48 protein-coding genes and 6 pseudogenes (2 of these 54 running past the window's edge) are annotated in these 57,671 nt (G+C 60.7%); 27 read left to right on the forward strand and 27 right to left on the reverse strand.

What is annotated here, in order from left to right; genetic code table 11:
* The 7 genes and pseudogenes from ACFSQT_RS04315 to ACFSQT_RS04345 form a co-directional block, all read left to right on the forward strand.
* Positions 1–195 carry the end of a NodA family N-acyltransferase gene (locus ACFSQT_RS04315; RefSeq protein WP_095084247.1) on the forward strand. It extends 396 nt beyond the left edge of the window, so 195 of the gene's 591 nt are visible here — the last part of the coding sequence; the start codon falls outside the window, past its left edge; it ends in the stop codon at positions 193–195.
* Positions 192–849: pseudogene (nodB, locus tag ACFSQT_RS04320) on the forward strand (chitooligosaccharide deacetylase NodB). Before ACFSQT_RS04315 ends, nodB begins: the two are co-directional and overlap by 4 nt.
* A gap of 13 nt (positions 850–862) precedes the next feature.
* On the forward strand, positions 863–2,218 hold the full coding sequence (nodC, locus tag ACFSQT_RS04325; protein WP_095082096.1) for a chitooligosaccharide synthase NodC: 1,356 nt from the start codon (positions 863–865) through the stop codon (positions 2,216–2,218).
* A 92-nt stretch (positions 2,219–2,310) separates the two neighbouring features.
* Complete coding sequence (nodI, locus tag ACFSQT_RS04330) at positions 2,311–3,225, forward strand: nodulation factor ABC transporter ATP-binding protein NodI (protein WP_095082098.1); 915 nt, start codon at positions 2,311–2,313, stop codon at positions 3,223–3,225.
* 3 nt (positions 3,226–3,228) lie between these two features.
* Positions 3,229–4,017 (forward strand): ABC transporter permease, encoded by a 789-nt coding sequence (locus tag ACFSQT_RS04335; protein WP_095084248.1) that lies wholly within the window; start codon positions 3,229–3,231, stop codon positions 4,015–4,017.
* Positions 4,018–4,303: 286 nt separating this feature from the next.
* Positions 4,304–5,050, forward strand: a complete 747-nt coding sequence (locus tag ACFSQT_RS04340) for a sulfotransferase domain-containing protein (protein ID WP_095082100.1) — start codon at positions 4,304–4,306, stop codon at positions 5,048–5,050.
* A 236-nt stretch (positions 5,051–5,286) separates the two neighbouring features.
* Complete coding sequence (locus ACFSQT_RS04345; protein WP_378921994.1) at positions 5,287–5,418, forward strand: hypothetical protein; 132 nt, start codon at positions 5,287–5,289, stop codon at positions 5,416–5,418.
* A gap of 70 nt (positions 5,419–5,488) precedes the next feature.
* On the opposite strand, the gene hemN (ACFSQT_RS04350) is transcribed toward ACFSQT_RS04345, so the two are convergent.
* The 4 genes and pseudogenes from hemN (ACFSQT_RS04350) to ACFSQT_RS04365 form a co-directional block, all read right to left on the reverse strand.
* The gene (gene hemN, locus ACFSQT_RS04350; protein WP_095082102.1) at positions 5,489–6,823 is read right to left on the reverse strand and encodes an oxygen-independent coproporphyrinogen III oxidase; all 1,335 of its coding nucleotides are present in this window, start codon (positions 6,821–6,823) and stop codon (positions 5,489–5,491) included.
* Between the two features lie 179 nt (positions 6,824–7,002).
* A pseudogene (locus ACFSQT_RS04355) lies at positions 7,003–7,336 on the reverse strand (LLM class flavin-dependent oxidoreductase); the annotation flags it as partial.
* Positions 7,337–7,352: 16 nt separating this feature from the next.
* Positions 7,353–7,759: pseudogene (locus ACFSQT_RS04360) on the reverse strand (histidinol-phosphate aminotransferase); the annotation flags it as partial.
* A 907-nt stretch (positions 7,760–8,666) separates the two neighbouring features.
* Positions 8,667–9,427 (reverse strand): IS5 family transposase gene (locus ACFSQT_RS04365; RefSeq protein WP_378925984.1). Its coding sequence is split into 2 segments (ribosomal slippage): positions 8,667–9,088 and positions 9,088–9,427, totalling 762 coding nucleotides; the frame shifts between segments, so codons are not numbered across the junction.
* A gap of 224 nt (positions 9,428–9,651) precedes the next feature.
* Here ACFSQT_RS04365 and ACFSQT_RS04370 point away from each other — a divergent pair.
* The 3 genes and pseudogenes from ACFSQT_RS04370 to ACFSQT_RS04380 all read left to right on the forward strand — a co-directional run.
* Positions 9,652–11,079, forward strand: coding sequence for a dicarboxylate/amino acid:cation symporter (locus ACFSQT_RS04370; RefSeq protein WP_095082104.1), 1,428 nt, complete (start codon positions 9,652–9,654; stop codon positions 11,077–11,079).
* A gap of 246 nt (positions 11,080–11,325) precedes the next feature.
* Positions 11,326–12,357, forward strand: coding sequence for a LacI family DNA-binding transcriptional regulator (locus ACFSQT_RS04375; RefSeq protein ID WP_095084249.1), 1,032 nt, complete (start codon positions 11,326–11,328; stop codon positions 12,355–12,357).
* Positions 12,358–12,843: 486 nt separating this feature from the next.
* Positions 12,844–13,378, forward strand: a pseudogene (locus ACFSQT_RS04380) (carbonic anhydrase family protein); the annotation flags it as partial.
* Between the two features lie 251 nt (positions 13,379–13,629).
* On the opposite strand, the gene ccoS reads toward ACFSQT_RS04380, so the two are convergent.
* The 10 genes from ccoS to ACFSQT_RS04430 all read right to left on the reverse strand — a co-directional run bounded on the left by ccoS (position 13,630) and on the right by ACFSQT_RS04430 (position 23,129).
* Positions 13,630–13,785, reverse strand: coding sequence for a cbb3-type cytochrome oxidase assembly protein CcoS (gene ccoS / locus ACFSQT_RS04385; RefSeq protein ID WP_095082106.1), 156 nt, complete (start codon positions 13,783–13,785; stop codon positions 13,630–13,632).
* Entirely contained in the window at positions 13,782–16,073 is a 2,292-nt protein-coding gene (locus ACFSQT_RS04390; protein ID WP_379017118.1) for a cation-translocating P-type ATPase, read from the reverse strand. Before ACFSQT_RS04390 ends, ccoS begins: the two co-directional genes overlap by 4 nt.
* Positions 16,070–16,567: a FixH family protein gene (locus ACFSQT_RS04395; protein ID WP_095082110.1), complete on the reverse strand. Its 498-nt coding sequence runs from the start codon at positions 16,565–16,567 to the stop codon at positions 16,070–16,072. The genes ACFSQT_RS04390 and ACFSQT_RS04395 overlap by 4 nt, the downstream gene beginning before the upstream one ends.
* Positions 16,564–18,129: a cytochrome c oxidase accessory protein CcoG gene (gene ccoG / locus ACFSQT_RS04400; RefSeq protein ID WP_095082112.1), complete on the reverse strand. Its 1,566-nt coding sequence runs from the start codon at positions 18,127–18,129 to the stop codon at positions 16,564–16,566. Before ccoG ends, ACFSQT_RS04395 begins: the two co-directional genes overlap by 4 nt.
* 205 nt (positions 18,130–18,334) lie before the next feature.
* Positions 18,335–19,198 carry a cytochrome-c oxidase, cbb3-type subunit III gene (gene ccoP, locus ACFSQT_RS04405; RefSeq protein ID WP_379017120.1) on the reverse strand — a complete coding sequence of 288 codons (864 nt, stop codon included), beginning with the start codon at positions 19,196–19,198 and terminating at the stop codon, positions 18,335–18,337.
* Positions 19,199–19,200: 2 nt separating this feature from the next.
* Positions 19,201–19,350: a cbb3-type cytochrome c oxidase subunit 3 gene (locus ACFSQT_RS04410; RefSeq protein WP_095082116.1), complete on the reverse strand. Its 150-nt coding sequence runs from the start codon at positions 19,348–19,350 to the stop codon at positions 19,201–19,203.
* Between the two features lie 11 nt (positions 19,351–19,361).
* The gene (ccoO, locus tag ACFSQT_RS04415; RefSeq protein WP_095082120.1) at positions 19,362–20,093 is read right to left on the reverse strand and encodes a cytochrome-c oxidase, cbb3-type subunit II; all 732 of its coding nucleotides are present in this window, start codon (positions 20,091–20,093) and stop codon (positions 19,362–19,364) included.
* A 10-nt stretch (positions 20,094–20,103) separates the two neighbouring features.
* A complete protein-coding gene (gene ccoN / locus ACFSQT_RS04420) occupies positions 20,104–21,714 on the reverse strand; it encodes a cytochrome-c oxidase, cbb3-type subunit I (protein WP_095082122.1) in 1,611 nt (536 codons plus the stop codon).
* 312 nt (positions 21,715–22,026) lie between these two features.
* Positions 22,027–22,269 (reverse strand): hypothetical protein, encoded by a 243-nt coding sequence (locus ACFSQT_RS04425; RefSeq protein ID WP_167392002.1) that lies wholly within the window; start codon positions 22,267–22,269, stop codon positions 22,027–22,029.
* 131 nt (positions 22,270–22,400) lie between these two features.
* Positions 22,401–23,129: a Crp/Fnr family transcriptional regulator gene (locus ACFSQT_RS04430; protein ID WP_095082125.1), complete on the reverse strand. Its 729-nt coding sequence runs from the start codon at positions 23,127–23,129 to the stop codon at positions 22,401–22,403.
* A 156-nt stretch (positions 23,130–23,285) separates the two neighbouring features.
* Here ACFSQT_RS04430 and hemN (ACFSQT_RS04435) point away from each other — a divergent pair, with 156 nt between their 5' ends.
* Entirely contained in the window at positions 23,286–24,635 is a 1,350-nt protein-coding gene (gene hemN, locus ACFSQT_RS04435; protein ID WP_095084250.1) for an oxygen-independent coproporphyrinogen III oxidase, read from the forward strand.
* Positions 24,636–24,932: 297 nt separating this feature from the next.
* Here the strand turns inward: hemN (ACFSQT_RS04435) and ACFSQT_RS04440 are convergent.
* Positions 24,933–26,241: pseudogene (locus tag ACFSQT_RS04440) on the reverse strand (IS5 family transposase); the annotation flags it as partial.
* A 365-nt stretch (positions 26,242–26,606) separates the two neighbouring features.
* Here ACFSQT_RS04440 and ACFSQT_RS04445 point away from each other — a divergent pair.
* From ACFSQT_RS04445 to ACFSQT_RS04460, 4 genes and pseudogenes are all read left to right on the forward strand, one after another.
* Positions 26,607–26,981 (forward strand): calcium-binding protein, encoded by a 375-nt coding sequence (locus ACFSQT_RS04445; protein ID WP_245331022.1) that lies wholly within the window; start codon positions 26,607–26,609, stop codon positions 26,979–26,981.
* A 269-nt stretch (positions 26,982–27,250) separates the two neighbouring features.
* Positions 27,251–28,282, forward strand: a complete 1,032-nt coding sequence (locus ACFSQT_RS04450) for an IS110 family RNA-guided transposase (protein WP_379017121.1) — start codon at positions 27,251–27,253, stop codon at positions 28,280–28,282.
* Positions 28,283–28,593: 311 nt separating this feature from the next.
* A pseudogene (locus tag ACFSQT_RS04455) lies at positions 28,594–28,774 on the forward strand (transposase); the annotation flags it as partial.
* A gap of 177 nt (positions 28,775–28,951) precedes the next feature.
* Complete coding sequence (locus ACFSQT_RS04460) at positions 28,952–30,409, forward strand: NAD-dependent succinate-semialdehyde dehydrogenase (RefSeq protein ID WP_378922012.1); 1,458 nt, start codon at positions 28,952–28,954, stop codon at positions 30,407–30,409.
* A gap of 776 nt (positions 30,410–31,185) precedes the next feature.
* On the opposite strand, the gene ACFSQT_RS39770 is transcribed toward ACFSQT_RS04460, so the two are convergent.
* From ACFSQT_RS39770 to ACFSQT_RS04475, 4 genes are all read right to left on the reverse strand, one after another.
* A complete protein-coding gene (locus ACFSQT_RS39770) occupies positions 31,186–31,413 on the reverse strand; it encodes a hypothetical protein (RefSeq protein WP_342586862.1) in 228 nt (75 codons plus the stop codon).
* Entirely contained in the window at positions 31,331–31,666 is a 336-nt protein-coding gene (locus tag ACFSQT_RS39775; RefSeq protein WP_342586850.1) for a toll/interleukin-1 receptor domain-containing protein, read from the reverse strand. Before ACFSQT_RS39775 ends, ACFSQT_RS39770 begins: the two co-directional genes overlap by 83 nt.
* Positions 31,667–32,076: 410 nt before the next feature.
* Complete coding sequence (locus ACFSQT_RS04470) at positions 32,077–33,429, reverse strand: HipA domain-containing protein (RefSeq protein WP_095082132.1); 1,353 nt, start codon at positions 33,427–33,429, stop codon at positions 32,077–32,079.
* Positions 33,430–33,433: 4 nt separating this feature from the next.
* On the reverse strand, positions 33,434–34,216 hold the full coding sequence (locus ACFSQT_RS04475) for a helix-turn-helix transcriptional regulator (protein WP_206073678.1): 783 nt from the start codon (positions 34,214–34,216) through the stop codon (positions 33,434–33,436).
* Positions 34,217–34,935: 719 nt separating this feature from the next.
* Between ACFSQT_RS04475 and ACFSQT_RS04480 the strand changes: the two genes are divergently transcribed.
* From ACFSQT_RS04480 to ACFSQT_RS04490, 3 genes are all read left to right on the forward strand, one after another.
* Complete coding sequence (locus ACFSQT_RS04480) at positions 34,936–35,259, forward strand: hypothetical protein (protein ID WP_143748679.1); 324 nt, start codon at positions 34,936–34,938, stop codon at positions 35,257–35,259.
* 827 nt (positions 35,260–36,086) lie between these two features.
* The gene (locus tag ACFSQT_RS04485; protein ID WP_379017122.1) at positions 36,087–37,319 is read left to right on the forward strand and encodes an IS701 family transposase; all 1,233 of its coding nucleotides are present in this window, start codon (positions 36,087–36,089) and stop codon (positions 37,317–37,319) included.
* Positions 37,320–37,536: 217 nt separating this feature from the next.
* Positions 37,537–37,935, forward strand: coding sequence for a hypothetical protein (locus ACFSQT_RS04490; protein ID WP_143748680.1), 399 nt, complete (start codon positions 37,537–37,539; stop codon positions 37,933–37,935).
* Positions 37,936–38,472: 537 nt separating this feature from the next.
* Here ACFSQT_RS04490 and ACFSQT_RS04495 read toward each other — a convergent pair.
* Complete coding sequence (locus tag ACFSQT_RS04495; protein ID WP_379017124.1) at positions 38,473–39,162, reverse strand: GNAT family N-acetyltransferase; 690 nt, start codon at positions 39,160–39,162, stop codon at positions 38,473–38,475.
* A 55-nt stretch (positions 39,163–39,217) separates the two neighbouring features.
* On the reverse strand, positions 39,218–39,475 hold the full coding sequence (locus ACFSQT_RS04500; RefSeq protein WP_379017125.1) for a PilZ domain-containing protein: 258 nt from the start codon (positions 39,473–39,475) through the stop codon (positions 39,218–39,220).
* Positions 39,476–39,730: 255 nt separating this feature from the next.
* Between ACFSQT_RS04500 and ACFSQT_RS04505 the strand changes: the two genes are divergently transcribed.
* A complete protein-coding gene (locus tag ACFSQT_RS04505) occupies positions 39,731–40,171 on the forward strand; it encodes a hypothetical protein (protein ID WP_379017126.1) in 441 nt (146 codons plus the stop codon).
* Between the two features lie 440 nt (positions 40,172–40,611).
* Complete coding sequence (locus ACFSQT_RS04510) at positions 40,612–40,959, forward strand: hypothetical protein (RefSeq protein ID WP_379017127.1); 348 nt, start codon at positions 40,612–40,614, stop codon at positions 40,957–40,959.
* Positions 40,960–41,181: 222 nt separating this feature from the next.
* On the opposite strand, the gene ACFSQT_RS04515 is transcribed toward ACFSQT_RS04510, so the two are convergent.
* The 4 genes from ACFSQT_RS04515 to ACFSQT_RS04530 form a co-directional block, all read right to left on the reverse strand.
* Positions 41,182–42,127 (reverse strand): IS630 family transposase gene (locus tag ACFSQT_RS04515; protein ID WP_379017129.1). Its coding sequence is split into 2 segments (ribosomal slippage): positions 41,182–41,787 and positions 41,789–42,127, totalling 945 coding nucleotides; the frame shifts between segments, so codons are not numbered across the junction.
* 83 nt (positions 42,128–42,210) lie between these two features.
* On the reverse strand, positions 42,211–43,950 hold the full coding sequence (gene ggt, locus ACFSQT_RS04520) for a gamma-glutamyltransferase (RefSeq protein ID WP_379017130.1): 1,740 nt from the start codon (positions 43,948–43,950) through the stop codon (positions 42,211–42,213).
* A 92-nt stretch (positions 43,951–44,042) separates the two neighbouring features.
* Positions 44,043–45,335 (reverse strand): L-rhamnose catabolism isomerase, encoded by a 1,293-nt coding sequence (rhaI, locus tag ACFSQT_RS04525; RefSeq protein ID WP_379017131.1) that lies wholly within the window; start codon positions 45,333–45,335, stop codon positions 44,043–44,045.
* Between the two features lie 167 nt (positions 45,336–45,502).
* Positions 45,503–47,605: a bifunctional rhamnulose-1-phosphate aldolase/short-chain dehydrogenase gene (locus ACFSQT_RS04530; RefSeq protein WP_379017133.1), complete on the reverse strand. Its 2,103-nt coding sequence runs from the start codon at positions 47,603–47,605 to the stop codon at positions 45,503–45,505.
* A gap of 186 nt (positions 47,606–47,791) precedes the next feature.
* Between ACFSQT_RS04530 and ACFSQT_RS04535 the strand changes: the two genes are divergently transcribed.
* The 7 genes from ACFSQT_RS04535 (at position 47,792) to ACFSQT_RS04565 (ending at position 54,976) form a co-directional block, all read left to right on the forward strand.
* On the forward strand, positions 47,792–48,595 hold the full coding sequence (locus ACFSQT_RS04535; RefSeq protein ID WP_379017134.1) for a DeoR/GlpR family DNA-binding transcription regulator: 804 nt from the start codon (positions 47,792–47,794) through the stop codon (positions 48,593–48,595).
* 55 nt (positions 48,596–48,650) lie between these two features.
* The gene (gene rhaS / locus ACFSQT_RS04540; RefSeq protein WP_027055502.1) at positions 48,651–49,646 is read left to right on the forward strand and encodes a rhamnose ABC transporter substrate-binding protein; all 996 of its coding nucleotides are present in this window, start codon (positions 48,651–48,653) and stop codon (positions 49,644–49,646) included.
* Positions 49,647–49,760: 114 nt separating this feature from the next.
* Entirely contained in the window at positions 49,761–51,317 is a 1,557-nt protein-coding gene (locus ACFSQT_RS04545; RefSeq protein WP_379017135.1) for a sugar ABC transporter ATP-binding protein, read from the forward strand.
* Complete coding sequence (locus ACFSQT_RS04550; RefSeq protein WP_379017137.1) at positions 51,314–52,294, forward strand: ABC transporter permease; 981 nt, start codon at positions 51,314–51,316, stop codon at positions 52,292–52,294. The genes ACFSQT_RS04545 and ACFSQT_RS04550 overlap by 4 nt, the downstream gene beginning before the upstream one ends.
* Positions 52,291–53,286, forward strand: coding sequence for an ABC transporter permease (locus tag ACFSQT_RS04555; protein WP_379017139.1), 996 nt, complete (start codon positions 52,291–52,293; stop codon positions 53,284–53,286). The genes ACFSQT_RS04550 and ACFSQT_RS04555 overlap by 4 nt, the downstream gene beginning before the upstream one ends.
* Complete coding sequence (gene rhaM, locus ACFSQT_RS04560; protein WP_379017140.1) at positions 53,286–53,603, forward strand: L-rhamnose mutarotase; 318 nt, start codon at positions 53,286–53,288, stop codon at positions 53,601–53,603. Before ACFSQT_RS04555 ends, rhaM begins: the two co-directional genes overlap by 1 nt.
* Complete coding sequence (locus tag ACFSQT_RS04565; RefSeq protein WP_379017142.1) at positions 53,600–54,976, forward strand: FGGY-family carbohydrate kinase; 1,377 nt, start codon at positions 53,600–53,602, stop codon at positions 54,974–54,976. The genes rhaM and ACFSQT_RS04565 overlap by 4 nt, the downstream gene beginning before the upstream one ends.
* Here the strand turns inward: ACFSQT_RS04565 and ACFSQT_RS04570 are convergent, their stop codons facing one another.
* Positions 54,977–56,803: an alanine racemase gene (locus ACFSQT_RS04570; RefSeq protein WP_379017144.1), complete on the reverse strand. Its 1,827-nt coding sequence runs from the start codon at positions 56,801–56,803 to the stop codon at positions 54,977–54,979.
* Between the two features lie 2 nt (positions 56,804–56,805).
* Positions 56,806–57,671: the 3' portion of a D-amino acid dehydrogenase gene (locus ACFSQT_RS04575; RefSeq protein ID WP_379017145.1), read on the reverse strand. It continues 385 nt past the right edge of the window; 866 of the gene's 1,251 nt are visible here — the last part of the coding sequence; its start codon lies beyond the right edge, outside the window — the gene reads right to left on this strand; it ends in the stop codon at positions 56,806–56,808.

The raw sequence follows: 57,671 nt of genomic DNA on the forward strand, positions 1-57,671 counted from the left end.
ATTGTAAGATTCTTCAGAGACGACTTGGCGACCATTGTGTCGGGCGTTCGCGTACGGTCGACCCAAGCAGAGGTATATCCCGACCTCCCGCCGACGCGCCTTGAGGACGTGCTCGTTGTGGTCTTACCGGTTACGCGGCCGATGAGCGATTGGCCGACGGGTGCAATAATTGACAGGAACGGGCCAGAGCTATGAACCCCAACTATCTGTCCGAAGTGCCGTTTGAGTTCGCCGACCGCGTTAGCGATCGCAGCGTTTATTTGACGTTTGATGACGGTGCTAACCTACTTTTCACACCGCAGATCCTCGACGTGCTGGCGCAACATCGGGTGCCGGCGACTTTCTTCGTCATCGGTGCCTACGCCGCAGAGCAGCCGGAACTGATCCAACGAATGATCGCAGAGGGGCATGAGGTAGGCAATCACACGATGACCCATACGGATCTGTCCCGATGCGGATTCGAGGAAGTACAACGTGAGATATTTGACGCGAACCTGGCCATCATGATGGCGTGCCCGCAGGCCTCGGTGCGCTACTTTCGCGCGCCATACGGGGCCTGGAGCCAAGAGGTGATCACTGCCTCGGAGATCGCTGGGCTGACCCCCCCTTCATTGGTCGGTTGACCCACGAGACTGGTCTCGCCCCGGCGTCGATGCAATCGTCGATGCAGTGCTCACCTCAGTCCGTCCTGGCGCAATAGTGCTCTTGCACGACGGGTGCCCTCCCGACGAGCTGACTCTTGGCGCTTACGCCTATCTGCGTGACCAGACCACAACGGCGCTGTCCCGTTTGATTCCGGCGTTACACGACCGCGGATATGAAATTCGCTCCCTTCCACAACATCACTGATCAATGAGATCCTATGGACCTGCTAGCTCCAGTCAGTACCTTCGTCGTGTCTTTTTATGCGCTGTTCTCGGCCGCATATGAAGGCTTGCAGGCGGTTTATGCCCTGCGGACAAACGGTTCGTCAGCATCGGACGAACTGGTCGGCCCCGACCCTTGGCCGAGCGTAGATGTCATCGTACCCTGCTACAACGAGGACCCGCGCACGCTCTCGGCATGCCTAGCTTCCATCGCAAGCCAACAATACGCCGGAAAACTGCAAGTTTATGTGGTTGATGATGGTTCTACAAATTGCGACGCCGTCGTACCTGTACACGATACCTATGCGCGCGACCCGAGATTCAACTTCATTCTTCTTCCCAAAAATGTCGGAAAGCGCAAGGCCCAGATTGCGGCGATACGCCGCTCATCAGGAGACTTGGTGCTCAACATCGACTCGGACACGACAATCGCATCCGACGTCATCACCAAGCTTGCACGAAAGATGCGAAATCCAGTGATCGGGGCGGCCATGGGGCAGTTGACGGCCAGCAACCGGATGGACACTTGGTTGACCCGATTGATCGATATGGAGTATTGGCTGGCTTGCAACACGGAACGCGCCGCACAGGCTCGCTTCGGTGCGGTTATGTGTTGCTGCGGCCCATGTGCTATGTACCGCCGCTCCGCGCTCGTTTCCCTGTTGGATCAGTACGAGACGCAACTGTTTCGAGGGAAGCCGAGCGACTTCGGTGAGGATCGTCATCTAACGATCCTCATGTTGAAAGCAGGCTTTCAAACCGAATACGTTTCGGACGCCATCGCCGCAACAGTCGTTCCGGACAGGCTGGTGCCGTATTTGCGCCAACAACTCCGCTGGGCGCGGAGCACTTTTCGAGACACGCTGCTAGGGCTGCCCCTCCTGCCCAGCCTCAATGGCTACCTCACGTTAGACGTGGTCGGACAGAATCTAGGTCCGCTATTGCTCGCCGTTTCAGTACTAACAGGGATCGCGCAGCTCTCACTCACGGGCCAAATGCCGTGGTGGACGGTCCTGGTGATCGCATCGATGACATTGATTCGCTGCAGCGTGGCAGCGTTACGTGCACGTGAATTGCGATTTTTCGGCTTTGCTCTTCACACATTCATCCAAATCTTTCTGATAATTCCGGTGAAAATCTACGCGCTGTGTACGTTGAGCAATAGTGATTGGTTGTCACGCAAAATTGGCACTGTGCAAAACAGGAGAAACAGGCAATTCATCGTGCAAATCACGATTGCTGTATCAAAGACTACAGCACGTCTCGCAATTACTGGGTCAACTGACAGGGAAGATCCTTCGCAATGCTCTGCGGGGCTGGCGACGTGTGGCGGCATTTGCCGCGACGAGTAAGACTAGAAGCTCTGACCCCAGACGAGCCGAGCTTCTCATCGAGCATGCGGAGCTCACAGGCCGAATAGCTTTTCGAAGGCTGACGTAAGCGCATGTCTAAATTTGCAATGGAACTCACCGGGGTAAAGAAGTCGTACGGCGACAAAATCGTTGTCGACGGGCTGTCGTTCACCGTTGCACCGGGAGAGTGCTTCGGCCTTCTGGGACCGAATGGCGCGGGCAAAAGCACGATCGCGCGTATGGTCCTCGGCATGATATCGCCAGACGCGGGCAAGATCACGGTTCTTGGTGAACCTGTGCCGTCACGCGCTCGCTGGGCCCGCATGCGCGTCGGCGTGGTCCCTCAATTCGACAACCTTGATCTCGAGTTTACAGCGCGCGAGAACCTGCTGGTCTTCGGACGCTATTTTGGCAAGAGCGCTCGCGAGCTTGAAGCGGTGATCCCATCGCTCCTCGAGTTTGCCCGCCTTGAGAGCAAGGCGAATGCACGTGTGGCCGAGCTATCCGGCGGTATGAAGCGGCGCCTAACGCTGGCACGTGCGTTGATCAACGACCCGCAGCTGCTCGTATTGGATGAGCCGACCACCGGCTTGGACCCGCACGCGCGCCACCTGATCTGGGAGCGCCTGCGTATCCTGCTGGCGCGCGGCAAGACGATTATTTTAACGACCCACTTCATGGAGGAGGCTGAGCGGCTTTGCGATCGGTTGTGCGTACTCGAGCATGGACGCAATATCGCCGAGGGCAGCCCTCACGCCCTGATCGATAAGCATATCGGGTGCCATGTGATCGAGATCTTCGGTGGCAATCCGCGGGAGTTGAGTTCGCTGATCAGGCCTTACGTTCAGCACATCGAGATGAGCGGCGAAACACTCTATTGCTATGCGCCCGATCCGGAACAGGTGCGGGTGCAGCTACGCGAGCGCGCTGGTCTGCGGCTTCTGCAGCGTCCCCCTAATCTGGAGGACGTTTTCTTGCGGCTGACCGGGCGCGAGATGGAGAAGTGAATGATGGACGAAGGTTTTGCGGCGGCTCTACCCGCCAACGCGTGGAATTGGCTTGCCGTGTGGCGCCGCAATTATCTGGCATGGAAGAAGGTGGCATTTGCGTCAATTCTCGGCAACCTAGCCGATCCGATGATCTACTTTTTCGGACTAGGCTCTGGCCTCGGAATAATGGTCGGTCGCGTTGAAGGTACCTCGTACAGTGCTTTCCTGGCAGCCGGGATGATCGCGGCAAGCGCGATGACCGCTTCGACCTTCGAAACAATTTACGCGGCTTTCGCTCGCATGCGCGACCGGCGCATTTGGGAAGCGATCTTGTACACCCAGCTCACCCTCGGCGACATCATTCTCGGTGAGTTGGCGTGGGCAGCCACCAGGGCCTTCCTGGCCGGTACGGCAATTACAATTATTGCCGCCATGCTGGGCTATGCGGCTTGGCCGTCCGTGCTCTATACGCTGCCGGTCATCGCCCTCACTGGCCTAACCTTTGCGAGTTTGGCGATGGTCGTCACCGCCCTTGCGCCGAGCTACGACTATTTCGTGTTTTACCAGACGCTCGTGATCACGCCCATGCTGTTCCTGTCCGGCGCTGTCTTCCCAATCAACCAACTGCCTGGCGCCTTTCAGCAGGTAACACGCTTCTTGCCGCTGGCACATTCGATCGACCTCATTCGTCCGGCAATGCTCGGTCGCCCGGTTGTTGATGTCGGCGTGCATATCGGCGCTCTTTGCATTTACGCAGTAGTAGCATTCTTCTTGTCGTCTGCATTGCTTCGCCGACGTCTGCTGCGTTGATACTGCTTGCGACTTAAAGAAGGAGACACGGGTGCAGCATCGCTACAGCCTGGAGGTAAGCGTGCTCGGATTGGAAGAAGTGGCGCGAGCGGATATCGAAGGCCGAGGCGCCGGCGCAACTGACGCACAACACCACCAGCGAAGATGTCACCTGTTATAGAAGGTCCGGATGGAATCGGAGCAGGTGCTGAGCGCTACGGAGCAAAGCCACCCCCCAGTTTGAAGAGCCGGCGGTGCCAGGATTCTTTGCTGGATCCTTCGCAAATGTTAATCGGAAACGCACTCAATGACCCATCTCCGCACTTCTCCTGAGCCATTTGCAATCCTGGCGATGCCAAGGAGTGGCACGCACTACCTGGAAGAATTGCTAAACGAGCATCCGAATGTGTTAAGCAACGGTGAGTTGCTCAATACATATGATACGAATTGGCCCGATAAGGATCGCCTGCTACGCAGCGATCGCGAACTCCTGGAGCAGGCCTTCTTGCACTACCCGACGAGAAGCGACAAGAAGGTGACGCATGTTGGCTGCAAGATCAACGAACCTCAGTTTTACGAGCGTCCGGGCTTTTTTGGACAACTGGCCCGTTGGGAGGGCCTCAAGGTCATCCTTTTAATTCGCAGAAACACATTGGAATCGCTGAGATCGCTAGTGCAGGCAAGACAAACTCGCCAGTGGCTTAAGTTCAGTTCGGACAAGAATACCGCTCCACCGTCACCCGTGACATTGTCACTCGCCGCCTGTGAGGCCTACTTCAAAGCTGCCGATGATTTCCACGCTCGGGTCGTGAGCGCCTTCGGGTTAACTAACATGCTCGGAATCGAGTATGAGTGGCTTCTTCGCGATCCCGGCGCTTGCGTGGCAACTGTCTTGGATTTCCTTGGCGTTCCAGCGCTTCAGCTCCCTGGTAGCGGCGTCCTTGAGCGCCAAGAAACGCGCCCGTTGCACGAAACGGTATGGAATTTTGATGAGTTGCGGGCACACTTCGCACATGGTCCTTATGCGAAATTCTTTGAGCTCGGTGCCGCCTGACTGGCTCCTCGCAGCCACTGGCGCGCTTACTCCCAGCGTCACATTGCATGCTTGTTGACGTAGCATTCCTTTTGCGGGAAGAGGCGCTCCGCTCTATTGTGTCAGCGCTTCAAGGCATTTGTCGGCCCGGTCCCAGTCTGCTTGTAGTCACCTCGAGGTCCATGTCAGCGCGGTCGAAACAGTTGACCAAGACGACGCCGGCATCGATGTGACGGGTAAAGGCGTGGGCGTTCCCGATGTCGCGCATCCAGATGGATGCCGAGCGCGACGGTTTTGTCGCGAAGCAAGGCTTTCGTCCTGATCTTGACGCCGAATTCGGTCACTCCACCAGGACCGGCGTCGCCATGTTGCCCAAGGCTTTGTTGTGATTTACCGGAGCATTGCCGTTTAGCGGCGAGCGGTCATCCCTTTGGCCTCCCTCACGCTGCCTGGCTGGGCTTACGGGGCAACCCGGTCGAGAAAGACATCGAATGCGGCAGCAACAGCGCGAATCACAAAGCGATGCTCCTGCCGCACGCGGATGAAACCCTTTTCGATGTCCACTATCCCGTCCTCGGCCAGCATCGCCAAGCGTTCAGCTGAATCGAGAAAGCGGCTCGGATCAGATCTATGGGCGGCGCAGATTGCCGGCACATCGGCCTCGAGATCGCTCATCAGCCGCTCGATGATTGCGGCTCGCACGCGGTCTTCGTCGGTGAGGCGGTAGCCCTTTGACGTCGCCAGATGCCCAGCTGCGATGTGCCTGGTGTAGGAATCCCGTGTAACCTCGTTCTGGACGTACCCCTCGCCGACACGGCCGATAGCCGACGCGCCGAACCCGATCAGGGTTTTGCAGGTGTCGGCCGAATAGCCCAGCGAGTTACGCCGCAGGCGACCGGTTTTTTGTGCCAGCGCGAGTTCGTCGTCCGGCAAGGCGAAATGATCGAGCCCGATCTCTCGGTAGCCTGCGGCAACCAGCGTCTCGGCTACGGCCGCAGCATGTTCGGCGCGAGCAGCGCTGTCCGGCAGCGCTGCCTCGTCGATCAGGCGCTGATTCTTTATAAGGGACGGAATGTGCGCGTAGCCGAACACCGCAAGCCGGCTGGGGCGCATGGCGATCGCCGCCGTCGCGGTTTCGATGCAGGACCGCACCGTCTGATGCGGGAGGCCCAAGATGAGGTCGAAATTGATGCGGCTTACTCCATGTCGACGCAGCATTTCGACGGCAGCGGCCGTTTGCGCCTCACTCTGGACCCGGTTGATCTCTTTTTGAACAATGGGGTCGAAGGTCTGCACGCCGAGGCTCGCCCGGTTCACGCCGGCTGCTCCTAAGGCTTCGGCCATCTCGGCCGTGAACGTTCGTGGGTCGATCTCGACGGCGACCATAGCCGTTTTCCTCAACGCGAAACCGCGGCCCAGGAGTTCCATCATGGCCAAGAACTCCGCTGGCCCAATGAGGGTCGGCGTTCCACCGCCGAAATGCACGTCGCTCACGGGCAGCGGTTGCGGCACTTGCTCCAAGACCAACCGGATCTCGTCACGCAGCACCGCGAGATACTTGATGATCGGGGCATCCTGCCGGGTGATGGTGGTAGGGAAGCCGCAATACCAGCACAACGATCGGCAGAACGGAATGTGGAGATAGAGTGACACCGATTCCTCGGCCGGCAGGTCCCTCAGCCATTCCTTGTATGACTCGGCACCGACCGCCTCGGAGAACTCCGGCACAGTCGGATAGATGGTGTACCAAGGCAGGCGGGCCTTGTGATATTTTGTCAGGATCGAGGTCCGCAACGGTTTACCGTCCTATGCCGATAACTGTCATTCTTACCGCTGCGGCTCTCCTGTGTCTTTGCGCTAAGTCAAATCCGTTCCGCTTTCGCCGCGAAACCGGCGTTTCGGCAACCTGCAAGCTCGCGCAACCCAGGTAGAAGCTAATACCGGGAGCGACCAATCGGACAGCGAATTCATGGTCAGCCAACTCGTGTCGTAATTTCGGATTGAATCGTCATTGCGGTGTATAGGGAAGCATCTAGCGGCAGATTCCCAAATGCCCGTTGACAAAGAAGCTAGTTGGAACCTGCCTCTTCCAACTGATCAAGCAGAGTCTTTCGCATAGACGGCCGATCCTACTACGCACAATTCACTCCCGATTGCTGCATCGAAGGTCAGCGGCAAGTTTGGCGGAGTCGCGATGGCATTAAGGTCGTGAACGAATCTAAAACTCCTGAGCCATCATTCGTAAGCAGGTGCGGCGAGCGAATACGCATCTGCTTCAGAACGCCCAATGACGACCATTCGGAGTAACAAGAAATGGCGCTTTAGCTTCGCTCGATCCAATTTCGAGAAATTGAGCACCTTGCATCATGTCAAGTTTGCAGTTGAACGAAAAAACTGGCGACATCCTCGCCACCCTATCGCCCGGGGGCAAGGAAAGCTCTATAAATGAGCCCGAGGAGTTCAGACGATCCGTTACCTGCGATCACCTGATCCTTGGAGACGCCGTAGGCATTGGAGGCCGCCTCCCTCAAGCTGATGTTGCCGTCTTCTGGATACAGTTATTGGCGTTCGATGGCTGCAACCGCACTTTCCATTATGCGTGCCGGCAATGGAAATGGGTTCTCATTTGTGTTTTAGTTTGACGCAACCTAAATCCGGTGCTGGTCCGTTGGACGGCAGAGCTTCTAATTGTCTCGTCACTTGCAAAAGGGACGGAAGAACACTTTGCAGTTTTGCATCGCCTTAACACCTTGGTCAGGGCCCGACCGCCGTGAGGTCGGTCGGGCTGTCCTCGATCGGATGGACTGTACGTCGCGGCCGATCGGGCCCTGGTCACGGTCAAGCGCGAGAAACGGCCTGACGTATCACGTCGCAGACATTGCCGTTCCAATTCCATCTGCCGGGAAATTTCTGATGGAATGCTATCATAGACGGCTGGTTTCCTTTCACAAATGAAAGAGAGTTCGATTGACTCTCCTCCCTCATTCCGGTCTCCTAAATCAACGGGTGGTTGTTGGGCGGCAGAAGCCAGACAGCCAAGAACGACGGCCGCGCGTCATGGAAGGAAGGTCTGCCCAGCGCCTCCGCGGTCCCCGGCACGCGCTGACGGCCGAGCGCATACGCCTATTGAAGTAATGGCGGAACAGGTTATCGCTGCCGACGAGACTGGTGGGCTCACTGGCGTTGCTTGCGGCAACCGCCATTCCCCTCGTCATTGATGACGGAGAAGATACAGCAGGCGGTTTCGCGTGCGACGGCACGAAGTCGTCGAGCGCGGCGTCCTTGGGAGCGCGACGACTGCGAAGCCTCTTTTGAACCGCACCATCGCGGGTCGGGAACCAGCGGTCTCTGCTTCTCGACGTCCTATTTCAAAGTGTCGATTGCAGCGCGAGCGCGGCAAGGACACGGTCGCGTAAGGAATACGCCCTTTGCTGGTGCCAACGATGCGGCTCGTCGCAAAGACGACAAAAGCGAGGGGCGAGCAAAACCGCAAGCCCAAGAGGTCGACCGACGGCCGATCTGCCAGGGAACAAAAAGACCTGCTTGAAGGCGCGCCCTTATCAATCTTATGCATTCTTCAGACCGACCGTTGGCGAATCTTCGTGCGAGATTCCGCTAGGACGTAGTGACGATTTAACTATCTGAGCCAAATGGCGATCGCTGCGAGTTTGACGAAACCCATGAAGTTTGCGAGCAGCTTGTCGTAACGGGTTGCGACGCGCCTGAACTGCTTGAGCTTGTTGAAGAAGCGCTCGATGCGGTTGCGCTCCTTGTAGAGATCGCGGTCGTATGGCCGCTGGGCCTTGCGGTTGCGCTTGGGCGGGATGACGACCTCTGCGCCCTGTTCAGTGATCCTGTCAACGAGGTGATCGGCGTCGTATCCCTTGTCGGCGATGGCGGCATCGGCGTCGATACCGTCGATCAGGTCGTGGGCCAAGGCGATGTCGTTGCGCTGGCCGGGGGTGCCGATCAGGCGGATGGGAAGGCCGAGCGCCTCGGTGGCGGCGTGGATCTTGGTACTCAGGCCGCCGCGAGACCGACCCAGGCCCTGGGCATCCGCCCCCCTTTGACCTTGCGTGCCCCGGCGGCATGCTGGTGCGCTCGCACGATCGTGCTGTCGATCATCAGCCATTCGAGGTCGGCTTCGCGGGCGAGCATTTCCAGCATATCGTCCAGCACACCCATCCCGATCCAACGATAATAGCGCCGCTTCACCGAGCGGTAATCGCCAAGCCGCTCCGGCAGGTCGCGCCAACGGCCACCCGAACGCGCCATCCACAACAGCGCGTCGAGGAACTTCCGATTATCTGTACGCGGGCCGCGCTTGCCTTTCGTGCCGCCGGGCACAAAACCCTTGATCCGGTCCCACTGGTCGTCCCCAAGCGCATCGCAATCCATCGCCGATCTCCAAAAATCAGCGTTGAATCTGATTTGCCAATCCTTGGGAATCCCAAACCCTTAAATCGTCACTACGTCCTAGGGGTGAAGGCAGACAGTGCGATTATCCGCACAAGGCCGCTTGCGCGGCGTGACAAAAGCTCGGGAGAGGACGTTGTGACACAGGTCTTCCATTTGGCACGGCACTTGCGGCGAGATGGCAGCAGCGTTCGACCGGCGCCGCGATGGGAGAAGCCTGTGAAGGGCATGAACAGCCCGCCCCAATCCGGTCAGGGAGAGAAACAGTGTCAGCCCCACAAGTCCCCAGCGCGAGTCCCGCGCCCCGCAAACCCTTCTATGCCAGGCTTTACGCGCAGGTGCTTGCTGCCATCATCCTCGGCGTCGCAATTGGCCATTTCTATCCGGAACTCGGCGAGAGCCTGAAGCCGCTCGGCGATGCCTTCATCAAGCTCGTCAAGATGATCATCGCCCCTGTCATCTTCCTGACAATTGCGACCGGCATCGCCGGCATGAACGATCTCCAGCAGGTCGGCCGCGTTGTCGGCAAGGCGATGGTCTATTTCCTCACCTTTTCGACGCTCGCATTGATCGTCGGCCTTATCGTCGCCAATGTCGTTCAGCCTGGCGCCGGCCTCAACATCGATCCGGCCTCGCTCGATGTCCAGGCCGTGAATACCTATACCGCAAAAGCCCACGAGCAGTCCGTGACCGACTTCCTGATGAATATCATCCCGTCAACGATCGTCGGTGCCTTCACGGACGGCGACATCCTGCAGGTCCTGTTCTTCTCGGTTCTGTTCGGCATTGCTCTGGCGATGGCCGGAGAGACGGCCACGCCGGTCACTTGCTTTTTCCAGGCGCTGATCGCGCCCGTCTTCAAGCTGGTCGGCATTCTGATGAAGGCTGCGCCGATCGGCGCTTTCGGCGCCATGGCCTTCACGGTCGGCAAATATGGCGTCGGTTCGGTCGTGAACCTGGCGATGCTGGTCGGGACGTTCTATTTCACCGCCTTCCTCTTCGTGTTCGGGGTTCTCGGCGCGGTCTGCCGTTACAACGGCTTTTCGATCTTTTCTCTCATCCGCTACATCAAGGAAGAGCTGCTGCTTGTCCTGGGAACATCCTCCTCGGAGGCCGCGCTGCCCTCGCTCATTGAAAAGATGGAAAAGGCTGGCGCCAAGCGCTCCGTGGTTGGTCTGGTCATCCCGGCCGGATATTCCTTCAATCTGGACGGCACCAACATCTACATGACGCTTGCGGCCCTTTTCATCGCGCAGGCGACGAATACGGATCTCTCGATCGGCGATCAGGTCCTCCTGCTGCTCGTCGCGATGCTCTCCTCGAAGGGTGCTGCAGGTGTCACCGGCGCGGGCTTCATCACGCTAGCCGCTACGCTCTCCGTAGTACCGAGTGTTCCCGTTGCCGGCATGGCTCTGATCCTTGGCGTCGACCGCTTCATGTCCGAATGCCGGGCGCTCACGAATTTCGTCGGTAACGCAGTGGCATCGCTCGTCGTGGCCCGCTGGGAAGGCGAATTGGACCAAGTGCAGTTGCAAGCCGCCTTCCGCGGTCACCAGATTGTCGAGACATTAAACCGGCCAACCGATCAAACGCCCATCGACCTGTTAGGTCGTCGCACTCGTCACAAGAAATAAACATCGAACCGCAGGCTCCAAACGGCGCTTCGCGAGCTCATGGAATCAGAGCGCTAATGCGGTGAGCGCAAAATTATGAGTGCCACAAGCAAACGAATCGTATGTTGATAGGCGCCCGGCTACGCTTGCAGTCCTGTTTGTCGATCACGGAGCATGCGCACGCCTTCATTTTTGCCGCCCGTGATCGTGGCCGAGGCGCGCTGGTCGATAGAGAGCCAACGGCATAAAACAAATCAGAATTGGAACATGGCCAAGCGTCCCACAATTGCCGATCTTGCCCGCGAAGCCGGGGTCAGCGTCGCAACAGTCGATCGGGTGCTGAACGCCCGCCATCCCGTGCGAGAGGAAACCGCGCGGCGGGTCCACGAGGCCGCCCGCGCCATCGGCTATCATGCTGCCGGTCTCATCAAGCAACGCCTGCAGCGGGACTTGCCGCACTATCGGCTGGGCTTCATCTTGAGAAAACCCGCCCAGAAATTCTACCAAGACCTCGCGCGCGAGCTCGAAGCCTCGGTCAGCACGGCCCAGTCCTTCCATGGTATTCCGCTCATCGAATTCGCGCCGTCACATGTGCCGGGCGACCTGGTCGCGCTCCTCAAGGATTTGGGCGCACGCTGCCACGCCATCGCCATGGTGGCGCCGGACCACCCGAAGATTACGGCTGCGGTCGAGGAGCTCAAGGCAAAAGGCATTCCGGTTTTCTCACTGCTTTCCGATTTCGCCACCGGCGTGCGCCAGGGCTATATCGGCCTCAACAACCGTAAGGTGGGGCGGACGGCCGCTTGGATGTTTTCCCGGGTCGCAAAACGGCCCGGTAAGGTGGCGGTGTTTGTCGGCAGCCATCGTTTCCAGGGGCACGAGCTCCGCGATGTTGGCTTTCGCTCCTATTTCCGTGAGAACGCGCCGACATTCGAGGTGCTCGATACGTTCATGAACCTCGAGAAACGGCAGATCACCTACGAAGCAACGCTGGATCTCATGCAGAGGGAACCTGAACTCGCCGGCTTCTATCTGGCCGGCGGGGGCATGGAGGGCGCCATCTCCGCGCTTCGTGAAGAGGGCCAAGGTCAGGATCTCGTGGCGATCGTGAATGAAATCACGCCGGAGTCACGGGCGGCGCTCGCAGATAACATCATCACGATGGCGGTCGCCACGCCACTTAGCCGGCTTTGCCAGGAGCTGATGACATTGGTAGTCCGGGCCATCGAGACCGGCACCGCGGAGACACCGGGGCAGACATTTCTGCCGTTCGACATCTATCTGCGGGAAAATATATGACCTGATGGAATTCTATCATCTGAGCTTCCTTTCACAAATGAAAGAAAGGTCGATTGACTATCCTCATTGCGGTCTCGTGAACCAACGGGCGGTTGGGGCGCGGCACAAGCCCAGACAGCCGACAACGGCGGCCGCGCGTTATGGAAAGGAAGGCCGAGCCATGCGCCAGGCATCGCCCTGCCCTGCACCCGATCACATGGCGGCGCATTTTTCACACAGCAGATTCTCGAAATCTCGCGGATGTGGTCTGGACAAAGTGTGCCGCTGCGTAAAGTCCGTTGCAAGTTCGATATCACGCCGGATCGCGTGATCGCCGAGGTGAACGCCTTAATGGATCATTGTAAAAAGGTCCGGGACAAACTTATCGTCGCCAGCGCTCACGACAATCACGATAGCCCAGTTCTGGGTCGCTGATGCATGTGTCAAACTCGCAACCTCGCAGCCTCAATTAGAAAAACACCAGTTCGCACCAAGGAGCGAAAGCATATGGACCGTCGTAGTCTGATCAAAGGGTTCGGCGCATGCCCGATTTGCGCTCAGGCCGCGGATGCGGCGAGCACCCATTGGGGATATGCTGGCCCGGTCGGACCCGAGTACTGGGCCGATCTGGATATGAAAAATTTCGTCTGCTCGGCGGGCACGCAGCAATCACCGATCGATATCAACAGCGCGGTCAAGGCGGATATTCCGCACATCTCTATTGGTTGGCACAAGGGCGGCGGCAAGATGGTGAGGCGCGACAAATGCCGGCTTTGCCGGCCTTGCCGAAGCTTTTCCCATGCGGCTAGGCGAGGAGATGGCGGTCGACGAGGTCGATCCCAACGGGCTTCTGCCGGCCTCGCTTGGCTACTGGACCTATGAGGGATCATTGACGACGACGCCCTGCACCGAAAACGTCGAGTGGATGGTGGCGATGGAACCGGTCCAGGTCGGCGCTGCAGATATCAAGCGATTTACCTCACTCTACCCGTCGAATGCGCGGCCGATCCATTCACCCAATCGGCGCTTTATCCTGGGCCTCTACCCCATGACTCTTGGTATAAGGTGGCCCGCGACGGTTCCGAACCGTCCGGCGGCAAGCCCGCAGCGTCCGCGGCGACGCTGGTCGGCAGAAGCTACGGCACGGTTTGAAGTAGCCGGGTGCGGACGTGTTGGCGAGCGCGCGAGAGGCTGGTCTGGCGGCCTCACTGTTGGACTGGCGGCCCAAGATGATCAAGCGCGATGCGTCACGACATCCGAGCGGGCGATGATGCCGATAGCTGTTGCCATCAATCAGCGTTCCGGCTTGTCGTCCCGTTCGATGAGAATCCGCTCGGCAGCTCCATCAAGATCCTCGTATTGGCCACTCCTCAGAGCCCAAAGAAAGCCAGAGAGCCCAAGCGCTCCGAGGAACAGAGCCACGGGTATGAGGTAGACGAGCGTCGTCATGACATTCGTGCCCATTCGCCGATGCGGGAGCGTCTGTTGTGCGGAGCAATTCTGGCCGGAGCGTTCGACGCAAATCCTTGCAAGCGCAACGCATTTCCGACGACCAGGAGCGACGAGGCGGACATCGCGACCGCCGCGATCAGCGGCGTGACATGTCCCAGAATGGCGATCGGCACCGCGACGGTGTTGTAGACGATCGCTATGGCGATGTTCTGGCGGATCAGCTGACCTGCCTTCCTGGAAATATCCAGCGCGAGGGGTACTGCCAGAAGGCTATCGCGCAAGAAGACAAAATCCGCCGCGTTGCGGCCAATGTCGGCGGCGGTCGCCGGAGCAATCGAGACATGCGCCGCGCCCAGCGCAGGCGTATCGTTAAGCCCGTCGCCGACCATCAGAACCTTATGTCCGCCTTTCGCCAGCGTCTCGATCCGTTCGACCTTGCCGGAGGGAAGCATCGCGGGAACGAAACGATCGACACCCAATGTTTCGGCCACCTCGCCGCAGGCCCTTGCCGTATCGCCCGACAGCATTTCCACCGACAGGCCGGTATCTTTCAGTTGCTTAACGGCTGCGCTGGCATCGGGGCGCAGCGCATCCTCGAAAGCAAAGGATGCGGTGATGATCCCATTCTTCGAGAGGACTGTCGCACCGAACCCGCCTAATTTGCCTTCGCCGCCGGTTCGGGCTTTCCATCCAGCCCATCCGCGCCGGCCAAGACGCCAAGTGTTTCCGGCGGCGCTGGCTTCGATCCCGAAGCCCGGATATTCGCTGACGGATTCGAGCTTGGGCTGGCCGGAAAACCCCGCAAAGCCGGCCATCGCCCTTGAAAACGGATGGCGGGAATGCGCGGCCATGTCGGCTGCGATCGCCAGCATCGTTGGATCGATGGACGATGCATTGACGAGCCGCGGCTGGCCGAGCGTGAGTGTCCCCGTCTTGTCGAATACCGCTGCGTCGATCGTCGCCAGGCGCTCCATGGCCGAACCATCCTTGACCATCACGCCGTTCTCGAACAGACGCCGCGCCGCAACGACCTCCACGATCGGCACTGCGAGCCCGAGAGCGCATGGGCAAGTGATGATGAGAACGGCGATGGCAATCGTGATCGCCCGGTGCCAGTCGCCAGTGGCCAGCATCCAGCCGATGAAGGTCACAAGGGCCGTCAGATGGACGACCGGCGCGTACAGCGCCGAGACGCGATCGGCGATGCGGCGGTACCGTGCGCGGCCACCCTCGGCGGCTTCCATCAGCCGAACCATCTCCGCCAGGAAGGAATCCTTCGCAGCAGCGGTCGCCTCGATCGTAAGTGGACCAGTAAGATTAAGGGTTCCCGCCTGAACCACACCGCCCGGTGCCACTGTGTTTGGCGTGCTCTCGCCGGAGACCAGCGAGCAGTCGAGATCCGATGTCCCGTAGATGATGGTGCCATCAACCGGAATCCTTTCGCCGGCCGCGATCAGCATTTTCATGCCGGGTTCGATCTCGCCGACCGGCAGGTAGTCGCGCGTGCCGTCGTCGCCCAGCACCATAGCCCCGCGCGCGGCCAGCCGCGACAGGCCTTTGACGGCGGTCCGGGCCCGCTCGCGCATCACGTGGTCCAGGGTGCGGCCGATCAGGAGGAAGAACAGCAGTGAGACAGAAGCGTCGAAATAGGCATGGTCGCCATGGTTGATCGTCTCGTAGAGGCTCATGGCATAGGCGAGCGACACACCGACGGCGATCGGCACGTCCATGTTCATCCGGCCATGGCGAAGCGCGTTCCAGGCCGAGCGGAAGTAGATGCCGCCGGCAAAAGCCAAAGCAGGGATGGCAATCAGCGCCGAGACCCAATGGAACAGGTCGCGCGTGGCACCTTCGGCGCCGGACCAGACCGACACTGAAAGCAGCATGATGTTGCCCGCGGCAAATCCAGCGACCGCGACGGCGCGGATCAGTTCAGAGAGCGTCTTGTCCTTCTCTTCGACCTCTGGATCGAACAAATGCGCCTGGTAGCCAAGCCGGCCAAGGGTGGCTACGAATGGCGGGACCTCTTCTCCATGCCAGCGGATCGAAACCCGTTTCGTCGACAGGTTGACGCGAGCAGCATCGACATTGTCGAGCTTGCCGATCGCCGTCTCGATCGACTGTATGCAGGCGCCGCAATGTACCATTGGCACCGACAGGTCGATCTGGCGGAGCTCTCCGCCGAGGGAGCGGCTTGCCAATTTTATTTCCTGGCTCGAGGGCAGGACGGATGTCACACCGTCCAGGTCCAATGCCATTTCGGCATCCGGTGCGCAGCAGTTCATTGAATCGCCCCTTTGGAAATGATAATGCGGCGAACGTCGCGATAGGGTTCGGCGAGGCCGGCATCGGCATCGATTTGAACGATCCAGACGCCGTCCTTTGGCGTGTGTCGTGTGCTGAATTCCTGGTCCCGGCCTGACGCCAGGGTGATGGCCTTGTCCTCGGCCTCGTAGGCAGGATGGCGAAACAGAACCTTGACGCCATTCATTAGAACAGACTTGCCGGCAGCGTCGCTCAACGAGTAGCGCACATTGCCCGATGCGATCGTCAGCTTGCCGGTCCAGCCCAACGCCGCTTGCGCGCGCCCTTCCTTGGCCTTCTCGTTGAACTGCTGGCTGGCCACATAGGTGTTTTCCACGACCAGGCCTGTCCAGCTCGTGCTGGCGAGCGTTGCCATGGTGAGGTTGACGCCGATGACCACGCCGAAGAAGCCGAGGATGGTGAGCAGCATGTGCCTGCCGGTGAACTCGCGGGATTTCTGCGATTGGGCACTCATCTGGCAGTCTCCGGTGCATTGAACGTGGCGGTGTATTCGGCGGACTCGAGGCCTGCCTTGTCCTCTATCCGGAATTTGAAGCTCCGCGCGGTGCCCTCGACCTGGCCCGCCGGCTGGCGCACGAAGACCTTGAGCACCTTCAACCGATCGGGCTCGACAAGCGTCTCGAATGACCGTGCCGGAGGAAGCTCGATGCCGACCGCGCTCATCTCGGCGCCCGGCAAGCCTTGCAAGGTGACGACGATCGCCCTCGGTTCGGGGATCATGTTCAGCAGCTTGACGGTGTAGCCGTTGCGGATAGAGCCGTCGGAGAGCGAGACGAATTGCGGGTTGCGATCATGCAAGACATTCAACTCGAGCCTCTCGCGTGTGAGCAGCGAAATGAGCAGCGCCAGTCCGACCGCCGACCATGCGCCGAGGTAGATGAAGGTGCGCAGACGGAAGATGTTGCGAAGTTGGAAGTGTGCCAGGCCGTCGGAAAATGCGCCTGTGACAGTCCGGACGAGTGCCGGGTTCACCGGGACGGTGCCGCCGGCAGTCGCAAGCGCCATGTTGGCATTGTAGTCCGAAAGCCTCGCATAGGAGATCAGCCCGCGTTCCCTGCCAAGCTTGTCCATGATGCCGTCGCAGGCGTCGATGCAAAGCGCACAGGTTATGCATTCGAGCTGCTGGCCGTCGCGAATGTCGACGCCCATCGGGCAAACGGCGACGCAGGCATTGCAGTCGACGCAATCGCCGACCGGCTGCCCGGCGGCAATAGCCTTCTTGGCATGACGCGAGCGCGGTTCGCCGCGCCAGTCATTGTAGGTGACGGTTAGCGAATTCTCATCCAGCATCGCCGCCTGAATGCGCGGCCACGGGCACATATAGGTGCAGACCTGCTCGCGCATCAGTCCGCCGAACGTGTAGGTGGTCGCCATTAGTACGGCGATGGTCACATAGGCCACAGGAGCGGCGGTGCCTTCTACGACGTCCAAAGCCAGCGTCGGGGCATCGGCGAAATAGAAAATCCAGGCGCCACCCGTTGCAACCGCGATGACCAGCCAGATAGCGTGCTTGGAGACCCGCAACACCAGCTTGCGCATTGTCCATGGCCCTGCATCGAGCTTCATGCGGGCGTTGCGATCGCCTTCGATCGCTCGCTCCACCACCAGGAACAGGTCGACCCAAACGGTCTGCGGGCAGGTATAGCCGCACCAGGCCCGGCCAACCGTCGATGTGATCAGGAAGAGACCGATTCCGGCCATCATCAGAAGGCCGGCGACATAATAGAATTCCTGCGGCCATATCTCGACGAAGAAGAAGTAGAATCGCCGATGGGCGAGATCGAGCAGCACGGCCTGATCCGGGGCGTATGACCCGCGGTCCCATCGAAGCCAGGGTGTCAGGTAGTAGATGCCCAGCGTAATCGCCATCACCAGCCACTTGAAGCGGCGAAAGTTGCCGGAGGCGCGTTTCGGGAAGATCTTCTTGCGCGCGGCATAGAGCGGCTGCCGCGTCTTGGCGGAATTGACCGCCTCGGCTGCGTGGGGCGCTACCTGCGTTTTCTTTAGCACGGGCATCTCCTCGCGCGCCGCCGATGGTATTGGCGTGCAACCGCACTCGTCTGCTTTGGGTAACGTCCAAGATGCTGAGCTAAGCATGTTTTGCCGCATCGACACGGAGCGCCCCATTAATCAGAACAATCGCCGCACGCCCGAATGTGTCGAGGCCCGGCGCGCCGGGCCTCGTCGCTTGGCGGGGAGGGCCGAGAATAGGCTTCCGATCCTATTCTCCGCCGCCAAGCGAATGGACATAGACTGTGAGTTCCTTGACTGCGGTCTGGCCGAGGCGCCCGGCCCATGCCGGCATGATGCCATGCTTCGGCTCGCGGACCTGGGCGGCGATGGCGGTCTCGCCGGATCTGTAGAGCCAAATCGCATCGGTCAGATTGGGCGCGCCGAGCTCCCTGTTGCCTTGTGCCTTGTCGCCATGACAGGCCACGCAGTTCTCGGCGAAGACCTTGGCGCCGGGCTCGACCAGGCTCGCGTCTTTGACAGCCCCCGATAGGCTGGCGACATAGGCGCTGACCTGAGTGATCTGCTCGGGCGTTATGATGTCGCCAAAAGCGGGCATTTCCGAAACGCGTGTATCCAGGTCGGACGCAAAGCGAATGCCATGCATAATCGATTGCTGAATCTGCTCCGCCTTGCCGCCCCACAGCCAGTCGTCGTCGTTGAGGTTGGGAAAGCCCGCGGAACCTTGCCCGCCGGAGCCGTGGCACTGCACACAATTGACCTTGAAGGCGGCGCCACCGGCTGCGACGGCGAATTCGCGCAGTGCATCGTCGGCAACAATTTCGGATACGCTTTTCTGCTCGATGGCTGCGACGTAAGTGCCTTTGGCTGCTTCGGCAGCCGCAAGTTCGTTCTTGACGTCGTTTCGGCTGGAAAAGCCCAGAACGCCCTTGGTGGCGGAGCTGAGCATCGGCCAGGCGGGGTAGGCAATCGTATAGGCGGCTGCCCAGGCGATGGTGACGTAGAAGGTGATCACCCACCAGCGCGGAAGTGGGTTGTTAAGTTCCTTGATCCCGTCCCACTCATGGCCGGTCGTCGCGATCCCTGAGATTTCGTCGACTTGCTCGTTGCTCATCATCAATCCTCCTCGAGAGGAATCCGGGCGGCTTCATCGGCCAGCCCGCGGCTGCCGGGTCGGAGCGCAAATGCAATGCAGCCAATGAAGAACAGAGCCATGGCGAGCAGGCCCCAACTGTCGGCAAACTCCCGCATCAAATTGTAATCCATCGACATTCTCCTCAGCGGTAGCCGGCGGCTTCGTCGTAGTTTTTGAAATCAACAAGCGTGCCGAGCATCTGCAGGTAAGCGACAAGGGCATCCATTTCGGTGACCTGTTGGGGGTTGCCGTCGAAGTCGCCAAGCTTGGCCTTGGGGTAGCGGCCTTCCAGACCGGACGTGTCGGCATTGGGATCAGCCTGTGCCATCAGATCGGCATTTGCCTGGGCGATCATCTCGTCTGTGTAGGGGACGCCGACTCGCCTGTTCGCGATCAGATGCGTCGAGAAATCCTTCACCTCGATCGGTGTGCCCTTCAGGAAGGCATAGCTCGGCATGATCGATTCCGGTACCACCGAGCGTGGCGCGTTGAGATGCTGGACGTGCCATTCGTTGGAGTAGCGGTCGCCAACGCGCGCGAGGTCCGGGCCGGTTCGCTTCGATCCCCACTGGAACGGATGATCGTACATCGACTCGGCCGCCAAGCTGTAGTGGCCGTAGCGCTCGACTTCGTCGCGGAACGGCCTGATCATCTGGCTGTGACAGAGGTAGCAGCCCTCGCGCACATAGATGTTGCGTCCGGCGAGCTCGAGCGGCGAGTAAGGCCGCATGCCTTCGACCTTCTCGATCGTGTTGTCGAGATAGAAGAGCGGTGCGATCTCAACGATGCCGCCGACCGTCACGACCAGCAAGGACCCGACGAGAAGGAGCGTGGCGTTCTTCTCGATGACTGCGTGTTTGTCCATCAAGCCCATTTCTGGCTCCTTATTCGCCGGGCTGGAGGGCGGGCACGGAACCCGGCAATGGCTGTTCTTTGCGCTGGTAACCGCGAATGGTCATGGCGACATTCCATGCCATGATCAGGGCACCGGACAGATACATCGCACCGCCGATGGCTCGCATGACATAGTAGGGATGCATGGCGGCGACGGTTTCGGCGAAAGAGTAGACCAGGAAGCCCTGCTCGTCGTATTCGCGCCACATCAGGCCCTGCATGATGCCGGACACCCACATCACCGCCGCGTAGACCACGATCCCGAGCGTCGCCAGCCAGAAATGCCAGGTAACGAGCCGCAGCGAATACAGTCGATCGCGGTTCCACAGCTTCGGCACCATGTAATAGATCGCACCGAACGAGATCATGCCCACCCAACCGAGCGCTCCGGAATGGACATGGCCGATCGTCCAGTCGGTATAGTGTGATAGCGAGTTGACGGTCTTGATCGACATCATCGGGCCTTCGAAGGTCGACATGCCGTAGAAGGCGACGGCCATCAGCATCATGCGGATGATCGGATCGGTGCGGAGCTTGTCCCAGGCGCCGGAGAGCGTCATCACGCCGTTGATCATGCCGCCCCACGACGGCATCCACAGCATGATCGAAAACGCCATGCCGAGCGTCTGCGCCCAGTCGGGCAAGGCGGTGTAGTGCAGGTGATGCGGGCCGGCCCAGATATAGAGAAAGATGATCGCCCAGAAATGGATAACCGACAGCCGGTACGAATAGACCGGACGGTTCGCCTGCTTCGGCACGAAGTAATACATCATGCCAAGAAAGCCGGCCGTGAGGAAGAAGCCGACGGCGTTGTGGCCGTACCACCATTGCGTCAGCGCGTCCTGGACACCGGAAAACGCGGAATAGCTCTTGGAGCCCAGGAAGGAGGCCGGCATCGACAGGTTGTTGACCACATGCAGCATCGCGATGGTCACGATGAAGGACAGGTAAAACCAGTTGGCGACGTAGATATGCGGTTCCTTGCGCTTCAGGATCGTGCCGAGGAACAGGACGAGATAGGCGACCCAGACGATGGTCAGCCAGATGTCCACATACCATTCGGGTTCGGCGTATTCGCGGCTCTCGGTGATGCCGAGCAGATAGCCGGTCGCCGCCATGACGATGAAGAGCTGGTAACCCCAGAACACGAACCAGGCGAGATCGCCGCCGAACAGCCGCGCGCGGCAGGTGCGCTGTACGACATATAGAGACGTGCAAAGCAGCGCGTTGCCGCCGAAAGCGAAGACCACGCCCGACGTATGCAGCGGCCGCAAACGGCCGAAATTGAACCAGGGCTGGATGTTGAGATCGGGGTAGGCGAGCTGCAGCGCGATGACCACGCCGACCAGCATGCCGACAACACCCCAAAACATGGTGGCGATGGCGCCATAGCGGACCGGACCGTCCATGTAGGCCGTGGGGTCGATCGGAGCGGCGGGCTTGAACTCCGTGTTGCGCATCAGGATCACGGTGAAGCCAGCCACGGTGAAGAACAAAACCCACATGTGCTGGCGAAAAGTTTCATCCACGCCGAAGCCGGCGGCCACAAGGGCGGCAAAAGCAAACAGGCTCAAAAGGGCGATCTCTGTGCCGAATTTCATCGCAAGTCCCGATCTCGAATTCCCGCGGACGCCAAATCCGCGGTGCATTACTTGCCGAGCCGCCGCGTGCCCGCCATGATCCAGGTCAAAGCCGCACGAATTTACTGGGCAGCATTGAGCTCGGTGCAATCAGAAGGTGGCGATTGACTGAGAAAACGCAGCACGAGCCGCCTGTTCGTGAGAGAGTCCGACGTCCCCGGCCCGGCCCGGCTTGGAGGCGATTCCGTACGATGTGATGAGAGGCGGCGTATCGGGAAAACTGAGGCTCTGCGACGCGCGCTGGAAAGCGTCAACAATGCCTTTCCGAACGTCTCAAATGTCTTGGCATAGGCAACGCGGGTCGTTCACTTCTCCGTGACGTTTATAGGTTCGAAGAGACGGTTCATTTTCCCGGCGTATGAGGCGTGCTTGACCTCGGCCGGAGTCGATCTTGCCTCCACCAGCCGGTTGCTCGTCGAGTATGTCGAGGATCAATGCTTCGCCGACGAAGTGGTCGAAACACTCCTGGCGATCGGCCATGGACCCAATAGACAATGCGGAAGCTGTCGGGTTCATGCTACGCGGCTCCTTCAAAGGCTTGCGGCGGGAGATCGCGATCGAAGAAGAGGCATGTCCCGCCGCGGCTCGGAGTATCGGACGTAGGTTCCGTCACTTAGGTCTTATTGAAAGAGCGGTTGTCGCGCGCCTCAGCCGCCGCAGCGCTGTTCCAGCCGGCTCATGTTGTCCACCGTCACATGGCGATTGTTCTCGATCCGGATTATGCCGTCAGCCCGCAATCGCGTCAGCTGTCGGCTCACGGTCTCGAACCTCAGTGCCAGGAAGTCAGCAATGTCGACACGCGTCAGCGGCAGATCGAAGCGCGCCGACCTGGCCGCCGGATCAACAGTCCGATCGATATTCCGGGCGATCGTGAGCAGAAAGCTCGCCACCTTTTCTGGTGCCGTCCTGCGCCCCACAGTCACCATCCATTCGCGGGCTGCGTCGAGTTCGATCAACGTCTGCTTGAATAGGCGATGCTCGAGTTCCGGTGCTTCCTTCATAATCCGCTCGACCGCCGCCTTCGGAAACGAGCACAAGGAGACAACTGTAGCCGCTTCCGCGTTGATCGGGCTTTCCACCTTGAAGGGCCGTCCCAGAAAATCCGGTGCGAACTGGAGGCCGACGATCTGCTGCCGACCGTCCGAAAGGCTTTTCGTCAGCTTGACCACACCTGAAAGCACGTTCGAATAGCTGTCGACGGCCTCGGCGTCGCCGATCAGTTTGACCCCGGGCTCGATTTTGTGACGCCACGAGGTCTTGGCGAGCCCGACCAAATGGTCTGGGTCGAGCGCACCGCAGGCACCGCGATGCCGTGCCTCGCAAGACAGGCAAAGGACGGGAATACCGGAACTGTGAATGTCCTGCTGTACCGTCATTACGCTCGCTTTTATTGATCCCAAATGCCGGCAGGATAACAATCGGTGCGAGAGAAATCCTGCGGCAGTTTGTCCATGCCGAGGGTTGACCGAAATCAATGCTTTGGCTCAGCGATGCATCTAGGGTCCCGCGATGCAAACACGGTGGACCGCGATATGCGACCGGAATTAGCTGCCAGACTTGGCGAGAACGTCCCGCGCTATACCAGTTATCCGACCGCGCCGCATTTCCATGCGGGCGTCGATGCTGCCGTTTACCGCGTCTGGTCGCAGGCGCTCGGAAGCGGTGACGAGATATCGCTCTATCTTCATATCCCCTATTGCGACAAGCTGTGCTGGTTCTGTGCGTGCCATACCAAGCAGACGCGTCATTACGAGCCGGTGGCCGCTTATCTGCGATCGCTGCATGGGGAGATCACCACGGTTGCCGGTCTTGTCAGCGGCAAGGGTCGTGTCCGAGCGGTCCATTTCGGTGGCGGTTCGCCGACGATGGTGAAGCCCGAAGATCTAGTCGCATTGGGGGTTCGCCTACGGGACAGCTTCGATTTTCTCCCGGACGCGAAAATCAGCGTCGAAATCGAACCCAATGACATGGATGAAGCACACCTGGATGCACTCGCCGAAATTGGCATGACGCGGGCGAGCCTGGGCGTGCAGGATTTCGATTCGAAAGTGCAAAAGGTGATCAACCGCGAGCAAAGCTTTTTGCAGACCAAGGCAGTCGTCGACGGAGTTCGTTCACGTGGCGTCGAATCGGTCAATCTCGATCTGCTCTACGGCTTGCCGCACCAGACCAGGGGGAGCGTCTGTTCCACCGTAGCGCAGGCGCTGACCCTGGAACCGGACAGGATGGCGCTTTTCGGCTACGCTCACGTGCCCTGGTTCAAGAAGCATCAAACGATGATCGAAGAGGCATGGCTCCCCGGTCCCACGGAGCGGTTCGCACAATCGCAACTTGCCGCACGAGCGATTGTGGACAAGGGATACGAAGCAATCGGGCTCGACCATTTCGCCAAACCGGGCGATGCGCTGGCGGTGGCTGCCCGCACAGGGGCCCTGCATCGTAACTTCCAAGGCTATACAGAGGATCGCTGCGAGACATTGATCGGTCTCGGTCCTTCGTCCATCGGCCGTTTTCGTCAGGGCTACGTCCAGAACATGGCCTCGCCCGCCGAGTACGGACGCATGGTCGCGGATGGCGGGCTGGCCGCCGTCCGCGGCATCGCGCTTTCCGACGACGATCGCGTCCGTGGCTGGATCATCGAGCGGCTGATGTGCGACTTCGCCTTCTCGGCGATCGATCTGGTAGAACGCTTCGGCGAAGCCGGCCAGAGGCTCCTTCAGCAGTCGAGTTCCATGGCCCTCCACGGTCCGGTTCGATTGCTTGAACTTGATGGCGACAAATTCGTTGTGCCGGCCGCAAGTCGCCCTTTCGTGCGAAGCATCGCGGCCAAGTTCGACAAATATTTCGAAAGTAGTACAGCCAGGCACTCGGTGGCAGTCTGAGCACCGCAGACGAACGGTCATCGTTTTCAGTCGATCGCGAACCGATTGCCCTACGTTTGTGACCCTCCATCGGCGACCGTCGCATCAAGATAGGGTTTTGAGAACGGACTAGCTAGATGCGAGGGTCTTTGGCATAGGGCGACGATATCGCCGGGTCGTGTCTTCCTTTCGAAGCTCCTCAGTCGCCCGTGAAGAAAGCCATTCGGCACCGGCGTTGTAGGCGAGCCCCGTTTCAGAGGCTATTCCGGTTGAGCTGCGGAGGTCAGGCTGATCGTGGCTGGACCGGTGACGCCGCAGCGGTTGCAGCAGCGCCAAGAGGTAGGCAAACAAAAGCCTCAGCCAGTTGAGCAAGAGGCTGAAGTTGTAGCCGACGCCGGCGAGCATGGCGTTGTTGGCGTCGCTTCGGTGAAGGCCAGGAAGTTGCGGCCCATGCGGTGGTCCTGCTTGAGATGGCCGATGACCGGTTCGACAGCGGCCCGGCGTCGCAGTGCCCGCTTGATGGCCTTGGTGATGCCGCCCCTGGTAGCCGGCGACATGGACCTTGAACATCTTGTCCTTCGGCGCGTTGTGGCCGCGATAGCCGGCATCGGCGACGATCTTGCCGAGATTGGCACCGATAGCGGTTTCGATGGCGGGAATGACGGTGGCCAGTGTGTGGCCGTCATAGCGATTGCCGGGCAGCGCCTTGACATGGGCCGACGAACTGGCCGCCGCGGTTGCGCTGCAGCGTGGTGGCGACCGAGACCTCGACGCCGAACTCATAGGCTTGTGGGCCTACCCTTGCCGATGCATTCCACCTCGGGAGCGTGCAGGGAATAGACCTTGCGGCCGCGCTCGCGCTGCCGCTGGTCCCTGACGCGCCGGGCAAGCCAGCGGCAGGGCGAAGACCTGGGCAGTTCGGGCTGCCCGGCGAGCTTGCGGGTAATGTCGCGGATCACCGCGCCGAGCATGGTGCGCAGCCGCTTAAGCGCCCGGTTTGCGCGCTTGGACTGCTTGGCATGGGCATAACGCTGATGCTTGATCAGCGCGAACTTGCCGACCCGCGCATAGGACTGGCGCAGGCCGATGCCGCTTTTTTGGCCAACTTCACCAGCCACTCGCGGGCCCGATGCATCAGCTTGGCGTCGGTCGGAAAGGTGATGGCCTTCTCCTGCACTGTGGTGTCAACGATCACCGCACGGACGTCGGCCGGTTTGGCCGCCCCCCAGCCGCGTCGCTGCCGCAAGGCTCTCCTGGAGCAAGGCCATCAGCCGCTCCTCGCCCATGCGCAGACGTCAGCGAGCTGCGGTCGAAGGGGCAGGCGGTGCTGGAAGAACTCCTCGCCGCAGAACAGCTGGTAATAGGGGTTCTCAAGCCAGCGCTCGCACAGCGCCTAGTCGGATAGGTTGTGCATCGACTTGAGGATGGCCAGGCCCGCCATCAACCCGGTTGGCAGCGGCGGCCGGCCGGGGTCGTCGTCATAGACCGCGCCGAGCCGTTCTTCGAGGAAACGCCAGTCGATCGACCGGGCCAGTTTCACCAGCGCATGATCCATGTTGAGGATCTGGTCGAGCCGGGATCGCAACAGGTCGGTCTGTCCGCTTTCGCGTCGTTCCTTCGGCCGCATCGCTCGCTCCCTCGCAGCTTCGCATCAACCGTCGAATCACGCGTACGGGTACGCTTTCAATTTGCCGGAAATCGCAGCTCAAAGCCACAGGCCGCTAAAGGCTTGGATACACGAGAAAGCGGGCAAACATCGTTATTGCAGCCTGCCCATCCTTGACGTTAAGCCTGAGGCACCTTGATGGCGCGCTTGGTCGAAGTTGAGAACTCGACGCGGATACGAGTTCTCAAACTGCTGGCCAACCAGCCGACCTAAAGGCATTCCTCCAAAAGGCGTATTTCCGTTCTCCCTGTCGATTCGACAACAACCACCCAATATCCCATAGTCAAGGACCGGTGTCGGGGGATGCCTTAATGCGTTGGGGTTTAGTGTCGATCGCGGTTGCCGCCTCTGTTATTTCGGGCTGTGCTGCCGACTATTTGAACAACTACGAGACGGTGACGCTGGCAGCGGGCGACTCGCTCAATCAGAACGAGTTGCTGCAAACGGTCGATCCGTTCAATCCGAACAGCAACAACACCAAGATCGAAGGCGATGGCCAGCGCATGACGACGGTTGTCCAGCGGTATCACGGCGTGGCGCCGCCTGCGGCCGCGCTCGGCCAGGTTCCAAACAGCAGCGTCGATCTGGACTGCGCTGGCGGCAAGGGGAACAACCCGGTTGTGCAAGGCCCGGTCGCGGTAGGCCCATCCGACCCAAATGGTCTCGATCGAGATCATGACGGCGTTGGGTGCGAGCGATAAGAATGCGCTCGAAACCGAATAGGTCGAAACATCCCCATAGGGGCAGAGTCCACCAATTAGCAGATAACCGGTACAATCGGCGAAGGTATGACCGTGGGCGCGGCGGTGACCGCGTGTCGTGGTGGGGAGTTGTTTTGTTTTTGATGATGCTAGATGCCGTAATGGGCCGGCCTTCGCGAGCATAGCCAGGTTGGGTGGCTGTCCCTCAGAATGATGGTGTTGAAACGGAGTCCGAGCGATCGGCTCCAAACATCATGAGAGGAACAGCCATGGAACATTATGCGGGAATCGATGTCTCTCTGGAAGAGAGCAGCGTGTGCATTGTTGACGCGACCGGAACGATCATGCGCGAGGTCAAGATCGCCAGCGAGCCGGAGGCGCTGGTCCGCTATTTCGACGAACTGGAATTGTCTGTTAGTCGCATTGGGCTCGAGGCCGGGCCATTGTCGCAATGGCTGCATGCCGGGCTTGTGGCCGCCGGACGCGATGCGATTTTGCTCGAGACGCGGCACGTGAAGGCGGCGCTCTCGGCTATGACGGTGAAGACCGACCGGAAAGATGCACGCGGGATCGCCCAACTGCTGAGGATGGGATGGTACCGTCCGGTTCATGCCAAATCGGTGACTTGCAAGGATAGCCGAGCCCTTCTTGTTGGACGCAAGCTTCTGCAAGGCAAGCTTCTCGACGTCGAACTTAGCATCCGCGGGATCTTGCGCGGCTATGGGCTGAAGGTCGGAGAGGTCAGTCGTGGAAAGTTTGAGACGCGCATCCGGGAGCTGACAGCAGGCCACGTCACTTTGGAGATGGTGATTGGTGCGATGCTGGCGGCGCGGATGGCGTTGTGGTGCGAGTTCAGCAAGCTCCATCGCGAGATGCTGAAGATCGCGCGCGCTGATAAGGTCTGCCACAGATTGATGAGCACACCTGGCGTTGGGGCCTTGGTCGCCCTGACCTATCGCTCGGCGGTGGACGACCCGATGCGGTTTGGAAAATCCAGTACGGTCGGAGCCTACTTCGGGCTTACGCCCAAAAAATATCAATCCGGTGAGACCGATCGGGACGGTGGTGTCAGCAAGGTCGGCGACGCCATGGTGCGAACTGCGCTCTTTGAAGCTGCGCACGTCATGCTGACGCGGGCGATCCGCTTCTCGAGCCTGAAGCACTGGGCGCTCGACGTGGCGAAACGTCGGGGCATGAAGCGCGCCAAGGTGGCCCTTGCCCGCAAGTTGGGCGTCGTGCTCCATCGCATGTGGGTGGATGCGACCGACTTCCGCTGGAGCAAGGCCGCAGCGATGGCATAGGAGATAGAGCGTTCGGAGCGAGCCGAAACGGCACCGCTCTCCTGAGGTCCCGTCGCCGGGACGAGGGCTTGGCAAGGTCGTGTGTAGTGCTGTGAATGCTTCGGCAAACCACGCTTCCTAGATTGACCTGTCAGCTCTGGATCTGATGGCATAGTGTGGCGGCCTTCGCGCTGACCACGGACAGAAGCATGATCCTGGCGACGAGATATCGTTCAGAGGGGACTTGACGAACGAAGGCCCATTACAGAAGCACTACTTTGGCAGATTTTTAGCAGCGGGCGCGTTTTTGGAATTCCCAAGAGAGAGTTTGCGTGATTCATGGGAGGTCGGCTTGTGGAGGGCCGATCAATGGATGTGGACTGGCAAGCCGATCTCGAGCACTGGCTTCAACCGTTTTTGGCAGGTCTTTCGCATCCAGCTCGGCGCCGGATGTGTCCGCTGTACATTGCTGGTCTGATCGGGCCGGGCGACCGTAAGAGCGTACAACCGATCAAGATGCTCGGAGAGATGCTCTGAGAGCCAACTTCCGATACTTCCTTCCGTCGAGGAGGTCTAACTGCCATCCGTACGAGGTCCTATGCGACGGGCGAAGGCGAAGATACGTATCCACGCCGCCAGCAGACATATCCATCGCGTTGAGGAGAGCCCCTTTTGCCCATTTTTCAGCCGATGATCCGCTACCTCAAGTCTCGCGAGCTGTTCGCTGGCATCGACCGTATGCCGGCATTGGGCACGCCGGTTAGCGCGCGGACGTTCGAGGTCACTAGTCCATCGACCGGCGAATTGCTGGCCGAACTCCCCGACATGGGTGTCGAAGAAACGCGCGCCGCCATTGACAAGGCCCATTGCGCACAGCCTGGGTGGGCAGCCCTGACGGCCCGGGAGCGCAGCGATATACTCTGGCGCTGGCACCAACTAATCGTGGATCACGCCGACGACCTCGCTGCCATTCTCACCGCAGAGATGGGCAAGCCACTCGCCGAAGCGAAGTCGGAGGTAACCCATGCGGCTGCGTATCTGCAATGGTACGCTGAAGAGGCCAATCGCATCTACGGGGAAACGATCTCTGCACCATCAACAGACCGCCGCATGCTGGTGATCAAGCAGCCGATCGGCGTCGTTGGTACGATCACGCCATGGAATTTTCCCGCCTCCATGGTTGCGCGCAAGATTTCGCCGGCTCTCGCCGCCGGCTGCACAATCGTGCTGAAACCTGCTGAACAGACGCCACTCGTGGCAGGCGCTATGTTCGCCCTGGCCCAGCTGGCCGGTTTTCCCGAAGGCGTGGTCAACCTTATCTACGCTTCCGAAGGCGACGCTATCGGCCGCGAACTCTGCTCCAACGCCAAGGTCCGCAAGATCAGCTTCACGGGCTCGACCGAGGTCGGCCGGCTCCTCATGCGTCAATGCTCGGACCAGATCAAGAAAGTCAGCCTTGAGCTCGGCGGAAATGCGCCTTTCATCGTCTTTGACGATGCAGATATCGATGCTGCCGTTGACGGTGCGATCCAGGCGAAATTCCGCAATGCCGGCCAGACTTGCGTTTCTGCAAATCGCCTTTACGTCCAATCCGGCGTCCACGATGAGTTCGTCGAAAAGCTCGCCGAAAAGGTTTGCCAGCTTTCAGTCGGTGACGGCTTCGATCCGGGGGTGTCCATTGGGCCGCTCATCGACAAACGCGCTCTGGCAAAGATCGAATCCCATATCGCCGATGCCGTTGCGAAAGGCGGAATCGTTCGATGCGGGGGCGATCGCGTCGGTATGGAAGGCACACTTTTTCAACCGACTGTCCTCACCGAGGTTTCTCGCGCGATGACAGTGGCGCAGGAGGAGACCTTCGGACCCCTAGCACCTATCATTCGCTTCCAAGATGCGGATCAGGTTGTCCGCGAGGCCAATGACACAATCTACGGGCTCGCAGCCTACTTTTATGCCTCCAACCTGAAACGCGTGTGGCGCGTGGCCGAAGCTTTGGAATATGGCATGGTGGGCATCAATACAGGACGAATGTCCTCGGAAGCAGCTCCTTTCGGAGGAATGAAGCAATCCGGCATCGGGCGGGAGGGGTCCCGCCATGGGCTCGAGGACTACCTCGAAATGAAATATCTCTGTATGGGCGGAATTTGAAGCAGGGCACGCGCCGGCCGAAACAGGGGTCGGAGCCGGGCTCGTCTTCGGCCGCGAGGGGACGGGGGCTTTGTAGAGCTGAACGGAAAAAGCAGACTCACCTGTTACGTGATAACCACATACTGGTGATAAGAAAGCTTAGCGGTAGGCAAGGCCGGCTCTGAAACAGGAAGCCAGATTGGCAAACAACCAACATATTTCGTACGATTTGTATCAGCCCGGCCAGAACTACGACGGGGTAACATCCAAGCTCAAAGAGCTTGGGAACTGGGCCAAAATCCACAAGTCTTTCTGTATGTGAACCCGTCCTATACGGCCAGCCATGCGGCGGCGCACGTCTGGTCCGCTATGCATACTCGCAATACGTATATGTCGTCGACGCCATGAACAACGAAGCGGCATGCACAATCTGTCGGACGATGCTACCAACTATATTAAGAACCAGTGGTACAAGTAGTCCTTTTCGTCATTTCGCCCTTGTAACGAACCTCATTTTTCTTCACGTTCTCGGCATCGACAGAGGGGCCGCAGAACGAACCCATAGCGGAGATCCGCGCCAAGAGCTCGGATCGATGAAGTAGTCGCTCAAACGTGCGCTTCACCGGCAAGACGCGCAACGGATCGCCCGATGCAAACCCGTGTTAACGGGGTCGAAATGGTAGCAGCGGTCGTAGCAATGGGGGTAGAAGTACACTGGCGCGGCGGCCCGGCGGCTGACACCACGCCGGCGCCCGGACCGCTTGTGCGACGTGGGGCCGGCCACCCCGGTAATAGAGCTACAGGGCGACCAGCTCGGCGAGCTTGGCCGCGACGTCTGCCATCAGATTTTCTGCAGTACTCAGCCCGCTTCGCGAACCGAGCAGGGGGCTGACTTCGCGGAGAGCTTCGTACGTCGTGTCGTGCACAATGGGGACGAGCAGGTCACGCGCTAGGAGTGCCGATAATTCTTTGTCGGCGATGCCCTCTCCTTGGAGGCGGCGCAGCAGCGCAGGGGTCACCAGCACGATCCCGACTCGCGACTTCGTCGCCCTTGTCGATTTCGCGGAGCAACCGCGTGCCGAGGGCGACGTCCTTCTCGCTGAACCAGACCGAGACACCGCGCAACTCGAGCAGATCGTGCAGTTCCGTGGCGGCCCCTCTCCGGTCGTCCCACGCATGGCAGAGAAAGACGTCCCGAAGGTCAGGCCGGGGCGCTCGCTTTTCGACGCTGTCGCGGACCGGCGTGAGTGCCCGCACCTCGGCAAGCGTGTACGCCACGGGCGAACCGGCTCGCGACCATCTCGGCCAAGGAGCCGCTTGCCGCCCTTTTAGGCCTTCGATCCGTTTGCGATGAATGGCGGCTTTCGAAAGTCAGAGAAAGACTTGGTAACGGCCGATTATAGGCGCGAAGCGGGCCAAATGGGTTCATCCAAACCGCGGTTCTTGCAAAAACCCTCTCGGCAATATAGCCCCACAAACGGCACAAACGGGACGTTAATGGAAAATGAAAGCACGATGACTGCATCCGACGAGCAGCACGACAACGCCGACTTGGTATCACTCTCCGCCGACATAGTTTCTGCATACGTGTCGAATAATCTGATACCAGTCCCGGAAAACGTAACCCGTCGTTGTTGGTACAATCCTCGCGTTCCGCCAGACATGGAGGCATGTCTCCATCGATAGATTCAACTCATCAGCCATCCGCCAGCTAGGCCAATGAACGCGTCTCGGTCCCTGGCCGCTTGGGGTATTTCCAACCGCATCGCACCGAGAAGCATGCGCATGTTGGTAGCGATCAAGTCCGCCAAACTCTTCACCTGACGCTTTTCAAGAGCACCGAGACAGTCCGCGAGGCCTAATGCAATCTCGGACGGATAACGCTGGTGCATGCGTTTGCGTGCCGCAGCACTTTCTATTCCCAGCGCCAGGAGAAACGCATTAAGCTGTTCTGGGGTAACTTCATCGAGCGTTTCCGCCTCACCGATCCTGTAAGCGAGCTCGTCGGTCAGAGTGTCGTCGAGCCTGGTCGGCAAGATATCGTAACGCGGCGCAAAGTGGATTCTGCCTCCAGGTTCATAGAGCAGGGCGAAGTTTTTTGCATGTCCATCGTTATTGCCTATCAGGAGATCAAATATCGTGGCCCTGATGAAGGTTTCCTTCGCCTGGGCGGGATCGACCGTCGCCTCAAGTATCCTGCGGATGCCCGAAACGTCGAAGCGCCGGCCTGCCTTGCCACGCCTTTCGTACTTCATCGAGACCGGCAAACCGAGGGCCTGCGCGAAATCCTCCTGATGAAGACGCACGATCCTGTTCTGTCGGTCTCTGCCTCGGTCGAAGCGGGTCACGAGTAGGGTCTCGATCCCGCCAATCGGCACTACAGAGACTTCGGCCGTGTCGAACCCCAGCGCCCCGGAAAGCCTCATCGCCTCGGCCTCATACCGGGCATCCTGCTGATGATCGCGATCGGGCACTTTCAGGATGTGTGTCGTCGGGCCCCCCGATCCCCGCTTCGGCTCGGCAAACCTACCGTCCGGCAGAACAGTCAGGGCTATCTTGCTTTGCACGCCTGCCAAAGGGGACGGATCTTCAGTTCCGTCCGGTAGGCGTTTGCGCTGATGGAGTGCTTCGACGATCGCGATCATGCGATCCTGCGGAATGGGTACATAGTCGCTTTCGTAGTCGCCCGGGACTTTTGTCGGCGGCGATCCTGACGGAAGAACGGAAAGTGCTCCGGCACAGTCTTTTCCAAGGTGATATAGCAGGCCAGCTATGTCATCGCGGGTCAGGCCTTCTCGTGCCAGCACGTCGGTGAGCACGCCGTTGCGCTCCTGCAGAAGGTTGTCGAAGAATGCTCGCGCTATAACGTCACGGTAAGGTTCTTCGGCAAGCGGAAGGGATAGCGATAAGGCGGTCGCATCTGATCTTCGAAGGTAGTCTGCCTTGTAGACGAAGGCGACTGAGCCGTTTTCGTCACGCACGAGGGCGCCGATCGGATCGACGAAACCGTCCAACCGCACATCAAGGGCAAGCACCTCCATTGTATCAGCGCACCTGAGCAAGCAGCGATATGCCGGCTGCTTGCGCGACCTTCAGGACCTTACCCAATTCAAGTGTGGGTTTGCCGTTTTCCAGTTCGGATAAAAACCTGCGCCCCACTCCAGCAAGGTCAGCGAAACTTTGCTGCGAGAGATGTCGGGCCTCGCGGGCGCGCCGGACTAGCCGCCCAATATCTGAGGCAGAGACGATCTCCAGTCCTAAGGTATCCGTCCCGCTATGGCGCGGTGAGGCCGCGCCGGCGTCCTCGTCCTCGTCGTTAGTCTCGCTGCCGCGCAGCAGATAAGCGTCGGGAAGCGTTCTGGGCAGGGCAACCGTGATGAGTTGTGAAACACCAGGAAGCTTCAGGTTGACCTGCGGTATTGCGCCGGTCAGTTGTTTGGTCAGGTCCCCCAGAGCGTTGACGCGGGAAAGTGCCTCGACGGTCCCCGTCGCATTGACTGATTTCCTGATCGTCTCATTACGATGCAACAAGTCCTTGCTGGCCGCTTCGAGCGCTTCACTGGAAGCATTGATGTGTGCGATGTGTTTCGCCAGGTCTTGAGAAGAGGGAATCTGGGAAAGCGCCTTAGCGATCTCTCCCGCCTGCAAAGAGTTCTTGATCGTGGCATTGTGGCGCGACAGGGCCCGAGTGGCGTTTCTAAAGGTATCGTCAGACGATTTGAGATCCGTGAGAAGCTTCGTCAGATTCTGGGCAGGACCCGCCTGCGCAAGCAGCTTTGCGATGTCTGTCGCGCTGCCAGCGCCCGTAAATTGCATTCTTTTGGCCATGCTTTGCTCCCGAGCGGGAACATAGCCTTGCTTCTTCAGACTTTCAAGAAGATTCGCTCCCGAACGGTATCATAGCTCATATTGATCCCGAACGGGTTCAGGCGCTTTTAGTGAGAACATTCTAACGCCGTCTGATACCGTTCGGGTGCATAAGTAGTCGAGGGCCGATTGTCCATGCCTGCGGGCCGACCGTCCGATGTCGGACTGGAGCACGTCGGCGATATTCCTAAAATGTGGGATCGATTTGTCTGGCAGGCTACCAATACATGGTGCATAACAAGTAGAAAGCTCAATTTTTTCAACGGCATGGCGAGAAATCGAAAGACGCTTCCCCCGCCAGTCAATCCCTAAAAAAGGCCGGGAACCATGGGGTTTGGCGATTTTCGCTTAGTGACCAACTAACCAATCTACTAATCAACCGTTCAGGCAGCACAATCACTTCCGATTGTCGCCGTGGGCGGTATTTAATCCGCGCGGGTTTGGGAAAGGGTGTCGGATGATGCGTGGGCGATTTGGCACGATCCCAGCAACATGTTTAGCCAATATGTCGAGGCACGATTGTTCCTAAGACGTTTCTCCCGGCTATCGGCTACGTGATCGTTGAAAAGTCGCGACGGCGCTGGGTGCGAGGTACCATCCCCACCAAGCCCATCCAGTCGTGCAATTGAGGATTGGGGCCGTTTGTGCTTGGATGATCGATGGGCATATGGGAGGGCGACATGAGCGCAAACCAGCAGTCACCTTGGGAACGGTTAGACGCGGCTGCCACGGATCGATTGATCGAGCGGCTTCTCATGGGAGTTGGCCTTGCCGGTATTGTTGCGGTCGTTGCAGTAGCAGTCTGGCTGTACAGCGGCGTTGGTTTCGGCCATTGGTTTGGCTATGTCGTGGCGGTTTTGGTCGCCGCCGGCCTTGCATCAATCCGCATTGGGGGGATAGGCATAGGCCTTTTGGTGACAGCGCTGGCAGCGTTCCTCTTTGGCGTGCTGGGGTTGATTGGCGGTTTGATTTTTACCGTCCTGTTCTTGTTGGCCAGACGGTAGCCCGCAATGCGAATTTCGGATGCTGACTATTACACCTTGGGCCATTTTATCTCCGCAGTCCTAACAAGGGTGCGAGACGGCCAACTGTTCTGCCGGCGAAGGTCGCTCCGCAATAATGCACACGTTGACAGCGTGGGATCGCGAGAACTGGCAAGAATTCGGGCCGTGGATGACGATGATGATGGAACAATGGAAATCCGACGACACCAACCGGACCTAGAAGGCCAGAATTCCTTTGCCGATTTGCGATTGCGGCTAATTCGAATATCTGTTGCTCACTTTAGTCTGGTCATTGAACCACTTTCGGCGAAGCCGATGCCGCGTATGTTGCGGCCAACGCCGCAAACCCATCCGGGTCGGACGCTCTAGCCGTCGCGATAAAGTAAAGTTCCTCGCCCTGCGCCTAATCTAACCCACATCCTCAGCTCGGCTTTGTACGTTCTGGTCAGGTCCAGCTCCAGAAAAGGCTGTTGGTTGCGATGTGGCTGAGCGCCTGATCGAGGGGCAGGACACAGCCGCCCATATCGTCGATGTCTTCCCATTTTCGGCGGTGTGACCAGTAGGCGATGCTGACCTCATCGCCTCTGCCGGTCGGCTTGAGACGGGCGATCGGCGCCTCGGTTGCCAGCAGGTACAGGTGGTAGGCACCTTTGTCCTGGTAGCAGCCAACGCCGCCACCATTGGCCTCGTCGAACGCTTCGATGCCAGGGCCACGTCGTCCTTTTCCATTGTGCAGTCATAGCTGCCGCGGGCCCGGGCAGGCCTGATTCACTTCGCCGCACGGTCATTGCCTTGCAACATGTGCTGGCCGGGATTCGAAGCATGGGATGCTGCACAATCCCAGCGCCGCTGTCGGCGATGCCGTTCCCCAGATCCTGCGCCAGTGGCTTCAAGCGTTGCGCACCTGCTTCACAGCGCCCAGTTGGGAACATGTCCTTGTTCTGATCATGGGAGCTTTGCTGGCGCCGGGCAAGCGGACCGTCAGTTCCTGCCTACGCATGACCGGCCGGGCCGAGGCCGCCAACTTTGCAAGCTACCACCAGATCCTCAACCGAGCCTGCTGGAGCCCCCGCAGCATTGCCAGGCGATTGCTGGGCCTTGTGGTCGAACGGCTCGTGCCAGATGGCCTCATCGTCATTGGCATGGACGACACCATCGAACGACGATGGGGACGCCGGATCAGCGCACGGGGCATCTACCGGGATCCAGTGCGCTCCAGCCATGGCCATTTCGTCAAAGCCAGTGGCCTGCGCTGGTTGAGCTTCATGGTGCTAACCCCGGTGCCATGGACAAGCCTGGTAAAGGCCTTGCCGGTCTTGACCCTGCTTGCTCCGTCCGAGCGATCCGACCATCAACGCGGGCGGCGCCACAAGCTGCTGACCGACTGGGCGCGGCAGGGCGCACTGCAACTCTGTCGCTGGCTGCCGGGGCGCCGCATCATCTTCGTGGGCGACAGCAGCTTTGCCGTCCATGAACTGGCCCATGCCATCACTGCCAGGGCAACGCTCATCAGCCGGCTGCGACTGGATGCCAGCCTGTTTGCGCCGCCGTCAAAGCGGACCACGCGCACCGTCGGTCGGCCAGCGCAAAAAGGTCCAGCGCTACCAAAGCTCAAGACACTCCTGTCCAACCCCGCCACGACCTGGGCCAGGATCATCGTGTCCGCCTGGTATGGCCATGTCGAAGGCAAGACGCTCGAGATCACGTCTGATACCGCCTTGTGGTACAGGCCCGGTACCCCGGTAATGCCGATCCGCTGGGTGCTGGTCCGGGATCCCGATGGCAAACGCGCCCCTCAAGCCTTCTTCAGCACGGACATCCCCTCGAGCCCGCCGAAATCATCGCCCTGTTCGTCCGGCGCTGGCAGATCGAGGTCACGTTCGCTGAGACCCGTGCCCATCTTGGCGTTGAGACCCAGCGGCAATAGTCCGACAAGGCCATTGCACGAACCACCCCGGCATTGCTCGGGCTCTACAGCTTCATATCGCTATGGGCCTGCGATCTGCTCACCGGCACTACCACCCCATACGCCGCAGCGTGGTACCGAAAAACCAGCCTGACGTTCAGCGACGCCATCGGCGCCGTCCGCCTCGCAATCTGGATCGGCGATATTAATCAACACTCCCCGCCAAACCGGGAGCGACAAAATATCCCGCAAGAGCGCATCCTGCGAATGGCCCAAGCCCTGTGCTTCGCCACCTAACGTACAAAGTCGAGCTCAGTTCGTCGGGTGTCGAAACCAATCGCATCAATCAGGATGGCACCCGGGAAGAGGCAATGCTCAGCCGCCTGCTAGGCGAGTTCCGGGAACCGCTTTTGCAGATCATGCCTGCCGCTCTGATTGACGAGATAGATCTCTTGTTCAACTTTCGCGGCGGACCCCCGATACGCCATGAACTTGCACACGGGAAAATGACCGATGGCGAATTCTGGAGCCCGGACGCTACCTATTCGATATGGTTGGTTCTCCACATCGTGATTTTGCCAACGCTGAGGTTCTGGGATGATGTTGCGGCAGAAATAACGCATCGCGGCCGACGCTGGTTCTGCATCAGCCTCGTTCCTGCTCTGGTTTTTGCACTGGAATTTGCTCATGATGGAAAGTTATTGATCTTTCTATCGCAAGAAATCGGATTGAATCCCGCTCTGCCATGTCAAGGGGCACAGAGGTCATAACTGAATACGATCGACTGGACAGCAAAGGAATTTCCCATCGGGAGAATGGCCGTACCGGAGGACCTTCGGATCGATCCCCACACCCCATCGGGTGGTGATCTAGTCTAGGCCAAAATCTAGTAGCACGGCGATCGGTTTCCGAGTTGAAGTGTATGTGCGGTTGCGTTGAGTGAGGCAATATTCGGGAACCGAACCAATCCACAGAAATTTTTTGTTGGTATTTTTGTTGGTTAGTGCTGTCGCTGTGCGAGTTCCAAGCGTTTGAAAACAAAGCTAGATTTTCTTGGCTTGGATTCCGCCTCTGGGCACCATATTTTTCTCCAATTAAATCAGGTATTTAAGCAAGCGACAAGTTGTCGTTTGCAGGCGCTTCCGATGATCTTGCCGTCACCCGGTCAGCTGCGGCTTATGACGATCCGGCCGTAGCGGTGTTCGAATATTCCTGCGCCCGTGGCGCGGACCTTGCCCAGGTCGGGGATCCGGCGGGTTGGCGCGGGTATCGAGTGCTTGGCGCGGTAGCCATTTGGCGAGTCCAGCTCACAGCGATGCTCTCACTTCCTCCAGGGATTGCACCTGACGTCCATCGACAAAATTTTCAGGAGACAGCCAGGCTAGGAACGCGGCGCTGGCGGGCGCCCATTCCCGCGCCAGAAGCGAATACATGCAGATGTCGCGCGGGCGGCCTTTCAGCGTGAGGCTTTCGCGCAATATGCCCTCGAAGACAAAGCCCAGCCGATCGGCTGCCCGCCTCGATTTCGCGTTGGCCGTGGTGCAGGTCCATTCCAGGCGACGATAATTCAGGTCGTCGAAGACGTGACGCATGATGAGGAAGAGCGACTCGCTGGCTGCGACGGTCCTCTGCAGGGCGGGCGCGAAAAGGACATAGCCCAATTCAATCACTGCGTGCGCTGGCCTCGCCTCCATCAGGCAAAGCCAACCGACTGGCCCCGCGGCCGCGGTGCGCAGCGTCAGGAACGTCCGCGATTGGTCGTTGAGCAGGTCGCCGACGTGTGCCCGGAACGACTCAACCCCATCGAACGGCCCCACTTTCATCTCGGCCCAGATATCATCGCGTTCGCCGGCGTGAGTTAGCCGGAAGATGTCGTCGGCGTCTTCGAGGCAGAGCGGCACCAGGCTGATATGGTTTCCGATCACCGTTACTGCGCGGGGTGCGCTGGCGCTGCCGGCTGCTTTCGATAGTTCCTTCCCTCTCCCTCGCTCGGCCATGTTCCCTCCCTGGTGTTGGCGCGGCGCAGAGCGGCTCTATCTCGTGTTCCCGCGGCTAATAAATCTGCACGCCAAGCCGCTCGTTTCTTCTCCATCGCACCACGGCACGATAGCTTGCGTCATCCGCGGGCACGTGAAGGACGAAACGGTCGGGAATTGTGACGCCGGGGTCGACCCGTAGTTCCGCACCATGAGCATGCTGATTCCTGACGGAGCAACTGATGTTCGCCTCTTCGGTGATGATGGTTGCATCCTTCAGAACAATCCCGCGTGAATGAGAGCGTCGCTCGATGCGCGGGTCAGTGGGGCTCATTGTCTCATTCCTCCTGGAAATCGTGGGGCGCAAATCCGCTTTGCAGGGTCGGCATCAAGGGCGGGACGAACTTCAAACCGACGATGCGACGCCCGGAACCGCCACACAATTAGCTTACGCTAAAATGGTTCCGGAACTTTTACCGCGCAACGCCGGTGAAACGGCTTTGCGCCGATCGGGCTGTCGGCGGATCCAATTTGCTTGGTGATCCCCCAACCATAGGGCAAACTGCCTGCCGGGGCTGCAGGAGGAGAAATGAGAGCACGCGCAGCAACGCTCGGAGATCTCGACGATGTTTTTCGCGGCCTGTCCAAGCGGATGTCGGACGAATACGTCGCGGCCGGCAAGGACAGCAAGATGGCGTATGACAATCTGATGATGAACCTGAAAGAAGGCCGTGCGCATGCGCTTGTCGAGGGCGACAAGGCGGTGGCGATCATCGCCTGGCACGAGAACAGCGACGCCGCCAACACGCTGTTCGCCGCGCAGGAGGATTTCTTTCGTGCCGGGACCGTCCGCTTCTGCAAGCGGCATATCAGGCACATCCAGGCGCTCGCCGGCAACCTCCCCATCCACTCGCGCAGCTGGCTCCAGGGGCCGGATGTCGCAAGATGGTTTGGAATAATCGGCTATATCGAGCGAGGCCGGGAAAACGGCGCCACGCTGTTCGAGCTGCCGCCGGCTCGCGCCGCATAAAAATCGCGGCCTCGAAGGCTTCGAGAAGCGATGGCAGCAAGGGTTGAAGCGCGGCGCATGAATTCGCGACCATCACGACGCGTCTTGAAGCCGCGATCGGGCGCGGTCCTGTTCTCCATCGGCGCTGGCGGCAAGGCGATTCGGCCCTTCACGGCCCTGTGCGACGTCACGCCCCACCGAAAACCGCAGTCCGCGGCCGAAACCACGCCCGGCATCATCTTTCCTCCACGAATTCAGTCCATAATTGCATGGTCCACGGCCGCCTTCGGGCAGGCGCGCCTCGGATTGCCTGAGACCAAGAGACGCCAGGCACGAATCAAAAAGCAAGCGGCAAGCCGCCGTCGGAAGATGGTGAAGACCGTGCCGAACGCATCAAGCGCAGTGCGATCGGGTTGCACTCGGCGAGGCTTGATGATTTGTTGCCGCCATACGGAGAACGAATGATGCGAGAGACTGCCGGTCAAGACGAATATGGGTCGACGAATCCTTTCGATCCGGACGATCTGCCGACGTTAAACGCGATCGGGCCAACCATTGGCGGCGGCAACGATTTCGAGAAATATGCGGTTGCCGTGATCATCGTGTTCGGCGCCCTGATCATTGGCGGGCTGATGGCCGCGTCGATGACCTTCGGGCACCGCAACGGTTTCCTCTTCGCGCTTGGTGGCGCCACATCAGCCTGGATATCGGGAAATGCACTGTTGCTCGACCGGCCGCGAATCTACGCGCTGTTCGTCGGCATCGCCGCCTTGATGCTGGTCGCATCCACCATCACGCTGGTCTTGTGACGATCCAACCGGCCATAAGCCGAACCGATTGAGCAGCGGGCGATCCTCTCGAATCGCCATGCAGCGGCGGCCCGTTCCGCCGAGCCGCCACCAGCTTTTCCGGCTTTAGAGCGGTTCATCGTTCGCGGAAACGCCGAACCGCTCTATCTGTTTGTTTTGACGCAATTCCGGACGGAAAACCGTTTCACACTTTTCCTGGAATTGCTCTAGAGCGGTTCGCATTTAGGTTGACTTATAGCCTGCGCTTTCGATGTAGTTGTTGCATTCATTTGGGGTGACGTCGTCGAGGGTGCGGGCGATAGCGTTGTGTACGGCCTGGATGCTTCGTTTGGCGGCACGTCGCATGCAGTGCTTGAGCTTGGCGAAGAGCTTCTCGATTGGATTGAGATCTGGACTGTAGGGCGGCAGGAAGAAGAGCCGCGCTGCGGCGGCCCTGACGATGTCGCGGACGGCTTGGCCCTTGTGAGACCCGAGATTGTCGAGAATGACAATGTCGCCCGGCTTCAGTGTCTTGATGAGTTCGGTTTCGACATAGACACGGAAGGCCTGCGCATTGATGGGTCCGTCAATGACCCAAGGCGCCTCTACCCGATCATGCCGCAGCGCGGCGATGAAGGTCATCGTCTTCCAATGACCATATGGCGCGTGAGCCATCAGCCGCTTGCCGCGCACACCCCAGCCACGCAACGGCGCCATGTTGGTCTTGACCCACGTTTCATCCAGGAAGACCAGGCGCGTTGGGTCAATGCGGGTCTGATAGCGCATCCATTGCGCCCGCCGACGCATCAGCTTCGGCTTGAGCTGCTCAGCCGGCAGAACGGTTTTTTTTGAAGCTCTTGCCCTCGCGATGCAAGAAGCGACCGACGCTGGCGGGGTGGATGATGAGACCCCGGTCAGCCAGTGCGGCCGTCAATTCATGAAGCGTTATGTTGGCATCCCGCTCGACCTCGCTCAGGACGAAAGCACGATGCTCCCCGTCAATCAGATAGGGTCGATGACCGCCCATCTTGCCGGGTGCCGCACTGCCCAGCCGACGCTTGCGCGCCGCCCACTTGATCACGCTCGAAACTGCCACCTTCAGCGCCGCAGCCACCTCTCGGCTCGTCTCGCCTTCTTCAAGGCGAGCCAGTGCCCGTTCCCGCAAATCCATCGAATAAGGCTTGGCCATCTGTCCCGACCTCCAACGGTCAGAACATCGAATCTGATTTGCTCAATCTTGGGAATCCTGATTCAGACAAAACGCAAACCGCTCTAATATCCGAGCGCCTCGCCGGAGGCCGCACGGCTGTCGATGGCGCCGTTGTACCGCGCGCCGCCGCCCTTCTCGATCTCCGCCAGGCTCTTGCCACCGACCAGGATGCCCGCAGCCTGGCCCCAGGTCGAATCACCGAGTTCGAGGTGGTAGCCCATGCCGGCCAGCAGTCTTTCGGTGTCCGGCGACAGGCCAAACGGCTCGACATAGACTGTGTCCGGCAGCCACTGGTGGTGGATGCGCGGCGCGTCGATCGCCTCCTGGATGTTCATGCCGTGGTCGATGACGTTGACGATGGCCTCCAGCGTGATGGTGATGATGCGTGAACCGCCCGGGCTGCCGATGACCATGAACGGCTTGCCGTCCTTGGCCACGATTGTCGGGCTCATCGACGACAGCGGCGTCTTCTTCGGCTGGATGGCGTTCGCCTCGCCCTGGACCAGACCATAAAGGTTGGGCACCCCTGGCTTCTGGGTGAAATCGTCCATCTCGTTGTTGAGCAGGATGCCGGTGCCATCGGCGACGACGCCGGCGCCGAAGGACCCGTTCAGCGTGTAGGTAACCGCGACCGCGTTGCCGTCATTGTCGATGATCGAATAATGCGTCGTCTCCTTGCTCTCGCCAAAGCCCTTCGGCATCAGGTCCTTCGACACACCGGCCCGGAACGGATCGATCTTGTCGCGGATATCCCTAGCATAGGCCTTGTCCAGCAATTTCGAGACCGGGTTGTCGACGAAACCAGGGTCGCCGAGCGCAGAGTTGCGGTCGACATAGGCGTAGCGCATAGCCTCGACCATGACATGGACCGTCTCGGCGGAACCGGCGCCGAGGTAGGACAGCGGATAGCCCTCCAACACGTTGAGGATTTCGCAGATGATGACGCCACCGGAACTGGGCGGCGGCGAGGATGTGATCTCATAGCCGCGATAGCTGCAGGTCACGGGCTTCAGTTCGCGAACCGCATATTGCTCGAAATCCGGCTTGGCGAGGATGCCTCCCTTGGCGCCGCTTGCCTTGACGATGGCGTCGGCAATGGCGCCTTTGTAGAAGGCGTCAGGGCCTTTTTCGGAAATGGCGGCGAGCGAGGCGGCAAGATCCGGCTGGATCAGGCGCTCGCCGATGCCATAGGGCTTGCCATCGGGTTTCAGGAAGATGGCGGCAGCCCCGGGATCCTTCGCCAGCCTGTCGGCACTGCGGGCAAAGAAGGCGGCGTCGCCCTGATTGAGGACGAATCCGTCCTTGGCATAGCTGATCGCCGGCGCCATCAGATCCTGTCTTGACAATGTGCCATATTTTTCGCGCGCCATCTCGAAGCCAGCCACCGAGCCCGGCACCCCGACCGCGAGATAGCCGTCCAGGCTCGCGCCCTTCACCGGATTGCCATCCTTGTCGAGATACATGGTTTTGTTCGCGGCCAACGGCGCCCGCTCGCGAAAGTCGAGGAAGGTCGATTTGCCGTCCTTGAAGCGGATGGTCATGAAGCCGCCGCCGCCGATATTGCCGGCATTGGGGTAGACGACGGCAAGCGCATAGCCGACGGCGACTGCCGCATCGACGGCATTGCCGCCCTTCTTCAAGACCTCGACGCCGACTTCCGACGCCAGATGCTGGGCCGTAACCACCATGCCGTGCTCGCCCTTGGCAGGTGCTGGCGACGCGGCGAAGACGCTCGTCAACGGCGCCAGGACGAAGGTGATGCAAAGACTGGCGGCGATCAGTGTCCGACGGGTGAGAGGCATGGCGGTTCTCCTGGCGGGGGGACGCCTAGAAGAACCCGTCGAGACCACCGAGTCCACCCGTCAATGATGGACCAGACGGATCAATTCAGATGTCAGACAATGCCACCCGAGCCACCGGCGACCGCCGGGCGTTCCGCCGCCACCTTGGCGCGATAGCCGGCGGCCCGGTAGGTGGCGACCGGATCGATGGCGCCGCCCGTCTTCAGCCGCGCCATGGCGAGGATCGGCTCGACATCGGTGCGGTAGGCCACTTTCAGCGTCTGCGTCGCCATCAGCGCGTCATTGCCGTCCTGATAGCCCTCCAGCGCCTTGCGGTCGACCAGCAGCGCCTGCGCATAGGCGCGCTGCACCTCGACCGCCGAGAGCATCAGGCTTTCGATCGGATCGGTGACATTGTGGCTCTGGTCGAGCATGTGGGCCGGATCGAAACCCTCGGCGCCGGACAGCTCGGCATCGACGAGTTCGTTGAAGACAAGGAACAGCCGGTAGGGATCGATCGAACCGGCATCGAGATCGTCGTCGCCATATTTCGAATCGTTGAAATGGAAGCCGCCCAGCTTTTTGAACTGGATCAGCCGCGACACGATCATCTCGATGTTGACGTTGGGCGCGTGGTGGCCGAGGTCGACCAGGCAGAACGCCTTGTCGCCCAACTCCTGCGCGATCATGTAGTTGGTGCCCCAATCCTGTACGACGGTGGAATAGAAGGCCGGCTCGTACATCTTGTGCTCGGTGAACAGCTTCCAGTCATTCGGCAATCCGGCATAGACTTGCCTCATGGCGTCGAGATAGCGTTCGAACGCCCTGGCGAAATTGACCTGGCCGGGGAAATTCGAGCCGTCGCCGATCCACACGGTCAGCGCCTTGGAACCCAGCGTCTTGCCGATCTCGATGCATTCGAGATTGTGCTCGACCGCTTGCCGGCGCGTGCCGGCATCGGCATGCGACAGCGAGCCGAATTTGTAGGAAAGCGCCTGGTCCTTCGCATCGGAGAAGGTGTTGGAGTTCATGGCATCGAAGCCGAGGCCGAAGCGCGAGGCCGCCTGTTTCAGCCGGTTCGGGTCGGCCTTGTCCCACGGAATGTGCAAGGAGACGGTCGGCGTCGCCTGCGTCAGTTGCCGGATGACGGCACAGTCCTCGATCTTGTCGAAGATGTCGCGCGGCTCACCGGCGCCGGGAAAGCGGGCAAAGCGGGTGCCGCCGGTGCCGACGCCCCAGGAGGGGATCGCCACGGCGAATTTCTCGACCTTGTCGCGGATGGCGTCGATGGCGATGCCGCGACGGTCGAGGCGCTCGCCGAGCGAAGCGTAGTCGCGCTCGAGATCGGCGTTGCGCGCGGCGTTGTCCTTGGCGACGAGGTCGACGGAAATGATGGATTCGGACATTGCTGTTTCCTCCCAATGCGTTCGGTCGGCGCTGCCCCTCACCCTTACCCTCTCCCCGTGAAGAACGGGGAGAGGGGTCGCCATCGCCGGGGCTTAACCCTTCTCCCCGTCCCTATACGGGGAGAAGGTGCCGGCAGGCGGATGAGGGGCAGCGCCGCCTTCAACAATTACCGTGTAAAGCTCTGCGCGTTGCCGGCGTCGACATTAATGATGTTGCCGGTCGATTTGGCCGACATGTCGGAGGCGAAGAAATAGATCGCCTCGGCAATGTCTTCCGGGAAGACCGAGCGCTTCAGCATCGAGCGCGAGCGGTAGTGCTCCTCCAGATCGTCGGTCGACATCTTGTAGGCGGCGGCACGCTGTTCCTTCCACTCGCCGGTCCAGATCTTCGAGCCGCGCAGGACAGCGTCCGGGTTGACGACATTGACCCTGATCTGCGCTTCCGCGCCCTCCAGTGCCAGGCAGCGCGCCAGATGGATCTCGGCGGCCTTGGCCGTGCAATAGGCGGCGGCATTGGGCGACGCGGCAAGGCCGTTCTTGGAGGCGACGAAGACGACGTTGCCGCCGATCTTCTGCACCCGGAACAGCCGGAACGCTTCCCGCGAGACCAGGAAATAGCCGGTCGACAGGATGTCCATGTTCTTGTTCCACAGCGCCAGCGTCGTCTCCTCGATCGGCGCCGAGGACGCCAGGCCGGCATTCGACACCAGAATATCGATGCCGCCGAACTCGACCGCCATCTCGGCAAAGCCGGAGATGACCTGATCCTCCGAGGTGACGTTGATCAGCACCGGCCGGACGAAATCCTTGCCATAGGCTTTCGCCAGCTCGTCATTGGCGCCGGCGAGGGCTGTCTCGTCGATGTCGGCCAGCACGACGCAGGCGCCTTCGCGCAGCAGCCGGCTGGCGGTCGCGCGGCCGATGCCGCCGGCGCCGCCGGTGACCAGCGCGATCTGGCCGGCGAGCGCCTTCGGCTTCGGCATGCGCTGCAGCTTCAGGTCCTCGAGCAGCCAGTATTCGATGTCGAACGCTTCCTGTGCCGGCAGGCCGACATAGGACGAGACCGTCGAGGCGCCGCGCATGACGTTGATGGCGTTGACGTAGAACTCGCCCGAGATGCGCGCCGTCGCCTTGTCGCCGGCGAAGGTGAACATGCCGACGCCGGGCATCAGGTAGACGACGGCATTGGGATCGCGGATGGCGGGTGAGTCCGGATGCTTGCAGCTGTCGTAGTAGGCCTGGTAGCCGACACGATAGGCGGCGATGTCGTCGGCGAGACGGGCAATGACGGCATCGACATCGGGCTTGGCCGGATCGAACTCGATGACCAGCGGGCGGATCTTGGTGCGCAGGAAATGGTCCGGGCACGAGGTGCCGAGTGCCGCCAGCGGCCGCAAATCCCGGGAGTTGACGAATTCGAGCACGGCGGGCTGGTCGTCGAAGTGACCGAGCTTGTGGCTCTTTTCCGAAATCAGGCCGCGAATCCTGGGCATCAGTTTCGCGGCGATGGCGCGGCGAGTGGGGGCATCGAGCGACTTGACCGCTTCGCCGCCGAAGATCGCCAGGCCCTCGGAGCGGCGCTCGAACCATTCGATCGCCTGATTGATCACCGAAATCGTCGTCTCGTAGCACTCCCTTGGCGTATCGCCCCAGGTGAACAGGCCATGGCTCTCGAGAATCACGCCCTTGGCGGCGGGATGTTCGAGGCAGAATTTCTCCAGCCAGAGGCCGAGTTCGAAGCCGGGGCGCTTCCAGGGCAGCCAGCCGATGGCGTCGCCGAAGATCTCCTTGGTCAGCGCCCTGGAATCCTTCGCGGCGGCGATGGCGATGATCGCGTCGGGATGCATGTGGTCGACATAGGGCTTTGGCACGAAGGCATGCAGCGGTGTGTCGATCGAGGCCGCGCGTGGGTTCAGATTGAAGGTGCAGTGCGGCAGGAAGCCGACCATTTCGTCTTCATGCGCAAGGCCGCGGTAAAGACCTTTGAGTGCGCGTAATTTGTCCATGTAGAGGGTGGCGAAACCGTCAAGCTTGATCGAGGCGCTGTCGCCGCCGGAACCCTTGACCCACAGCACTTCGACGTTCTCGCCGGTCAGAGGGTCTTTCTGCTGGATTTTCGAGGATGTGTTGCCGCCGCCATAGTTGGTGACGCGTTTGTCGGAGCCAAGCACATTGGACCGATAAACGAGCCGTTCCGGCTCGCTCATCGCCTGAGCCTTGGCCTCGTCCCACAGATTGGCGAGGCGCGCGCCGGTGCGCTTGTCGAGCATGGATCTTCCTCCCGAAGGCACGCAAACGGTGCGGCCCATTTGACCCCGAATTTCCACGGAAGCGTCCGGCTTGTCAATCACAAACGATCAATATCAATCATATTGCACTGCACAATGAAATTATATGATCGGAAATGATTGACACTGCGCGTTTTGGATGCCTAGATGCCTGGGCAGGGAGGAACCATGCACGAAAAAGAGCGCCACAGGATCATTCTGTCCGCCGTCCAGGAAAAGCCTGTGGTGACGGTGCAGGAGATGGTCGACCTGACGGAATCGTCCGAGGCGACGATCCGGCGCGACATCGCGGCACTCCACGTCCAGAAGCGCCTGCGCCGCGTGCGCGGTGGCGCCGAGGCGATCTCGCCGCCGCAGTTCATCGGCCTCGCCGGCCGGCCGTTTTCCGTCAACGAAACGATCAACGCCTCGCAGAAGCGGGCGATCGCCCGCGAAGCGGTCGAGCTGTGCAAGGATGGCGAGCCGATCATCATCAATGGCGGCACCACTACGTTCCAGATGGTGCATTTCCTGACCGGCCGCCGCATGCCGATCTTCACCAATTCGTTCCCGATCGCCGAGCATCTGCTCAAGCATTCCAAGAACACGGTGATGCTGTCGGGCGGCACCATCTACCGCGAGCAGAACATCATCCTGTCGCCCTTCGACAATGACGTGACGCGCAACTTCTATGCGCGGCGCATGTTCATGGGCGCGCAGGGGCTGGGGCCGCTCGGACTGATGGAAGGCGACCCGCTGCTGATCCAGGCCGAGCAGAAGCTGATCGACCAGGCCGACGAACTGGTGGTGCTGGTCGATTCCTCGAAATTCCGCAGACGCTCCAGCCTGATCCTGTGCGGACTGTCGCGCATTGCCACCGTCATCACCGATGACGACATCGAGGATCGCGAAGCAAAAATGCTCGAGACCGCCGGGGTGACGCTGATCGTCGCCCGCAAGTCGGCAAAGGAAGAATCTTCACTGCAGGCCTGAGATCACCTCACGCCCGCGGCGGCGATGGAATGCAACGCTCAAGGGAGGAAATTCGATGAGCTTTTTGAAGAAATTGATGGTGACGGCGGCGTTCTCGGCCGCCATGTTCGTGAATGCGGCCTATGCCGAGAACGTCAAGATCGCGCTGGTGGTGAAGTCGCTCGGCAACGGCTTCTTCGATGCCGCCAACAAGGGCGCCGAGGAGGCGGCCAAGGAACTCGGCGATGTCGACATCATCTATACCGGTCCGACCAAGGCGACCGCCGAGGCGCAGATCGAAGTGGTCAATTCGCTGATCGCCCAGAAGGTCAATGCCATCGCCATTTCGGCCAATGACGCCGACGCCCTGGTGCCGGTGCTGAAGAAGGCCATGGAGCGCGGGATCACCGTCATCTCATGGGATTCGGGCGTCGCCAAGGAAGGCCGCCAGCTTCACCTCAACCCGTCCGACACCGGCCTGATCGGCGAGACCATCATCAAGCTTGCCGCCGACTATCTGCCGGAAGGCGGCGACGTCGCCATCCTGTCGGCCTCCTCGACCGCCACCAACCAGAACGCCTGGATCGACGCGGCCAAGAAAATCCTGCCGGAGAAGTTCCCCAAGATCAAACTCGTCGCCACCGTCTATGGCGATGACGACTCTGCCAAGAGCACCGACGAGGCCAAGGGCCTGCTGAAATCCTACCCGAACCTCAAGGCGATCATCGCGCCGACCACCGTCGGCGTCGTCGCCGCCGCGCAGGTCGTCACCGACGAGAACCTGATCGGCAAGGTCAACGTCACCGGCCTAGCGCTGCCGTCCGAGTTCAAGAAGTTCATCGACAATGGCGCCTCGCAGGCCGTCGCGCTGTGGAACCCGATCGACCTCGGCTACTCCGCCGTCTACCTCGCCCATGATCTGGCGGTGAAGAAGGAAGAGGCCAAGCCCGGCGCCACGCTGTCGATCGGCCGCGTCGGCAAGGTCACGCTCGACGACACCAACTCGGCTGCGATGGCTCCGCCCTTCCAGTTCGACAAGAGCAACATCGAGAAGTTCTCCAAGATCTATTGATCTCGGACGCTTGCCCCCTTCCCCTTGCGGGGAGGGTCGGCGAGCCGGCTTTGCGCAGCAAGATCGGCGAGACGGGGTGGGGGTGGCGACATCTCCACACACCAGGACCTTGATATGCTAGACAACCCCCTCCCCGCTCAAATTGTTCGCGACCCTCCCCACAAGGGGGAGGGTCATGCAGCCCCACGCCTGACGCTGGCCGGCATCTCCAAGAGCTTTCCCGGCGTGCGGGCGCTGCACGACGTCAGCCTGTCGCTCTATCCGGGCCAGGTGACAGCGCTGATTGGCGAAAACGGCGCCGGCAAGTCGACGCTGGTCAAGATCATGACCGGCATCTACCAGCCCGATACGGGCACCATCAGCATTGACGGCCAGGCCGTCACTCTGCCCAGCGCGCACGCCGCCTTCGGGCATGGCATCACCGCCATCCACCAGGAGACGGTGCTGTTCGACGACCTGACGGTGGCTGAGAACATCTTTCTCGGCCACGCGCCGCGCACGCGCTTCGGCACCATCGACTGGCGCACGATGCGCAAGAATGCCCGCGAAGTGCTCGACACCATGCATGCCGGCCATATCGACGCCGATGCGCGCCTGAAGGACCTCGGCATCGCCAACAAGCATCTCGTCGCCGTCGCCCGCGCCATGTCGATCGACGCCCAGATCGTGATCATGGACGAGCCGACCGCCGCCCTTTCGATGAAGGAGATCGAGGAGCTTTTCCTGCTCATCGAGTTCCTCAAGAGCGACGGCAAGGCGATCCTGTTCATCAGCCACAAGTTCGACGAGATCTACCGCATCGCCGACCGCTACACGGTGTTCCGCGATGGCGAGATGGTCGGCGAAGGCCTGATCAGGGATGCCGGCCAGAGCCAGATCGTGCGCATGATGGTCGGCCGCTCGGTCGACCACATCTTCCCGCAGCGCAAGGCCGAGATCGGCGCGCCGGTGCTTTCCGTCTCCGGCCTGTCGCACCCGACCGAATTCAACGACATCGGCTTCGAACTGCACAAGGGCGAGATCCTCGGCTTCTACGGCCTTGTCGGCGCCGGGCGCAGCGAGGTGATGCAGGCGATATCCGGCATCACCCGCACCACGGGCGGCACGATCACGCTGGAAGGCAAGACGATCGCGCCTAAATCGGCGGCGGATTCGATCGACGCCGGCATCGTCTACGTTCCCGAGGAACGCGGCAAGCAAGGCGTGGTGATCGGCCTGCCGATCTTCCAGAACGTCTCGCTGCCTTCGCTCGAGCGCACCTCCAGATCCGGCCTGCTGCGGCTGGCGGAGGAGTTCAGGCTCGCCCGCTCCTACACCGAGCGGCTCGACCTGCGCGCCTCCTCGCTCAGCCAGGACGTCGGCACATTGTCCGGCGGCAACCAGCAGAAGATCGTCATCGCCAAATGGTTGGCGACCGCGCCCAAGGTGATCATCCTCGACGAGCCGACCAAGGGTATCGACATCGGCTCCAAAGCCGCCGTGCACGGCTTCATGGCCGAACTGGTGGCGCAGGGCCTGTCGGTGATCATGGTGTCTTCGGAGCTGCCTGAAATCCTCGGCATGTCCGACCGGGTCGTCGTCATGCGCGAGGGCCTCGTCGCGGCGGTCTACGACAACAAGGACCTCGACGCCGAAACGCTGGTCAGGACAGCAGCGGGGATCGCGGCATGAAGGCATTTCTCAAGTATCGCGAAATCTGGCTATTCGCCGCCATCGTCCTGCTGATCGGGCTGATTTCGACACGCTTCCCGGCCTTTGCCGACCCCGGCAATCTGCGCCAGGTGTTCAACGACACCTCGATCCTGATGATCCTGGCGCTCGGCCAGATGGTGGTGATCCTGACCCGGTCGATCGACCTGTCGATGGCGTCCAACCTCTGCTTCACCGGCATGGTGGTGGCGATGCTGAACGCCGCGCACCCGGCGATCCCGATCCCGCTGCTGATCGTCATTGCGCTGCTGGTCGGGCTGGTGCTCGGCGCCATCAACGGCCTGCTGGTCTGGCGGCTGAACATCCCCTCGATCGTGGTGACATTGGGCACGCTGACCATCTATCGCGGCGCCACCTTCGTCCTGTCCGGTGGCGCCTGGGTCAATGCCGACAAGATGAGCGCCGACTTCATCGGCTTTCAGCGCGCGGCGTTCCTCGGCATTCCGGTGCTGTCCTGGATCGCCATCCTGGTCATCGCGCTGTTTTTCATCTTGATGACACGCACTGCGCTCGGCCGATCGATCTATGCCATCGGCGTCAACCCGACGGCGTCGGTCTACGCCGGCATCGACGTCGGCCGGACGAAATTCATCGTCTTCTGCATTTCCGGCATGATCGGCGGCCTTTCCGGCTACCTCTGGATTTCGCGCTATGTGATCGCCTCGGTCGAGGTCGCCAACGGCTACGAACTCAACATCATCGCCGCCTGCGTCATCGGCGGCATTTCGATCGCCGGCGGCATCGGCTCGGTCAGCGGCGCGGTGCTGGGCGCACTGTTTCTCGGCATCATCTCCAACGCGCTGCCGGTCATCAACATCTCGCCCTTCTGGCAGATGGCGATTTCGGGCAGCGCCATCATCCTTGCCGTCGTGCTCAATGCGCGCAGCGAACGTCAGCGGGGCCGCATCATCCTCAGAAAAGTGGAGGCGGTGACATGACCGAAATCCCTGCCCCGCGCCACATTCCCGACCGGCTCGACAAGCCGCTGAGCTCGGCGATCTTTTCCTGGGAGGCGCTGCTGGTCGTGGTGGCCGCCGCCATCTTCGCCATCAACAGCTTCGCCTCGCCCTATTTCCTCGACCCCTATTCGCTGTCCGATCTCACCTTCAACTTCACCGAGAAGGGCCTGATCGCCTTCGCGATGGCGCTGCTGATCATTTCCGGCGAGATCGACCTGTCGGTGGCCGCCATCATCGCGCTTGCGTCGACCATGATGGGCATGGCGGTGCAGGCCGGCGCCGGCACGCCGGTGCTGGTGCTGATCGGCATCGTCGTCGGGCTCGGCTGCGGCGCCTTCAACGGACTGCTGGTGACAAGGCTGGGATTGCCGTCCATCGTCGTCACCATCGGCACGATGAGCCTGTTTCGCGGCATCGCCTTCATCATTCTCGGCGACCAGGCCTACAAGGGCTATCCCGAAAGCTTTGCCTTCTTCGGCCAGGGCTACGTCTGGTGGGTGGTGTCGTTCGAGCTGGTGTTGTTCCTCATCGCGGCTGTCGTCTACTGGCTCGTGCTGCATCGGACGAGTTTCGGCCGTCGTGTCTTCGCCATCGGCAACAATCCGGTCGCGGCGCAGTTTTCCGGCGTGCGCGTCGGCCGCATCAAGTTCATCCTGTTCTGCCTGACCGGGCTGATGTCGGGCATCGCCTCGGTGCTGATCACCTCCCGGCTCGGCTCGACACGGCCGTCGATCGCGCAAGGCTATGAGCTGGAAGTCATCACCATGGTGGTGCTCGGCGGCGTCAGCATCCTCGGCGGTGCCGGCAGCATTGTCGGCGTCGTGCTCGCCGCCTTCATCATGGGGCTGGTGACCTTCGGCCTCGGCTTGCTCAACGTGCCCGGCATCGTCATGTCGATCTTCATCGGCCTGCTGTTGATCATCGTCATCGCGCTGCCGATCGTCTGGCGGCGGCTGCGCGGAGGAGGCTGATGCCCGAGAAGTATGCGTTCAAGATGAAGCTCAAGCCGGGCATGAAGGCCGAATACAGGAAGCGCCACGACGAGATCTGGCCGTCGCTGGTCGCTCTCCTGAAGCAGGCCGGCGTCTCCGACTATTCGATCCACCTCGACGAAGAGAGCAATATCCTGTTCGGCGTGCTGTGGCGGCGAGACGATCACGGCATGGACGATCTGCCGAAGCATCCTGTGATGCAGCGCTGGTGGGCTCACATGGCCGACATCATGGAGACCAGGTCGGACAACGAGCCGGTGGCCGTGCCGCTGGAAACCGTGTTCCATATGGAATGAGCGCACTTCGCCATATCGCCGTGATCGACATCGGCAAGACCAACGCCAAGGTGGCGCTGGTCGATCTCGCCACGTTGAGCGAGGTCGCGCTGCGCCGCATGGCCAACGCGCCGGTGCGGCAGGCGCCCTACCCGCATCACGATGTCGAGGCGCTGTGGACGTTCATCCTCGACAGCCTTGCCGATCTCAACCGCGAACAGCACATCGACGCCATCTCGATCACCACGCATGGCGCGACAGGTGCGCTGGTCGACGCCGCTGGCGAGCTGGTGCTGCCGGTGCTCGACTACGAGTTCGATGGCCCCGACAGGCTGGCCGCGGACTATGACGCGATCCGCCCGCCCTTCGCCGAGACCGGCACGCCGCGGCTGCCGCTCGGCCTCAATCTCGGCGCGCAATTCTTCTGGCAGCAGAAAGGCTTCCCGGCGGAGTTCGCCAAGGCCGCCACGATGCTGATGTATCCGCAGTACTGGGCGCTGCGCCTGACCGGTGTCGCCGCCAACGAGGTGAGTTCGCTCGGCTGCCACACCGATCTGTGGAGCCCGTGGAAAGCCGATTTCTCGTCGCTGGTCGATCGCCTGGGTTGGCGCGAGGCGATGGCGCCGGTACGGCCGGCCAGGGACCGCCTTGGCCCGATCCTGCCAGTACTTGCCACGCGAACCGGGCTCGATCCACAGACACCGGTGTTCTGCGGCCTGCATGATTCCAACGCCTCGCTGCTGCCGCATCTCCTGTCCGACAAACCGCCCTTTTCCGTCGTCTCGACCGGCACCTGGGTGGTGTCGATGGCGGTAAGCGGCAAAAAGACTGGCCTGGATGCGGGGCGCGATACGCTGGTCAATGTCAGCGCACTGGGCGATCCCGTTCCTTCAGCGCGCTTCATGGGCGGCCGCGAGTTTTCCGTGCTGACGGAAGGCCAGCCGGACGACTGGACCGAAGCTGATGTCGGCGCCGTGCTGGCGCGAAAGACATTGCTGCTGCCATCGACCCAGCAAGGGTCGGGGCCGTTCCCGCATCATGCGGCTACATGGCTTGACGCCGACGACGTCACGCATGGCCAACGCTTTGCCGCCATCTCGTTCTATCTGGCACTGATGACGGCCACCTGCCTCGACTTGATCGGCGCCGACGGTCCGACCACGGTCGAAGGGCCCTTTGCCCGCAACCGGCTCTTTGTCGGCATGCTGGCGGCAAGCACGGCGCGCGCCGTTGTCGCGTCGGAGGCCGCCACCGGCACCGGCACCGGCGCAGCACTGCTGGCAACGGACCAGGTGACCGCCCACGGCAAAGGCGAAAGACTGGAGCCGCCGACCGATCCGGCCTGGGCCGACTATGTCAGCGCGTGGCGCGCAGCGGTTGAGGCGCGATGCTGATCACAGTATCCGCTTGCCGAAGGCCGACATGACGAAGTTGACCGTGTCGGTGCCGATCCGGGGTTCCAGATCCGCGGTCAGGCCCGAAACATCCATCGACAGCAGCCCGCCGGAGAGTGCGATCGCCTCCATCGCCTGATGCGTTTCGCGCACGGTGAGGCCGCCGGAGCCTGGCGCCCAGCCGGCAAATTCGGTGACATCGGGCGAATAGCTGACATGAAAACCCTGCGTACCGGAGGTGGCGATGCGGATCGCCTCATGCATCAGGTCGCGCATGCCCATGGCGTCGATATCGGTCATGGTGAAGGCTGCGACACGCGAATCCTTCAGCACCCGCGCTTCCGCCGGATCGGCATGGCGCAGGCCGATGATGACGACATTTTCCGGCGACAGCTGCGGCTGCAGCGCACCCGCCTTGTGATCGAGGCCAAGAGCGCGGGCCAGCACCGATCGCTCCGGCAGGTCGATGCCGTCCTCGTCCTCGGGCATCAGGGCGGCGATGGAATCGATCCAGATCAAGCCGAAGGAATGCGTCGCCCGCGCCGTTGCGGTCAGCGCCTTGTGCGCCATGCGACGGTCGGCGCCGGCGGCCAGCCGGATCAGTCCCGATGGCGGCCGCTCGACATCGGCCAATTCGACGACATCGAAATTCATCGCTTCCAGCCGGGCGCCGGTGCCTTCCCGGGCCAGGATGCCGGCAGCCCCCTGTTCCGCCGAGATCGACACCATCTTGCGGCCGGAAAAGTCCTCGACGTCGTGCATCGGGGCCTTTTCGACATATTCCGAGGTCATCGCCAGCAGCATGGCGCCATAGTTCATGCGGAAGGCGACACGGTCGCCGACGGCCGGCGGCGGGTCGGCATCGGCCACGTCCAGCAGCAGATGGTCGCTTGAAGCGCCGAGCACCCGCACCCCCTTGGCGATCGGCGTCAGTCCCTCGACCAGCACATCCTCGCGGCCGATGTTGGCGATGGCGCGCAGCCTGTCGCCCTCGTCGGGAAAGACCGGCTGGTTGCCGAAGGCGTCGTAGCCGGATTGCCCGATCGGCCGTGACGGCTTGAGCTTGACCTCGATGATGTCGCTGGTCAGCCGGCAGGCATCGGGTTCGAGTTCGGCCCACGGCACATCGCGGAAGGTTTCGATGCCGCCTTGCAGGATCGCCTCGCCGACGCGCAGATTGTTGATGCCGGCCGGCAGCTTGCCTTCGAGCAGCAGCGGCAGCGACGACGAAGCGCCGCCCGAAATCCAGTCGAGGCTTTTGCCGGACAGGCGCTCGGTCTTGTAGGCATGGGCGACGAGCTGCCCGAGATTTTCCTGCGTCGGCAGGATGGCGCCGAAGCAGCCGAGATTGGTGCCGATGCCGGCGATGCGCACGCCCTTGAACTGCAGGATCTGCTCGACCGTGGGAATAAGATCGCTCGGCCAGATGCCTTCTCGGAGATCGCCAAGGTCGATCATCAGCATGATGTCGTGGACGCGGCCCATGCGCTCGGCGATGCGCGAAATCTCGCGGATGATGGTCAATTCCGACTGCAGGCTGACGTCGACGGTGCGCACCACCTCCTCGACACGCGCCATCGGCGGACTGCGCAGCAGCATGATCGGCGCGCTGATGCCGCTGTCACGCAGCCGGCGGATGTTTTCGAAACGCGATTCGGCGATGCCGGCGACGCCGCCGCGCAGCATGGCGCGCGCCACTTGCGGCATGCCGCAGGTGCCTTTGGTGACGCCGAACACCTTGATGCCCGACAGCGCGCAGCGTTCGACGATCGTGCGCGCATTGCGCTCGATGCGGCCAAGATCGATGGCGACTTGCGGTCCGGACATTCCTAGCCTCCGTAGACCAGCCCCTGCGGATCGATCTCCGGCTTGCGGCCGGCGACCAGATCGGCAAGGAATTTTCCGGAGCCGCAAGCCATGGTCCAGCCGACATGGCCGTGCCCGGTGTCGAGATAAAGGTTGCCATAGCGCGCCTGGCCGATGACCGGCACCGAGTTGGGCATCATCGGCCTCAGACCTGCCCATAGCTCCGCCTTTTTCTCGTCGAAGGCGCCGGGGAACAGATCCTTGCCGGTCCTGAACATGGCGGCGAAGTCGCTCGGTTTATAGGTGCGGTCGAAGCCGGTGAATTCCGCGGTCGAGGCGAGCCGCAGCCGGTTGCCCAGCCTGGAATAGGCGATCAGCTGGTCCTCGTCGGCGCCGCCCATGGTCGGACCCTTGCTCTCGTCCTCCAGGGGAATCGTCGCCGTATAACCCTTCACGGGATAGACAGGCAGGTCGATGCCGTAGCGGCGGCCGAGCAGGCCGCTTTCCGGCCCCATCGAGATGACCACGGCATCGCCGGCGACCGGTCCGGCCGAGGTCATCACCGCGCGCACCCGGTCGCCCTCGATGTCGAGGCCCTCGACCGTCGTGCCGTAGAGAAATTTCGCGCCGAGCTTCTCGGCGGCGTGGGCCGCGAGTTTCTCCACGAACTGCCGGGAATCGCCGGTCTGGTCGATCGGCGAATAGACGCCGCCGGCGATCTTTTCCTTCACGCCGGCAAGACCAGGTTCAAGCTCGATCAGCCGCTCGCGGCCGACGATCTCGATCGGCAGGCCATGCTCGGCCAGATAGCGATAATTGTCGGTGCCGGTGTCGAGGCTGTGCTGCGAGCGGAAGAAATAGAGGATGCCCTTCTTGCGCTCGTCATAGC

The sequence above is a fragment of the Mesorhizobium calcicola genome (assembly GCF_042682105.1).
Taxonomy (GTDB): Bacteria; Pseudomonadota; Alphaproteobacteria; order Rhizobiales; family Rhizobiaceae; genus Mesorhizobium; species Mesorhizobium calcicola.

Bases quoted from the DNA above. Each gene is read 5' to 3' on its own strand.
- nodC (WP_095082096.1), top strand. From the start codon at position 863: ATGGACCTGCTAGCTCCAGTCAGTACCTTCGTCGTGTCTTTTTATGCG.
- nodI (WP_095082098.1), top strand. From the start codon at position 2,311: ATGTCTAAATTTGCAATGGAACTCACCGGGGTAAAGAAGTCGTACGGC.
- ACFSQT_RS04335 (WP_095084248.1), top strand. From the start codon at position 3,229: ATGGACGAAGGTTTTGCGGCGGCTCTACCCGCCAACGCGTGGAATTGG.
- ACFSQT_RS04340 (WP_095082100.1), top strand. From the start codon at position 4,304: ATGACCCATCTCCGCACTTCTCCTGAGCCATTTGCAATCCTGGCGATG.
- ACFSQT_RS04345 (WP_378921994.1), top strand. From the start codon at position 5,287: ATGTCGCGCATCCAGATGGATGCCGAGCGCGACGGTTTTGTCGCGAAG.
- ACFSQT_RS04370 (WP_095082104.1), top strand. From the start codon at position 9,652: ATGGGAGAAGCCTGTGAAGGGCATGAACAGCCCGCCCCAATCCGGTCA.
- ACFSQT_RS04375 (WP_095084249.1), top strand. From the start codon at position 11,326: ATGGCCAAGCGTCCCACAATTGCCGATCTTGCCCGCGAAGCCGGGGTC.
- ccoS (WP_095082106.1), bottom strand. From the start codon at position 13,785: ATGACGACGCTCGTCTACCTCATACCCGTGGCTCTGTTCCTCGGAGCG.
- ACFSQT_RS04390 (WP_379017118.1), bottom strand. From the start codon at position 16,073: ATGAACTGCTGCGCACCGGATGCCGAAATGGCATTGGACCTGGACGGT.
- ACFSQT_RS04395 (WP_095082110.1), bottom strand. From the start codon at position 16,567: ATGAGTGCCCAATCGCAGAAATCCCGCGAGTTCACCGGCAGGCACATG.
- ccoG (WP_095082112.1), bottom strand. From the start codon at position 18,129: ATGCCCGTGCTAAAGAAAACGCAGGTAGCGCCCCACGCAGCCGAGGCG.
- ccoP (WP_379017120.1), bottom strand. From the start codon at position 19,198: ATGAGCAACGAGCAAGTCGACGAAATCTCAGGGATCGCGACGACCGGC.
- ACFSQT_RS04410 (WP_095082116.1), bottom strand. From the start codon at position 19,350: ATGGATTACAATTTGATGCGGGAGTTTGCCGACAGTTGGGGCCTGCTC.
- ccoO (WP_095082120.1), bottom strand. From the start codon at position 20,093: ATGGGCTTGATGGACAAACACGCAGTCATCGAGAAGAACGCCACGCTC.
- ccoN (WP_095082122.1), bottom strand. From the start codon at position 21,714: ATGAAATTCGGCACAGAGATCGCCCTTTTGAGCCTGTTTGCTTTTGCC.
- ACFSQT_RS04425 (WP_167392002.1), bottom strand. From the start codon at position 22,269: ATGAACCCGACAGCTTCCGCATTGTCTATTGGGTCCATGGCCGATCGC.
- ACFSQT_RS04430 (WP_095082125.1), bottom strand. From the start codon at position 23,129: ATGACGGTACAGCAGGACATTCACAGTTCCGGTATTCCCGTCCTTTGC.
- hemN (WP_095084250.1), top strand. From the start codon at position 23,286: ATGCGACCGGAATTAGCTGCCAGACTTGGCGAGAACGTCCCGCGCTAT.
- ACFSQT_RS04450 (WP_379017121.1), top strand. From the start codon at position 27,251: ATGGAACATTATGCGGGAATCGATGTCTCTCTGGAAGAGAGCAGCGTG.
- ACFSQT_RS04460 (WP_378922012.1), top strand. From the start codon at position 28,952: ATGATCCGCTACCTCAAGTCTCGCGAGCTGTTCGCTGGCATCGACCGT.
- ACFSQT_RS04470 (WP_095082132.1), bottom strand. From the start codon at position 33,429: ATGGAGGTGCTTGCCCTTGATGTGCGGTTGGACGGTTTCGTCGATCCG.
- ACFSQT_RS04475 (WP_206073678.1), bottom strand. From the start codon at position 34,216: ATGGCCAAAAGAATGCAATTTACGGGCGCTGGCAGCGCGACAGACATC.
- ACFSQT_RS04480 (WP_143748679.1), top strand. From the start codon at position 34,936: ATGAGCGCAAACCAGCAGTCACCTTGGGAACGGTTAGACGCGGCTGCC.
- ACFSQT_RS04485 (WP_379017122.1), top strand. From the start codon at position 36,087: ATGCTGCACAATCCCAGCGCCGCTGTCGGCGATGCCGTTCCCCAGATC.
- ACFSQT_RS04490 (WP_143748680.1), top strand. From the start codon at position 37,537: ATGCTCAGCCGCCTGCTAGGCGAGTTCCGGGAACCGCTTTTGCAGATC.
- ACFSQT_RS04495 (WP_379017124.1), bottom strand. From the start codon at position 39,162: ATGGCCGAGCGAGGGAGAGGGAAGGAACTATCGAAAGCAGCCGGCAGC.
- ACFSQT_RS04500 (WP_379017125.1), bottom strand. From the start codon at position 39,475: ATGAGCCCCACTGACCCGCGCATCGAGCGACGCTCTCATTCACGCGGG.
- ACFSQT_RS04505 (WP_379017126.1), top strand. From the start codon at position 39,731: ATGAGAGCACGCGCAGCAACGCTCGGAGATCTCGACGATGTTTTTCGC.
- ACFSQT_RS04510 (WP_379017127.1), top strand. From the start codon at position 40,612: ATGATGCGAGAGACTGCCGGTCAAGACGAATATGGGTCGACGAATCCT.
- ggt (WP_379017130.1), bottom strand. From the start codon at position 43,950: ATGCCTCTCACCCGTCGGACACTGATCGCCGCCAGTCTTTGCATCACC.
- rhaI (WP_379017131.1), bottom strand. From the start codon at position 45,335: ATGTCCGAATCCATCATTTCCGTCGACCTCGTCGCCAAGGACAACGCC.
- ACFSQT_RS04530 (WP_379017133.1), bottom strand. From the start codon at position 47,605: ATGCTCGACAAGCGCACCGGCGCGCGCCTCGCCAATCTGTGGGACGAG.
- ACFSQT_RS04535 (WP_379017134.1), top strand. From the start codon at position 47,792: ATGCACGAAAAAGAGCGCCACAGGATCATTCTGTCCGCCGTCCAGGAA.
- rhaS (WP_027055502.1), top strand. From the start codon at position 48,651: ATGAGCTTTTTGAAGAAATTGATGGTGACGGCGGCGTTCTCGGCCGCC.
- ACFSQT_RS04545 (WP_379017135.1), top strand. From the start codon at position 49,761: ATGCTAGACAACCCCCTCCCCGCTCAAATTGTTCGCGACCCTCCCCAC.
- ACFSQT_RS04550 (WP_379017137.1), top strand. From the start codon at position 51,314: ATGAAGGCATTTCTCAAGTATCGCGAAATCTGGCTATTCGCCGCCATC.
- ACFSQT_RS04555 (WP_379017139.1), top strand. From the start codon at position 52,291: ATGACCGAAATCCCTGCCCCGCGCCACATTCCCGACCGGCTCGACAAG.
- rhaM (WP_379017140.1), top strand. From the start codon at position 53,286: ATGCCCGAGAAGTATGCGTTCAAGATGAAGCTCAAGCCGGGCATGAAG.
- ACFSQT_RS04565 (WP_379017142.1), top strand. From the start codon at position 53,600: ATGAGCGCACTTCGCCATATCGCCGTGATCGACATCGGCAAGACCAAC.
- ACFSQT_RS04570 (WP_379017144.1), bottom strand. From the start codon at position 56,803: ATGTCCGGACCGCAAGTCGCCATCGATCTTGGCCGCATCGAGCGCAAT.